The following is a 55,111-nucleotide window of genomic DNA, read 5'->3' as shown; positions in this document are numbered from 1 at the left end:
GCTCACGACCTACCTCATCAGCCTCGCGGTCTTCATTCCGATCAGCGGATGGATTGCCGATCGTTTCGGCACGCGCAATGTCTTTCGCACGGCCATCGGCGTGTTCGTGCTTGGCTCGATCTGCTGCGGCATCTCGAGCACGCTGCCGGAACTGGTGATCGCGCGTTTCATCCAGGGCATGGGCGGTGCGATGATGGTGCCGGTGGGACGCCTCGCCTTGCTCAAGTCCGTGGAAAAGCGCGACATGGTGCGCGCACTCAATTACCTCACGATCCCCGCGCTGGTCGGCCCGGTGCTCGGCCCGCCGCTTGGCGGCTTCATCACCACGTACTGGCATTGGCGCTGGATCTTCTACATCAACATCCCCATCGGCGTGCTCGGCTTCGTTCTTGCAACGAAGTACATTCCCGATCTTTATGAGGACGACGTGCCGCCGCTCGACATCCGGGGCTTCGTGCTGTCGGGCCTCGGACTCTCGATCCTGATGCTGGGGTTGTCCACCATCGGCCGCCATCTGATCCCTGTGTCGCTCGCGCTGGGACTCGTCGCCATCGGTGCGGCGTTGCTCGTGGCCTACCTGCGTCATGCGAAGGGGCTCGCGCATCCGCTGCTGCGGCTCGACCTCTTTCGCATCCCCACGTTCCGCGCCGGTGTCGCGGGCGGCACGCTGTTTCGCATTGGCGTCGGCGCCACGCCATTCCTGCTGCCGCTGATGCTGCAACTGGGTTTCGGGATGACGCCGATGGAATCGGGCGCGCTCACGTTCATCTCGGCCGCGGGCGCGATGTTCATGAAGACGCTCTCGCTACGCATTCTGCAACGCTGGGGTTTTCGCCGCGTGCTGATGACGAACGCGCTGATCGCGTCGGCGACGCTCGGCGGCTACGGGTTGTTCACCGCGCAGACGTCGCATCTGGTGATTCTCGGCACGCTGCTGTTTGGCGGATGCTTCCGCTCGTTGCAGTTCACGAGCCTGAACGCCATTTCATACGCGGACGTGCCGGCGCCGCGCATGAGTCAGGCAACCAGCCTGGCCAGCGTCGCCCAACAGGTGTCGCTCACGCTGGGCATCACCATCGGCGCCGCCGTGTTGCAGACGTCGTCGTGGCTGCACGGGCGCGATCATGTGATCGACGTCGACTTCCCGTGGGCGTTCCTGGTGGTCGGGCTGATTGCCGTGAGTTCGACGATTTCGATTGCGCGGCTTGCGCGCGATGCCGGCAGTGAGCTGGCGCGGCGCACCTAGCGCGTCGCTTAGCGGAAGATCACTGTCTTGTGGCCGTTGAGCAGAATGCGATGCTCGGCGTGATAACGCACGGCGCGCGCCAGCGCCACACATTCCACGTCGCGCCCGATGGCGGTCAGTTGCTCCGGGTCCATCGTGTGGTCCACGCGCTCGACTTCCTGCTCAATGATCGGACCCTCGTCGAGATCGGACGTCACGTAGTGCGCCGTCGCCCCGATCAGCTTCACGCCACGGTCGAACGCCTGATAGTACGGTTTCGCGCCCTTGAAGCTCGGCAGGAATGAATGGTGAATGTTGATCGCGCGGCCTGCGAGCTTCTCGCACAGATCGCTGGACAACACCTGCATGTAGCGCGCGAGGACCACCAGATCGATGTCGTTGTCCTGCACCAGTTCATACACCTTCGCTTCCTGCGCCGCCTTCGATTCGGGCGTTGCGTTCATGAGCGGCAGGTAATGGAACGGAATGTTGTAGCTCGCGGCCAGTTGGTAGAAATCCTTGTGGTTCGAGACGATGGCCGGGATTTCGATGTTGAGCTGGCCCGTCTTGTAGCGGAACAACAGATCGTTCAGGCAGTGACCGATCTTCGAGACCATGAGCATCACGCGCGGCTTGATCGCGGCGTCGACCAACTCCCATTGCATCTCATACTGCACGGCGAGCGGGGCAAAGTCGCGCTGCAACGCGACCAGATCGCTCTGGCCCGGCAGTTGCTGGAAATGCACGCGCATGAAGAAGCCGCCGGTGAAGCGATCGTTGAACTGGGCCGAGTCGAGAATGTTGCCGCCGCGCTCGACCAGGAAACCGGCCACCGCGTGGACGATGCCAGGACGGTCCGGGCAGGACAACTTCAGAATGTAGCTATTTTCGATCGGTGCCATGATTGCTCCTGGGCAAAGGCTTGCAATGTCGTTGCAGTGTTGAAATCGGTATCGATGGACGTGCGTCCAATGGCCTCGATCATTCGTCCGCCGGCTTGAACAACGCCTCGATTCCGGCGCAGTCCTTGGTGCGAATGGCGCCCTCGCGCAGCAGGAAGTCGAGACTGGCGAGGCTCGCGTCGACGGTCATCTTGCCGTGCGCGATCACCTCGCGCACGTCGCCGGCCGAGCACAGCCAGTGCGCGCTCGCCTCGCCGTCCTGATTCTCGGGCACGAAGCCGCGCGGCAGCGCGAGATCGTAGACGAAAATCTGCTCGGACTGCACGCCCTCCGGAATTTCCGCGAGGATATGCAGCGTGCGGCCAGGCCGCGCGTCGTTCGCCAGATGGGCCGGAATGCCGGCCTCTTCCCAGCACTCCTTGACGAGCGTGTCGCCCACGCCAATCCCATTGCCGATGCCCCCGGCGGCCGTATTGTCGAGACAACCGGGATCGGTCGCCTTGAGCACACTGCGCCGCGCAATCCAGAGCTTCGGTGCTTCGCCCACGAAGCGGGCCGGCACGTAGCCGTTCACATGCACGGCGAACGTGCGCGTGCCGAAAAAGCGCGAGGCCGCGCGTTCGATCCACGCGAGCGGCGCGTCATAGAGCCGTTGCCGGATGGCATAGCGCTCATTGCGCCAACCCGTGATGAGTCCCTCGGCCGCCAGCGCCTCGATCACCGGCGCCAGCGCCGCCGTGCGCGCTTCGCAGGTATCGTGGCGCGGATGAATCCGCACCGCGAGTGAACTGATCTCGAACACGTCGGGCCAACGGCACAGCGACTCGGCGTCGCGACGGCGAACCCACCCATAACGCTGCGAACCGATCACGAGCGGCAGATGCGCGGTGTCGTCGAAGCGGCGCGCCGCCGCAATACAAGCAAAAGGCATACGTCAGAGACCGGACGCGCCCCCGTCGGAGACGCGCGAAATCGAGGCAAAAGCGGCATTTTACAGAAGCGGCGGCGAGTCCGCCCGCCTCCGGTGTCGCGGCGGCCTGCATCGTCGTCGCGCCCCACCGCGACAGGCTCGCCCGTTCAAGCGCTCACGCGCTCGCCCTTCGGGTCGTATAGCGCGCGCAGTTGCACTCGGGCGTCGAGCCGATCGCCCGCGAGATCGACCTGATAGCGGCCCGTTTCCACGTATTCGACAGACACGACGCCGTTGGGATTCGTCAGATAGGCGAGCCCGACGGGCGCATCGATCGTGTGCCCATACGCGGCCGACGACAGGAAGCCGACCGGCTCGCCGTTGCGAAGCAGCGCCTCACCGCCCCAGAGCATCCTGTCGCTCGCCCCGTCGAGCACAACGCTCACAAGCCTGCGGCGGACCCCCGTCGATTTGGCCAGCTCGACCGCCTTGCGGCCGACAAACGGGAGACCGCCGGCCAGCTTGCAGGCGAACGTCAGCCCCGCTTGCACCGGGTTCGTGTCAGGCGTCAGTTCTCGTCCCCAGGCACGATAGCCCTTCTCGATACGCAGCGAGTCGATGGCGTAGTAGCCCGCATCCTTCAACCCGAAGGCGGCGCCCGCCGCGTGCAGCGTTTCATAGACGCCCACCGCGAACTCGACGGGCACGTACAGCTCCCAACCGAGTTCGCCGACGTAGGTCAGGCGCGTGGCACGCACCGTGGCATAGCCGAGATCGATTTCCTGGCTCGTGCCGAACGCAAACGCCTCGTTGGAAAAATCCGCTCGCGACACCCGCTGCAACAGCGCGCGGGAATTCGGTCCCATGAGCGCCAGTACCGCGTATTGCCCGCCGACGTCGACGACCGTACAGCGCGGATCGTCGGGCTGCTGGGCAATGCGCCGTTCGAGGTAGTCCATGTCACGGGTCGTCTGCGCCGAACCGGTGACCATCAGGTATTGATCGGGCGCGAGTCGCGTGAGTGTGAAGTCCGATTCGTAACCGCCGCGCTCGTTGAGCATCCCCGTGTAGACGGTACGCCCGGGCGGCACGGCCACGTCGTTGGTACACAACGCTTGCAGCACGCGCTCGGCATCGCGGCCCTTGATGAGCAGTTTCGCGAAAGAACTCATGTCGAACAGCGCGACGGCCTCACGGCACGCGCGATGCTCCGCGGCACTCCACGCGTGCCAGTTCTGCTGACCGAAGCGGTAATCGATCGTCGCCTGCTCCAGCGACGGCGCGAAAAAGTTCGGCCGCTCCCAGCCCATCTTGCTGCCGAAGCAGGCGCCTTTGGCGAGCAACGTCGCGTACAGTGGCGAGCGACGGAACGGCCGCGCCGTGTCCAGTTCGCGATTTGGCCACGGCATGGCGTAGTGCAGGCCGAGCGTTTCCTTCACGCGATCATGCAGCCAGGTATCGTTGCCGTTGAATCGAGCAAAGCGGCGGATGTCGACGGGCCAGAGGTCCATCGTCGGCTCGCCCGCGACGATCCACTCGGCCAGCGCCATGCCGGCCCCGCCTGCCGACGCAATGCCCATCGAATTGAAGCCCGCGCCAACGTAGAAATTGCGCAGCTCGGGCGCTTCGCCGAGCATGAAGTTGTTGTCCGGCGTGAACGACTCGGGGCCGTTGTAGAACTGCCGGATCTGCGCCGTCTCGAGCGCGGGCACACGCATCAATGCGTTCTCCATGAGGATCTCGAACTGGTCCCAGTCGTCGGGCAGCAGTTGAAATTCGAAATTCTCGGGAATGCCGTTCATGCCCCACGGCTTGGCGTTCGGCTCGAAGCCGCCCATCACGAGACCGCCGACTTCCTCCTTGAAGTAGATGTAGCCGTCCGGGTCGCGCATGACCGGCAGATCCGGATGCACGCCCGCGATCCGTTCCGTCACGATGTAGTAATGCTCGGCCGAATGCAGCGGCACGCTCACATCGCACAGACGACCCACGGCCTTGGCCCATTGCCCCGCGCAGTTCACGACGATCTCCGCGGCAATGCGTCCGCTTTCGCCGTCTTTATTGCACCAGGACACCCCCGTCGCCGTGCGAATCCCGCCAGGCGACGCCGTGTGAATCGCCGTGATGCGCGTATTCTCCACGATGCGCACGCCACGGTTGCGCGCGCCGCGCGCGAGCGCTTGCGTGAGATCGGTCGGGTTGGCCTTGCCGTCGCCCGGCAGCCACACCCCGCCGACGAGATCGTCGGTGCGCATCACCGGCCAGAGTTCGCCGGCCTCGCGCGGCGAGACGACGTCGCACTGCACGCCATAAGCACGCGCCACCGCCGCCGTGCGCTTGAGTTGCGTCATGCGCGCCTGGGTGCGTGCCACGGACAACGACCCGCATGCCTTCCAGCCCGTGGCGAGCCCCGTCTCCGCTTCCAGTTCGCTGTAGAGCTTCGTCGAATAGCGGATGAGCTTCGTCATGCTCTCCTGCGAGCGCAACTGGCCGACCAGCCCCGCCGCGTGCCACGTCGTGCCGCACGACAACTGTCCCTGCTCCAGCAGGACGACGTCCGTCCATCCCAGTTTGGCGAGGTGATAGGCGACCGAACAGCCGACGATGCCGCCACCGACGATGACGACGCGAGCTTGAGTGGGCAATGCTGAGGGCATGAGGAGGCTCCGGTTTGGCCGCGCGCCGGGAACGACGTCACGGCCCGGGCGATCGACATTGGCCGCTGTGTGGGACTCGGCGCCGTCGCGAGGCGGCTGCCGTCAGGGAAAAGCAAAGGGCACCCAAGTGCCCTTTGCGGATTGACGCGATGGACGCGGCGAGACGATCAGATCACATGCTTGCGCACACGGGCCGAAAACACGTCGATGCATGTGACGACCACGATCATGATGAGCATCACGGCACAGGTCTGCGCGTACTCGAAGCTTCGGATCACTTCGTAGAGCACCACGCCGATGCCGCCCGCGCCCACCATGCCGACCACCGACGCCGAACGCACATTCGACTCGAAGCGGTACAACGTGTACGAGATCCACAGCGGCATGACCTGCGGCAGCACGCCGTAAAGAATTTCATCGATCGCGCGCGCCCCGGTGGCCCGCACGCCCTCGACCGGGCGCGGATCGATCGCTTCGACCGCTTCGGCGAACAGCTTCGAGAGCGTGCCCGTCGTATGCACCCACAGCGCCAACACCCCGGCGAACGGGCCAAGCCCTACCGCCACGATGAAGAGCATCGCGAAGACCATCTCATTGATCGCGCGGCAGGCGTCCATCACGCGACGCACCGGCTGGTACACCCACGCCGGCACCATGTTCGACGCCGAGAGCAACCCCATCGGAATCGAGCACACCACGGCGAGCACCGTGCCCCAGACAGCGATATGAATGGTCACGAGCATCTCGTGGACATACACGCGCCAGTCGTGAAAATCGGGCGGGAAGAAATCGTGCGCGAATTGGCTCATGTTGCCGGAATCGCGAATCAGATCGAGCGGACGCATATCGGCGCCGCCCCACGACCACACCAGGATCAGGAAGAATGCGCCCCAGCCGATCAACGTCAGCCATGAGCGCTTGGGCGGCTCGCCCGGCAGGCGGCCATTTGCAGTGAGGGATACGCTGGTGTTCATGTCGTGTACCACAAGGCAAGCCGGTGCAGCATCGACCGGAAAATCATCGGACCACAGAGGTCATCAGAGGTGACGGCGGGCCAGATGACCTGGCCCGCCGTCACCGATCACAGAGCAACGCCCGTGCGCCGCCCTGTGACATTGTGTCGTTCCACGCCCAGGCAATCAGGCGCTTACTTCGTTTTGCTCATTTCCTGATCGAGCGCGGCGAGCTTGCTGTCGATGTCGGTCAATTGCGATTGCTTCTTGGCGGCATCGAGGTTGGCATCCGACTGGATCTGTTGCTTCTGCTTGAACAGCTCGAGCTGGCGGATCGGCAGCAGTTGCGCGTTGCTCGACGCACGGAAGCCGCCGTAGTTGTAGATGTTCTTCAGCACTTCCTTCTCATGTGCGTCCTTGCCGTACGCCAGGAAGAAGTCGCGAATCTTCTTCTTCGTCGCGTCCGGCAGGTCCTTGCGCCACACCAGCGGATCCGACGGGATCAGCGGTGACTTCCAGATCACCTGCACCTGCTTGGCCTTCTCCGGCTGCGTTGCCTCGAGCTTGTCAATTTCTTCGGTGTTGTTGGTGGCCACGTCGACCTGGTTGTTGAGCACGGCCATCAGGTTCGCGCCGTGATTCGAGCTGCGCGCGGTTTTGAAGTACGTGCGCGGATCGATGTTGTGCTTCGCGAACACGTAGTAGCCCGGCACCAGCGTGCCCGACGTCGAGGTCGGATCGCCCAGGCCGAAGTTGATCTTCTTGCCGTTCTTGATCACGTCGTCGAGCGTCTTGTACGGGCTCGCCTTGTTCGCGATCAGCAGCGAGTAGTAGCCTTCGGTGCCGTCGGCGTACATGATCTTCGCGAAGACTTCACCTTGCGAGCGGTCCACGGCTTCCATCGCGGCCTTGTTGCCCAGCCAGGCGAGCTGCACCTTGTTGAAGCGCATGCCTTCGATCACGCCGGCGTAGTCGGTGGCGAAGAACGGCGTCACCTTGATGCCGGTTTGCTTCTCCATGTCGTCGATCAGCGGCTGCCAACGCTGGCGCAGTGCCGCGCTCGAGTCGGTCGAGATGATGCCGAAATTGATTTCCTGCGCGTGCACTGCCGCCACCGAGGCAAGCATGGCCGCGCCGGCCAGCAGGGTTTTCCAAAGTTTCATGAGAGCAAGCTCCTGGTCAGGTCAGACTGAGGGACATCGAGGTGAGGAATGGGGCTTGCGCATTGGCCGGCGCGGGGCCGGCTGCGCGCGGAGAGGCGTCGGCAGCGTCGCTGTCGTCGGCGCCTTCCACATGGTCAACGTGATCGACCGGGTCAACGCGGTCGTTAAGCAGTTCGCTTGCCTGCACGCCATAAAGACGGCGCAGCAGGTCGGGCGTGAGCGCCGCGGACGGGCCGTCATACACCACGCGTCCCTGATGCAGGGCGACGGTTCGCACGCAGTAACGCATGGCGACATCCACCTGATGCAGCGAGACAACGACCGTCAGTTTGTGATCGCGGTTCATGCGGGCCAGCATGTCCATCACCTTGCGGGCCGACTCCGGATCGAGCGAAGCAATCGGTTCGTCCGCAAGAATGATCTTCGCGCCCTGCACCAGCGTGCGCGCCAACGCCGCGCGCTGCTGCTGACCGCCCGAGAGCGTGCTTGCGCGCTGGAACGCCAGATCGGCGATGCCGACCTCCGCGAGCGCCGCCATCGCCGCCTGACGCTCGGCCGGCGTGAAGCGGAACAGCAGGCTGCGCCACAGCGGCACGCGCGCGAGCAGACCCGTCAGCACGTTGGTCATCACCGGCATGCGGCCCACCAGGTTGAACTGCTGGAAGACGAACCCGATGTCGCGACGAATCTGGCGCACTTCGCGCACGATGCGGCCGTCGCGCTGAATCGGACGACCGAGTATGTCGATACCGCCCGGTTGCAGATCGGCCGCCACGAAACCCGCCATGTGACGCATCAGCGTCGACTTGCCCGAGCCCGACGCCCCGATCAGGGCGACCATTTCGCCCGGCATCACGGTAAGCGCCACCTCGTCGAGCGCACGGCGGCCGCCCCCGAAAGTCTTGGTCAGTCGCTCGATTCGAATTGCTTCGTCCACGGGTCACCTGTCAATCGACTCGCCGGTCGGATCCGATGCATTCCCGCTAACCGCGCCCCAGGCTGGGAGCACGTCGCCCGCATCGCTCGACTAGCTGTTTTGTGGCAATTTGTGCCAAAAGTGACAGCAGTCTAAGAAGTGCCGATGACAAGACAGTGACAATCGATGAGCTTTTCGATGGGCGTTAAAAATCCTTATTGGGTCAATGAGTTAACAACGTTTTCTGCGCCACGGCACGCAGGGATGCGCGCGCGCCGACGTCACGCCGAACGGGGCGCGACGTCATCGGCCTCGGGGTCGAGCGCCGATGTTGTCTACACATTTACGCGATGAGGAGTTCCGGGCCGCGAGCGCGCAGTTGGGCGAGCATGCTCTTGTGCGGCGCGGCGTCGCTGATGAGGTAGCGAGCCGCCTCGAAATGGCGGATACGCACGGGCGTCACGCGCCCGAACTTGGTGTGGTCCGCCACCACGGCCGAGATGTTCGCACACAGCAGCATGCGCGCGCGAAGCTCGGCGGCCGCGCGGTTGAAGTCGGTAATGCCACCGTCCTCAGTCACGCCGCCCACGCCGATGAATGCGAAGTCGGCATGGTATTGCGATATCTGGTTGATGGCATCCCAGCCCTGCACGGCATCTTCGTTGTCCTGCAGCTCGCCGCCGAGCAGTGTCACCTGATTGTCGTGATGACGGCCCAGCAATCGCGCGATCTGCCAGTCGTTCGTGTAGATGCGCAACCGGTGCTTTGCAAGCAGCGCCTGCGCCACCGCCCGTGTGGTCGTACCGTAGTCGATGATCACCGACGCCCCATCGGGTACGAGTTCCGCCGCGCGCATGCCGATGGCCCGCTTGCCCACGGCGTTGACGTTCTCGCGCAGCGTCCAGTCGGGTTCGCTGCGATCGGCGGCCAGCGCGCCGCCGTGCGTCATGAGCAGCAGCCCGCGCGCGGCGAGCGTGTTGAGGTCGCGGCGCACCGTCTCGCGCGACACCCCCAGCTCACGCACGAGATCGCTGATCGCGAGGGCCCCGGTCTTGGCAAGTTGTTCAAGCACGTACTGTTGGCGTTGTTCGGCAAGCATGATCTGGCAATGTCGGTGGGACTACGAATTCCTGGAAGGCATCGGCGCGGCCGCTGCCACTCATGCGAGGGCGCGCGTGCGTCCTATGCCTGTAGCGCAACGCGCAAGCCCAGGCCGATGAAGATGGCGCCGGCGACACGGTCGAGCCAGCGCCCTGCCCCGGGGCGTCGCTTGAGCCACGTGCCCAGCACGCCAGCGAACCATCCGTACGCGCTGAACACGACAATGGTCTGCGCCATGAACACCAGGCCGAGCAACAGCATCTGCGCGCCGGGATGGGCCGTGTCGGCACTCACGAACTGAGGCAGGAACACCAGGAAAAACAACGTGACCTTGGGGTTGAGCATATTCGCCAGCACGCTTTGACGAAAGACGGCCCCGAGCGGTTGCGGCGCGGCCTCGTTGGCCAACGCCAGCGCGCCGCGCGCGCGTATCGCCTTGATGCCGATCCAGATCAGATAGGCGGCCCCCGCGAGCTTGATCCCCTCGAAGGCCCACGGCGACGAACGCAGCACGGCGGCCAGGCCGATGGCCGCGATGCTCGTGTGGAAGAGACATCCCGACGTGAAACCGGCGGCCGCAGCCAGCCCCGCCCGACGGCCCTGCGCAATGCCGCGCGCGATGACCTGCATGTTGTCCGGCCCCGGCGCAAGCGTGATCGCCACCGAGGTCAGCAAGAACAGCCAGAGATTGGGCATCGGCGTGTCCGAAGTGGGGTAATGGGGATGATGAGGGGTGGGAACGCGGCAAAGCGTCCGCTCAGGCAACCGGGTTCAATGGCCTTCGAACGAGCACAGCAGGAACAGTGGCAATCCGGCGTCGCGAATCAGGCGCGAGCCCCCCAGTTCCGGCAGGTCGACGATGGCCGCCCCTTCGATGACCGTTGCCCCCAGGCGCTCCAGCAGCTTCTTGCCGGCGAGCATCGTGCCGCCCGTGGCGACCAGGTCGTCGATGAGCAGCACGCGGTCGCCGGGGCCGCAGGCATCGGCATGGATCTCGACCGTTGCACTGCCGTATTCCAGTTCGTACTCCTCCGCGACCGTCTGATAAGGCAGCTTGCCCTTCTTGCGAATGGGGATGAAGCCGATGTTCAACTCGTAGGCCAGGATCGAACCGAGAATGAAGCCGCGCGCGTCGAGACCCGCGATGTAATCGGGACGCTGCGTCATGTAGCGGTGCACGAACACATCGATGAGCACCCGCAAGGTGCGCGGGTTCTTGAGCAACGGGGTGATGTCGCGAAACTGCACGCCCGGCGCGGGCCAGTCCGGCACGGTGCGAATCTGGCTCTTGATATAGGCGGCAGGGGACTCGTCGATCTGCACGGGGATCCTTCTTGGAATACTGAGGGGGAAACACGCCACATTATGCCAAAAATCGCCCGACGCCCCGCGACCGAGCGGGCAGCGCCGCCCGGCGCACGACGTACGCCCCAGCAGCACGCCCCAGCAGCACGCCCCGACAGCGCGCCCCGACAGCGCGCCCGCTTCACGGTCTGGCCGTCGACTCGTGGTCGTCTATTCGTGGCCGAGCAGACGCGCCTCCGCGGCGACCAGCTTGTCGGGCAATCCGCGCAGCACCACGATGTCCTCGGCCATCAGACGCGTCTCCGACACCGGCTCGACCCCGCGAATGCCATGCCGACGGATGGCCGTGACGGTCACGCCGAGCTTGTCGAGCCGGAGTTCGCCGAGCGTGCGCCCGACCGCGTCCGAGTGAAGCGTGAGCGGCACCGATTGCAGCCTGACCTGCTCGCGCTCGCCGCCCTCGTCCTCGTCGTCGAGGCCGTGAAAGTAACCCCGCAGCAGGCTGTAACGCTCGTTACGCGCCTGCGCCACCCGGCGCAGCACGCGGCGCATCGGCACGCCCAGGAGCACCAGCGCATGCGACGCCAGCATCAGGCTGCCCTCCACGATCTCGGGCACGACTTCGGTCGCGCCCGCCGCGATCAGTTCGTCCATGTGGGTGTCGTCGACCGTGCGCACGACCACCGGCAATGTCGGCTCCAGCGCCTGCACCTGCGAGAGCACCTTCAACGCGGCCGGGGTGCTGTCGTAGGTCACCACGATGCCGGCGGCGCGGTGAATCCCGGCCGCGACCAGCGCCTCGCGCCGGGCGGCGTCGCCGAAGACGACCGTCTCGCCGGAGCTGGCCGCCTCCATCACCCGATCGGGGTCGAGATCGAGTGCCACATAGCCGATGCCCTCCTGTTCGAGCATGCGCGCCAGATTCTGGCCGCACCGGCCGTAGCCGCAGATGATGACGTGGCCCGACGTCTTGATGCTCTGCGTGGCGATCTTGGTCATCTGCAACGACTGCATCATCCACTCATTGGCGACGAAGCGCAGCGCGATGCGGTCGGCGTTGATGATGAGAAACGGCGCACACAGCATCGAGAGCAGCATGCCCGCGAGCACGGCTTGCGAAAGCGACGGGTCGAGCAGGTGCCGGTCGATCACCAGATTGAGCAGCACGAAACCGAATTCGCCCGCCTGCGCCAGGCCCAGGCCGGTGCGGATCGCCGTGCCGGGCGGGCTGCCGAACAGGCGCGCAAGCCCCGCGATCAATGTGAATTTGACGACCAGCGGGCCAACGAAGAACAGCAGCACGAGCAGCGGCTGCTGCGCCACGATAGACGGATCGAGCAGCATGCCGGTCGTGATGAAGAACAGCCCCAGCAGCACGTCGCGAAATGGCTTGATGTCGTCTTCCACCTGATGGCGGAACGGCGTCTCGGCGATGAGCATGCCGGCAATGAACGCGCCAAGCGCCATCGACAGGCCAAGGTTCTCGGTGACGTAGGCCAATCCGAGCGTGAGCAGCAACAGATTGAGCATGAACAGCTCTTGCGAGCGCCTCGCTGCCACGATGTGGAACCAGCGTCCGACCAGTTTCTGGCCAATCCAGAGCAGCAGCGCGAGCGCCCCGCTAATCTTGAGCGCGGCCAGCGACAGTGCCAGGACCAGCGCCTTCGGGTTGCCGCCCAGTGCCGAGATCACGATCAGCAATGGCACGACTGCCAGATCCTGGAACAGCAGCACCCCCATGATGTTGCGGCCGTGCTCCGTCTCGAGTTCCAGCCGCTCCGCCAGCATCTTGGTGACGATGGCCGTCGAGGACATGGCCAACGCGCCGCCCAGCGCCACCGATGCCTGCCACGAGAACGACCAGAACAGGTTGACGAGCGCCCCCAGTCCCACCGCCACGAGCAGCGTTCCCATGACCTGGGATACGCCCAGCCCGAGCACGATCCGGCGCATCGTCCTGAGCTTCGGTAGCGAAAATTCGATGCCGATGGAGAACATCAGGAAGACAACGCCGAACTCCGCGAGGTATTGCACGCGCTGGGTGTCGGCGGCCAGCCCGACCGCGTGCGGGCCGATCACGATGCCCACGCTCAGGTAGCCGAGCATCGGCGGCAGATGAAGCATGCGGAACAACACCACCCCGACACAGGCGGCAAACAGCAGGACAAGAGTGAGTTCGAGCGGTGATGCCATCGGCTAAGGTGGGTTTCCTGAGTGAATCTGAATGCTGGCGGTCTGACCGAACGCGGTACTTGCTATGCAAGTGCCGTGCCAGATAGAGTTGGCGCAGTGGTCTCCGACGAGGCACCGGGCCGCTTCCTGGGTGGTCTCGAACGGTGCAGGTCCAAGCCTGGCGCGGCTGTCCTCGGCGCCGCGTGCGTTTTGATATACTTCGCGCATGATAGCGAAAATCAATCCAGGCCGGGCACTCGAGGTCGCCCGGGAGGTGTTGCGCACCGAAGCCGACGCCATCGAACGCGTCTCCGCGCACCTCGACGACAGCTTCTTCGAAGCGATTTCTCTGCTGCTCGCCTGCCGCGGGCGCGTGGTCGTCACCGGAATGGGCAAATCGGGCCACATCGGCCGCAAACTGGCCGCCACGTTCGCCAGCACCGGCACACCCGCCTTCTTCGTTCACCCGGCCGAAGCCAGCCACGGGGACCTGGGCATGATCACGACCGACGACGTCGTTGTCGCCCTGTCCAACTCCGGCGAGACGGGGGAACTGGTCAGCATTCTCCCGATGATAAAGCGCATCGGCGCGAAGCTCATCGCCATGACCGGCAACGCCGCCTCCAGCCTGGGGCGCCTGTCCGACGTGCACCTCGACGCGCACGTCGACAGAGAAGCCTGCCCGCTGGGCCTCGCACCGACCGCCAGCACCACGGCCGCTCTCGCCCTGGGCGATGCGCTTGCCGTCACGCTGCTCGACGCGCGCGGTTTCGGCGCCGAGGACTTCGCCCGGTCGCATCCGGGCGGCGCGCTCGGTCGACGTCTGCTGACGTTCGTGCGCGATGTCATGCGCACCGGCGAGCGCGTTCCGCGCGTGCGCGCCGATGCCAGCCTGTCCGATGCCCTACTGGAGATGACCGCCAAGGGTCTGGGCATGACGGCCATTGTCGATGCCGACGATCGCGTTGTGGGCATCTTCACGGACGGCGACCTGCGCCGCCTGTTCAAGCGTACGCTCGATTTCACCACGCTCACGCTGGCCGACGTCATGAAGGCCGGACCGCGCAGCATCGGCCCCGATCAACTCGCCGCCGAAGCCGCCGAACTGATGGAACGTTTCGGCATCACGCAATTGCTCGTGACCGAGAACGACCGCCTCGTCGGTGCGCTCAACGTGCACGACCTGTTCGCCGCCAAGGTCGTGTGAGCCGCTTGCCCATGAATCAGCCCAGCATCGCCCAACCCACTCGTTCCGCCCCGCTTGATGCGACCGACGTGACCGACGCCGCTGCGCGCGCCGCTCGCCTGCGTGTCATGGTGTTCGACGTCGACGGTGTCCTCACCGACGGCGGCCTGCGCTACGGACCGGCCGGGGAAGTCATCAAGACCTTCGATTCGCTCGACGGCCACGGCCTGAAGCTGCTCGCCGAGGTCGGCATCGTCACGGCCATCATCACCGGACGCCAGTCCGAGATCGTCGCCAAACGCGCGGCCGATCTTCGTGTCGCACACGTCTATCAAGGCGTGCAGGACAAACGCGCCGCATTCGAAGACCTGTGCGCCAAGGTGTCAGTGACGAGCGAGGTTTGCGGCCATATCGGCGACGACTGGCCCGATCTGCCGATCCTCAGCCGCGTGGGCTTCGCCGCCTGCCCGGCCAATGCCCATGCCGAAGTCAGGGCACGCTGCCACTGGGTTGCCGCCACGCGCGGCGGCGAAGGCGCCGTGCGCGAGCTGTGCGACTTCATTCTGCGTGCCCAGGGACGTTACGACGCCCTGCTCGCCGACGCGCTCGCCTGACGCGTCGAGGAAGCCGATCATCCATGGCCACTCAACGCCTCTCACCCGCTTCGCTGGTCGCCATCGTCGTGCTGGCCGGCCTGGCCGCCGGCACTTACTGGCTCGTGCAACGCACGCTGCCGTCTGACGCCGACCGCGCGCCGTATGTAAAGCAGCACATTCCGGATTACTTCGCCGACGACATGGTGATCTCCACCCTGTCGGCGACCGGCCTCACGCAATACCGCGTCAATGCCGTGCACATGACGCATTACGAGGACGACCAGACCACGGCCATGACCATGCCCGCCGTCCGCGCGTTCACGCCGAATCAACCGGAAGTGACCGCCACGAGCAAACGCGGCACGCTCAATGCCGACATGTCCGTCGTCGATCTGTACGACGACGCGGTCGTGGTACGTCAGGCCGGACCGCGCGATCCGCAAATGCGGGCGCTGTCCCAGCACTTCCAGGTGCTCGTCAACGACGACATCGTGCGCACGGAATTGCCAGTCCAGCTGTTCCGCGGTGCTTCCGTGATGTACGGCGATGGCATGATTTTCAATAACATCTCGCGCGCCGTACAATTGCTCGGCAATGTTCACGGCACGATCCAGCCGGCGGAACTGGGCGGCAATCGCCCGGCACCGGCCGCCGCGCCGAGCGCGCCACTCCAGACCAAACCGGGCCCCAAGACCCCATGACCGATCGCCGCCAACCGCGCCCCGTCTCCCTGTCGCTGCGTCGCCTGCGCGCACTGGCCGCCGCCTTCGCCATGCTCGGCGCCCTCGCGTCGCCGCTCGCCCATGCCGAACGCGCCGACCGCGACAAGCCGCTCAACATCGAGTCGGATCACATGAGCTACGACGACCTCAAGCAGGTCAACATCTTCACCGGCAACGTGACGATGACCAAGGGGACGATTCTCCTCAAGGCCGATCGCGTCGAAGTGACTCAGGATCCAGAGGGCTATCAGTACGCCACGGCCTATTACAAGCCGGGCGGCCCGCTCGCCTACATGCGCCAGAAGCGCGACGGCCTGGACGAATACATCGACGGCTGGGGCCAAACGATCTATTACAACGGCAAGACCGAAGTCGCCACGCTGACCACACAAGCCACGCTCAAGCGCCTGGCCGGCGGCACGAGGGTGCTCGACGAAATTCACGGTAGCGTGATCACGTACGACACGTACAACGAGGTCTATACCGCCAACAGCGGTGCCGATCAGGTCAACGCCAACAATCCGAACGGCCGCGTGCGCGCCACGCTCGCCCCGCGCAATGCCACTGGCGCGAACCAGCCAGGCGCCGGCGGCGCGAGCAAGCCGGCGGCCGCGCCCAAGGGCGATCTGCCGCCGCTGTCTCCCTCCAAAAGCATCGGGAATCCGCGTGAGTAATTCTGCCAATAGCAACGCCTCGACGATCCATCCGGGCGACGGTCAATCGGGCAAGCCGAGCGCGCTCGTGGTGCGCTCGCTCAAGAAACAATACGGTGCCCGTACTGTTGTCAAGGACGTCTCGCTCGATGTGAAGAGCGGCGAAGTCGTGGGACTGCTCGGCCCGAACGGCGCGGGCAAGACGACATCGTTCTACATGATCGTGGGCCTCGTGCCCGCCGACGACGGCGAAATCCAGCTCGACGGCAACGTGATCAGCGAGCTGCCGATTCACGAGCGCGCCCGCATGGGCGTCTCGTACCTGCCGCAGGAAGCGTCGGTGTTCCGCAAGCTCACGGTCGAAGACAACATCCGGGCGGTGCTCGAATTGCAGCTCGATGCGCACGGCAAGCCGCTCAAGCGCGACGAGATCGACCGACGCATCGAAGCGCTGCTCGACGAGTTGCAGGTGAGCCATTTGCGCGAAAATCCGGCGATGTCGCTCTCGGGCGGCGAACGCCGCCGCGTGGAAATCGCCCGCGCCCTGGCCACGCAACCGCGCTTCATTTTGCTTGACGAACCGTTCGCGGGCGTCGATCCGATCGCCGTGCTGGAAATCCAGCGAATCGTGCGTTTTCTGAAAGATCGTGGCATCGGTGTCCTGATTACCGACCACAACGTTCGCGAGACGCTCGGCATCTGCGATCACGCCTACATCATCAGCGAAGGCTCGGTGCTCGCCGCCGGCACGCCCGACCAGATCGTGGCCGACGAAAGCGTGCGGCGCGTATATCTGGGCGAAAACTTCCGGATGTAAAGCAAATTTTTCGCATGTAAACCCTGCCTCCGATAGGGGGCCGGGCCGGTTTCGCTGGCGTGACAAAGCCTCTACAATGAAGGCGAGAAATGCTATGAAACCGACCCTTCAACTCCGCACCTCCCAGCACCTGACCCTCACGCCTCAGTTGCAGCAATCCATCCGATTGTTGCAACTGTCGACGCTCGAACTTCAGCAGGAAGTCGAGCACGCCCTCACCCAGAACCCGATGCTCGAGCGCGAGGACGATTGGCTCGCCGGCACGATCCGTGTGGGCACGGACGGATCGCTGCGCAATGAGCGGGGCTCGTCGAGCAGCAGCACCAACGACACGCCGGAATCGGCCAGCGGCCAGGACGACGCCCGCGAACTCGACGGCGAGACCCGCTTCGACGACAACGCGCGCGACGGTGGCAACGACTGGAGCCTGAACGACTTTGCCCGCTCGGGCAGTGCGTCGGACGACGACGACAATGAGCGGCCGCAACTGCACGTCGATCATCCCAATCTTCGCGAACACCTGCTCGCCCAGTTGCGCCTGACGAAAGCCAGCCCGCGCGATCGCCTGCTGGTGGAATTCCTGATCGAATCGCTCGACGAAGACGGCTATCTCGGCACCCTGCTCGACGAAATGCAGGCGGAAATGTCCGAGGAACTTGGGCTCGAGACCGAAGAGATCAACGCCGCGCTCGCGCTGCTACAGAGCTTCGACCCGGCAGGCGTGGGCGCCCGAACCCCGTCAGAATGCCTTCGCCTGCAACTCCAGCGGCTGCCGGCAAGCAGCGTGCGAACTCTGTCGCTGCGCATCGTTTCCGATCATCTGGAGCTGCTCGCCGCGCGCGACTACACACGGTTGCGTCGTCTGCTGGGCGTGAGCGAGGACAGCCTGCGCGCGGCGCATCAACTGATTCGCTCGCTCGACCCGTTCCCGGGCGCCGCCTACGGCTCGCCCCAGGCGGATTACGTCATCCCCGACGTGCTCGTGCGCAAGCAAGGCGGCGGCTGGACCGCCGAACTCAATCCCGAGGTCATGCCGCGCCTGCGCATCAATGAAATGTATGCGCGCATCCTTCGCAACAACCGCAATGCGCCGGGAACCGGCAACCTGCAGCAGCAACTTCAGGAAGCGCGCTGGCTCATCAAGAACATCCAACAGCGGTTCGACACGATCCTGCGCGTGTCGCAGGCGATCGTCGAGCGTCAGAAGAACTTCTTCACGCATGGCGAAATCGGCATGCGGCCCTTGGTTTTACGCGAAATTGCTGATACGCTGGGTTTACATGAATCCACGATTTCACGCGTGACAACCAGTAAGTACATGCTCACTCCATTCGGAACCTTCGAGCTTAAGTACTTCTTTGGTTCACACGTGGCCACGGAAGCCGGGGGCGCCGCCTCATCGACCGCCATCCGCGCACTCATCAAGCAACTCATAGGAGCAGAAGATCCGCAGACCCCCCTTTCCGACAGCCGTATCGCGGAGCTGCTGGCAGAGCAAGGGTTCGTGGTAGCGCGACGCACCGTCGCGAAATACCGCGAAGCCATGCGCATTCCCGCAGTGAACTTGCGCAAATCTTTGTAGGACGGTCCTGGTGTGCCATCTTGGCTCGCTGGGGCATCACGCCGTAGTGCGACATTGCGTCACGCCAATGGCTCGCACTCCCGCTAGCCAGCGTTGCTTGTGACGCGGCCTGCACTTCGGCATTTCAGCAAGGAGAGCAGCTATGAATCTGAAGATCAGTGGACATCATCTCGAACTCACGCCGTCGCTGCGCGAATTCGTGGTCAACAAGCTTGAACGCGTGTTGCGCCATTTCGACCAGCTCATCGGTGCCGAGGTGATCCTATCTGTCGACAAGACCAAGGAGAAGACCGGACGCCAGATCGCTAGCGTCACCGTGTATCTCAAGGGCAAGGAGATTTTCGTCGAGAAGTGTGACGAGAATATGTACGCCGCCATCGACAAGCTGATCGACATGCTCGACCGCAAGGTTATGCAATACAAGGACAAGGTTCAGGATCATGGCCGCGAGGCCCTCAAGCACCAGGAACCTCCCGAGGCGGAACCGCTGCAATGAGTCTGTCCGGGCAAGGTAGCCGCATTGACCGACACTGACGGCGATTCGCGAGGAAGCCCACGCGCACATCGACGTCTGTCGTAAGTCTCTGGCATCACCCACCGCGGGGCCGTTGAACGGCCCCTTTTGCATGCTCCCTCGCATCGCCGGGAGCGCGTCGACGGGTGGTCTATAATGCGAGGTCAACCGGGGGGCTGGAGGGCGACCATGCGTTCGCCCGCATTACAAGATGAACCGTTTAGTCAAACTCTTACCTGCGTCCAACATACTGCTTGGACTGTCTGTCACCAGCAAGAAGCGCGTCTTCGAGCAAGCCGGGCTTCTCTTCGAGAACAATGCCGGCCTGTCGCGCGCGCTTGTCACCGACAATCTGTTCGCCCGCGAGCGTCTCGGCTCGACCGGACTGGGAGAAGGTGTGGCCATTCCGCACGGGCGCATCAAGGGCCTCAAGCATCCGATGGCAGCCTTCGTGCGCCTGGACGATCCGATTCCCTTCGAGGCCCCCGACGCGCAACCCGTGTCCCTGCTGTTCTTCCTGTTGGTACCGGAGCAGGCAACGCAGCAGCATCTCGAGATATTGTCCGAAATTGCGCAGTTGCTCTCGGATCGCACGATGCGCGAGACCTTGACCTCCGCGCCGAGTGCCGACGATATCCATACCGCGCTCGCGAACTGGCAACCCTGAGCCGGCGCGGGTGCGGCTATCCCGGTGTTCCGGGGTATCGCGCCGCGACGCAGGACGAACTCCGTAGCACCCAACCCCAACCGAACGAGGCGACGCGGTGGAACTGACCGGCATCAACGCGCAAAGCATTTTCGACGACAACGCCGCCACGCTGCGTTTGTCGTGGCTGACCGGGCACGAGGGGTGGGAACGTGGCTTCACGCCCGAGAGCGTGTCGACGGCCACCTCCAGCGCCGACCTCGTGGGTCACCTGAACCTCATTCACCCGAACCGGATTCAGGTGCTTGGCGAGGCCGAGCTGCGCTACTACCAGCGCCTCACGGACGAAAACCGCAAGCGCCACATGGGCGAAGTCATCGCGCTCGAGCCGCCGTTCCTCGTGGTGGCCGACGGCCTCGAAGCCCCGCCCGATCTCGTACTGCGCTGTACCCGCTCCTCCACGCCACTGTTCACCACGCCGATGTCGACGGCGGCGGTCATCGACAGTCTGCGCATGTACATTTCGCGTGTGTTCGCCCCGCGATGCACGATGCACGGCGTATTTCTCGACATTCTGGGCATGGGGGTGCTGCTCACCGGCGATTCCGGCCTCGGCAAGAGCGAGCTCGGCCTGGAACTGATCAGCCGCGGTCACGGACTGGTAGCAGACGATGCGGTCGATTTCGTGCGCCTCGGGCCGGATTTCGTCGAAGGCCGTTGCCCGCCGCTGCTGCAAAACCTGCTGGAAGTGCGCGGCCTGGGTTTGCTCGACATCAAGACGATCTTCGGTGAGACGGCCGTGCGCCGGAAAATGAAGCTCAAGTTGATCGTTCAGTTGGTGCGCCGCCCCGATGGCGAATTCCAGCGGCTGCCGCTCGAAGCGCAAACCGTGGATGTGCTGGGCCTGCCCATCAACAAGGTGATTCTGCAAGTGGCGGCCGGGCGAAACCTCGCCGTGCTGGTCGAAGCCGCCGTGCGCAACACGATCCTGCAACTGCGTGGCATCGACACCCTCAAGGATTTCATGGAGCGCCAGCGTCAAGCCATGCAAGATCCGGACGGCATGCAGAATCGGCTGCTCTGAGCGATCTCCTGCCGGACGAATGCCCCGGGTTTACCGCAATTTCTGCGTCTTTCTGTCAACGCCGCGCGATTGCGGCGCGTTTTCTTTCATGTTGTAATCGCCACGCGGTCCAATCCCGTGCGTGTCGACCTTATGGAGAGACGATCATGAAAAAAGCATTCGCTGCATTGCTTCTGGTATCCCCGCTGCTCGCATCGCCCGTGTTTGCCCAGACGGCCGCCCCCGCACCTGCGCCCAAGGCTGCCAATACCCAACAAAGCAAGATGGGCGTCTGCAATGCGCAAGCTGGCAGCAAGAAAGGCGACGATCGCAAGGCGTTCATGAAGGAATGCCTGTCGAACAAGCCCGCCGCCAAGCCGACCCAGCAGGAAAAGATGAAGACCTGCAATGCCCAGGCTGGCGACAAGAAGGGCGACGATCGCAAGGCGTTCATGAAGTCGTGCCTGTCGAACAAGTAAGCGCACCGGGGGCTTTCCCGCACCGACCTTCTGACGAATCGACGGATGGACGGATAAGCGGCGAGCCTGCCCACAGGCTGACACAACGGCGCCCCTCGCGGGCGCCGTTGTCGTTTCTCGCGCGTCATTCTCGCGAATGGAGCAAAAACGCATGGAACGTTCTTCTTTTTGGCCGCTCGACACCCATACGACACAATCGCTTACCATGATCGCTGTATCCGGGGAATCTCATGAAGATCGTACTGATTACCGGCGTTTCGGGTTCCGGCAAATCGCTCGCCCTGAACGTCCTCGAAGATGCGGGTTACTACTGCGTCGACAATCTACCGTCGCGCTTTCTCCCTGAACTCGCCGAGTATCTCGAAACGCAGAACTACACACGTCTCGCCGTTGCCATCGACGCGCGCAGCGGCGGCTCGCTTGCCGATCTGCCGCCGATCATTGGCGGCCTGCGCCGCTTCGGTCACGACGTGCGAGCCCTGTTCCTCAACGCCACCACGCAAACGCTGGTTCAGCGCTTCTCGGAGACACGCCGCCGTCACCCGCTCTCCGTGACGAGCGACGATACCGTCTCGGCCAATGGTTCGCTGGTCGAAGCGATCGAGACCGAGCGCGAAATGCTCAACAGCGTGGCCGAACTCGGTCACCAGATCGACACCAGCAATTTGCGCGCGAGCGCGTTGCGCCGTTGGATCCGCGAGTTCGTCCAGCACGATCACACCGGACTCACACTGATGTTCGAGTCCTTCGGATTCAAGCATGGCGTGCCGCTCGACGCCGATCTCGTCTTCGACGTGCGCTCGCTGCCCAATCCGTATTACGACACGCAGCTGCGTCCGCTGACCGGTCGCGATCAACCGGTGATCGACTTCCTGTCGGCCATCCCCGAAGTCGACGAGATGACCAACGATATCGGCGCCTATCTGCAGAAATGGCTGCCGAGCTATATGCGCGACAACCGCAGTTACCTGACGGTGGCGATCGGCTGCACGGGCGGTCAACACCGCTCCGTGTTCATCGCCGAAACGCTGGGCAAGCGCTTTCGCTCCGAAGCCAGCGTGCTGGTACGCCATCGCGAACTCGCCCCGCTCGAGTCGACGACCTGAAGCGGAACAGCCCGCTCAGGTCGGCAACGACAGTTGGCCGTCGCTCGGCGAACCGATCGACAAGGCATCGGCAATCTTGCGGATCGGCGAGGGTAGGCCGGCGGCGGCAACGCCGGCGGCGTCCAGCCACGCGTGGCGCGAGCCGTTTGGCGGCACCGCGGCGCTCGCGCCCAGCGTCACCCGCCACGGCCGCAAGTGCAGCCGAAAATGTGTGAAAACGTGCGTGAGACCGTGCAGCGGTTCGAGCGACTGCACCCTCCCGTCACCCGCACCGAGCGCGGCGGCATGCGCGCTCAGACGCTCGCGCAGCAACGCATCGTCGGCGTCGCGCGCGTCGGTCGGCGGGGTCAGTTCCGGCAGGCTCCATAAGCCGCCCCAGATACCGCTGTCCGGCCGTCGCTCGAACAACACGCGCTCGCCCGCGCAAATCACCAGCACATCGACATAACGCTCCGGCTGCGCCTTTTTGGGCTTGGATGTGGGTAACGTGCGCTCGCGTCCGGTCGCATGCGCGACGCAATCGCCGTCGAACGGGCACTCGCCGCAACGCGGCTTGCCGCGAGCGCACAGCGTCGCCCCGAGATCCATCATCCCCTGCGTATAGGCGGGCAAGTCGCGTTGCGGCAGCAGGGACTCAGCCAGCGTCCACATCGCCCGCTCGATCTTCGGCGTGCCCGGAAATCCCTCGATGCCGAACACCCGCGCGAGGACTCGTTTGACGTTGCCGTCGAGAATCGCGGCGTGCGCATCGTAGGCAAACGCGGCAATCGCCGCGGCCGTCGAACGGCCGATGCCCGGCAGCGAGGCGAGCATCTCGGGGTCGGACGGGAAACGACCGCCGTGCTCGGCCACCACGACCTGCGCGCAACGGTGCAGATTACGCGCCCGCGAGTAGTAGCCCAGGCCGCTCCAGAGCGCCATCACGTCGTCCTGCGCGGCGCTCGCCAATGCCGCGACGTCGGGGAAGCGCTCGAGAAAACGCGTGTAGTAGGGGATCACCGTCGCGACCTGGGTCTGCTGCAACATGATCTCGGAGAGCCAGATGCGATAGGCGTCGCGCGTGTTCTGCCATGGCAGGTCGTGACGGCCGTGCTCGGCCTGCCAGGCAATCAGACGCTCGGCGAAATGGCTCGCCGGCGGGCCGGCGGTGGAGTCGTTGAGGGAGTCGGTCATATCATTTTTGGGGGGCGTCGTGTACGGCAGCCGTCGCGGCCAAACCGCCGACCCGCTGCGCGATCTGCGATTGCCGCTTGCGTTATTTTTGACAATGCGGGCAGAAGAACGTGGAGCGCTGCCCTTGCACGATCTGCCGGATCGGGGTGCCACACACGCGACAGGGTTGCCCGGCACGATCGTAGACGAAATATTCCTGCTGGAAATAGCCGCGATTGCCGTCGCTGCCGACGAAGTCGCGCAACGTGCTGCCGCCCTTCTCGATCGCCGCGGCAAGCACGTCCTTGATGGCTTGGGCGAGCTTCTCGGCCCGGGGCCGCGAGAGTTTGCCCGCCGCCATGCGCGGCGCGATGCCCGCGCGGAAGAGGCTCTCCGACGCATAGATGTTGCCCACACCGACAACGATGCTGCCCGCGAGCAATGCCTGCTTGATGGCGACGGTCCTGCCGCGCGTACCTGCGTAAAGCCATCGGCCGTCGAAAGCGTCCGTCAGCGGCTCGACACCGAGACCGGCCAGCAGGGGATGTGCCAGCACGTCGCCCGCCGAGCGCGGATGGAACAACACCGCGCCGAAACGACGCGGATCGCGATAGCGCAGCGCGCATCGCTCGAAAACGAGATCGATATGGTCGTGCACCCCGGCCGCCGGCAGCGCCTGCGGCTCGGGCAGGACACGCAACGTGCCGGTCATGCCCAGATGCACCAACAGCCAGCCGGGCGCGTATTCCAGCAACAGGTACTTGCCGCGACGGGTCACGCCGACGAGCGTTTCGCCGCGCAGGAGCGTGTCGAGTCCGTCGGGCACCGGCCAGCGCAATGAGGCGTTGCGCACGTCGATGCGGGCAACGCGTGTGCCCGCCACGTGCGGCGCAATCCCGCGACGGGTGACTTCGACTTCTGGGAGTTCAGGCATGCCTGCGAACGTTTGCTGAGGATTTAGACTCTATTGTATCGGGCGCGCTACAATCGCTCGAAACCTGTCGTGGATCCCTATGCCGAACACCCGATTCCAGTCCATCCCCGCCGCGACCAGCACGGCGCTCACCGTGGCACCCGTGGTTTTGCGCCTGCGCGGCGCCCTGGCACGCGGGGCGTGGGCCGGCGCAACGGCGCTTGGCGTAACCTGCGCCAGCGCCATCACGGCATTCCTGCCTTCGTCGAACGCGTTTGCACAGTCCCGGCCGACGGCGCAAGCCGCGCCAGCGAGCGCGCCGGCAGGCGCGAGCGACGCCAGCGCAGACGTCGGCAGCGAAGCCGGGGCGTCCGCGGCGTCAGATGCGAGCGTCCCGCGCGAAAAGCTTCCGAACGTCGCGCTCTCCAGCGAGATCGTCTTCGAGGTGATGGCCGCCGAGTTGAGCCTGCAACAAGGCAGCCTGGCGCCCGCCTTCAACACCTATGTCGCACTGGCCAATCGCACGAAGGACCCGCGCATGGCCCGCCGCGCGGTCGAGATCGCGCTCGGCGCCCGCCAGCTCGGAGACGCGCTCATTGCCGCCCGACTCTGGCACGAACTCGATCCGACCTGGCGTCCTGCATCGCAGTTGCTCGCGAGCCTCGAGGTCGGCACCGGCCATCTGTCCGACGCCGAACCGCTGCTCGTCGACGAACTGAACAAGGTGCCGGAAGCACGCCGCGGCCAGGCCATTCTCGAACTGCAGCAGATGATTGCGCGCAGTCCGGAGCGCGCCACGGGGATCGCGTCGCTCAAGCGGATGCTGGCGAACGACATGCAACGCCCCGAGGCGCAACTGGCCATCGCCCGCTCGCAACTCGATGCCGGCGACACCGCCGGCGCACGCGCGTCGCTGGAAAAGGCCCTCAGTCTCAAGCCCGATTACGAGGCCGCCGCACTGCTTTACGGTCAGATGGGGCCGGAAGAGCGCAGCAGCGCCATTGCCGGATTGAAGACGTTCCTCGATCGCAATCCGAACGCCAAGGAAGCGCGCTTCGCCTACGCCAAGCTCCTGCTGGCCGACAACCAGCTCGACGCGGCACAGAAGCAGTTCGAAACGCTGGAAAAGCGTTACCCGCACGAACTCTCGACGCTCATGGCGCTTGCGCTGCTCAACCTGCACGCCAAACATCCGGAGCAGGCCGAACAATATCTGCAGAAGTACGCGTCGGAAGCCGAACAGCAGAACACCGACGGCGCGCAAGCCTATGTCTATCTCGCGCAGATCGCCCAGGACCGCAAGGATTACCCGGCCGCCGACAAGTGGCTTTCGAAGATTCGCGAAGACAGCAACGCGTATCTGCCCGCGCAGATCGGGCGCGCGCAGCTGCTCGCCGATCAGGGCAAGGTCGACGAAGGCCGTGCGCTGCTGCACAGCATCAGCATCAAGACGAGCGATCCGCGTGAGCAACTCGCGCTCAAGCGCGCCGAGTCGGATCTGCTCGTCAAGGCAAAACGCTACGACGAGGCGGAAAAGCTGCTCGCGGTCGAGGTAAAGAACCATCCCGACGATCCGGACTTGCTGTATCAGTACGGCATGGTGGCCGAGTTGAACAAACACTACGACGTCATGGAAAAGACGATGCGTCGTGTGATGGCGTCACAGCCGGAAAACGCACAGGCCTACAACGCGCTCGGCTACTCGCTGACCGTGCGAAATACCCGTCTGCCGGAAGCGCTCAAACTACTGCAAAAGGCGTCGGCGCTCGCGCCGGACGATCCGTACATTCTGGACAGCCTGGGCTGGGTGAAGTATCGCCTCGGCGACAAACCGCAGGCGCTCGAACTGCTGCGCCGCGCGTATGGCATTCAGGCGCAGGCCGAGATCGGCGCTCACTTGGGCGAGGTGCTGTGGGAATCGGGCCAGCAGGACGAGGCACGCAAGACCTGGCGTGAAGCCCTCAAGCTCGACGGCGACGACGACACGCTGCGCGCGACGATGAAACGCTACAACGTGACGCCGTAATGCATATGAGGTCGCCGTTTTCGCTCGTGGCGTCGCGTTCGGCTCGCGCCACGACCCTGGTGCTGGCCTGTGCGCTCGCCGGGCTCGTCGCCGGCTGTGCGAGCCTCGCGCCGCCCACCGCGGTGACGTCGGCGGCGGGCGCCAGCGTCGAACACTACCGTGGCCGCTTCTCCGTGCGTTACGAGCAGAATGGCGAGACGCGCAATACCTACGGCAATTTCGACTGGCAGCAGAATGGCGACAACGCGATCGTCCAGTTGCTCGACCCGCTCGGACAAACCCAGGCGATCGTGCGCGAGAATCCGCGTCGTGCGTCGCTCGAATTACCCGGCAAGGCACCGTTGAGTGGCCCGCGCCTCGAAGATGTCATGCACGACGCCCTGGGCTTCGCGCTGCCGGTGGGCGGCCTGCGCTACTGGCTGCAAATGCAGGGCGCTCCGGGATCGCAGGCGAGCATCGAGCGCGATCCCCAGACACAACGGCCGACGCATCTGAAGCAGGACGGGTGGACGATCGACTATCAGGCCTTTTTCGACGGCGCGCCACTACGCGTCAAGCGCATCGACCTGTCTCGCGATCTCGACGGGTCGCCGCTCGCTGTGCGGCTCGTGATCGACGAGTAAGGTCGAGCGACGCCGATTGGGCCGGGCACCGCCATCGCTTTGGCGACATCGGCGGTATCGACGGCCACTTGGGCGCGCTTGTTGCGACGGTGCTATGCTTGGCGCCGCCCGCTCCAGCGCACGTCGAGTGCCACGCGCGCCTTGCGCAAAGGGATCGAATTGCGCGGGGAAGTCCCGTCTCCAGACACCGACGTTGCGACAGTGCCGCGTCGACGCTCGTTATCCATCGTTTTGCATCGCCATGTACGAAATCCTGCGTGACTGCCCGGCTCCGGCCAAGCTGAACCTGTTCCTGCACATCGTGGGACGCCGGCCGAACGGCTATCACGAGCTGCAGACTGTCTTCCAGCTGATCGACTGGGCCGATACGCTGCATTTCGCGCGTCGCGACGATGGACGGATCGTTCACACGAACCCGCTGCCGGGGGTGCCCCCTGAGACGGATCTGACGGTGCGCGCCGCCCGCCTTCTGCAGCACCGTTGCGGCGTGCGCTTCGGGGTGGAGATTGCCATCGAGAAGCGGCTGCCGGCCGGTGGCGGCATCGGCGGCGGCAGCTCCGACGCCGCGACGACGCTGCTCGCACTCAATCGCATGTGGCAACTCGATCTGCCGCGCGCGGAACTTCAGGCGCTCGCCCTGCAACTCGGGGCCGACGTGCCGTTTTTCGTCTTCGGCCGCAATGCGTTCGCCGAAGGGCTGGGCGAGGAATTGCACGCCGTGGATTTGCCGCTTCGGTACTTCCTCGTGGTCAACCCGCGCGTCCACGTCGCGACCGACAAAATATTTCGCGATCCACTGTTGACAAGGGATTCGAAGATCGTCACAATGGCGTTCTTTCTCGAACACACCAGCAAAAACGTGTTAGGAACGGATGAAATTTTCCGTAACGACATGCAAGCGGCAGTGATTCGAGAATACGCGGAAGTCGCTGCGGTGATTGACTGGTTCAGCACCTTCACCACCGCACGTATGACGGGCTCCGGCGCCAGTGTGTTTGCAGCATTCGACACGAAGGCAGAGGCGGAAGCGGCATACCAGCGATTGCCAGAGCGCTGGCTGGGTCAAGTGACCGCCAGTCTGGCCGAACACCCGCTGTTCGCCTTCGCGTGAAGGGTTTTACTTTGTTGCGTTTCCTACGACGCGGCAAGGGCAACGGTTAGTGTAGGGGAGTCGCCAAGTTGGTTAAGGCACCGGATTTTGATTCCGGCATACGAGGGTTCGAGTCCTTCCTCCCCTGCCAATTTCTCTGTCGTGCAGTCTCAGCATCCCAACGTTCCGCAGGTAGCCAGATGAGTAGTGATAACCTAATGGTATTCACCGGGAACGCCAATCCCGCCCTGGCCCAAGCGGTCGTCGACACTCTCGGCATTCCCCTCGGCAAGGCCATGGCGAGCCGGTTCTCGGACGGTGAGATCCAGGTCGAAATCCAGGAAAACGTGCGCGGCAAGGACGTCTTCGTCCTCCAGTCGACGTGCGCGCCGACCAACGACAACCTGATGGAACTGATGATCATGGTCGATGCGCTCAAGCGCGCGTCTGCCGGCCGGATCACCGCTGCCATCCCGTATTTCGGCTATGCCCGTCAAGATCGCCGCCCCCGTTCGGCGCGTGTCGCGATCTCGGCGAAGGTCGTCGCCAACATGCTGCAAATCGCGGGCGTCGAGCGCATCATCACGATGGACCTGCACGCGGACCAGATTCAGGGTTTCTTCGATATCCCTGTCGACAACATCTACGCCTCGCCGCTGCTGCTGGCCGATGTGCGCGCGCAGAACCACGAAAACCTGTTGGTGGTCTCGCCGGACGTTGGCGGTGTGGTGCGTGCGCGTGCGCTCGCCAAGCAACTGCATTGTGATCTGGCGATCATCGACAAGCGTCGTCCGAAGGCCAACGTCGCCGAAGTGATGAACATCATCGGTGAAGTCGAAGGCCGCACCTGCGTCATCATGGACGATATGGTCGACACGGCCGGTACGCTGTGCAAAGCCGCGCAGGTGCTGAAGGAGCGTGGCGCACAGAAGGTCTATGCGTACTGCACGCACCCGGTGCTTTCCGGCGGTGCGGCGGCGCGCATCAACGCGTCGGAACTCGACGAAGTGGTCGTGACGGACACGATCGCGCTGCGCGACGACTCGAAGGGTGGCAAGATCCGCCAGTTGAGCTGCGCCAATTTGCTCGCCGAGACGTTCTCGCGTATCCGTCGTGGCGACTCGGTAATGTCGCTGTTCGCGGAATAAGCGTTCGGTAAATTTTTGCGACGGCGCCTGTGTGGCGCCGTTGTTGTGTCGGCGGGGAGCGTCTCCCCGCCTTTGTCATTCCTGAAGCCGATGTTTTTTGCACGGCATTTGGGAAGCTATCGCTGCCTGGTCGCGGGCAGTCCAAGGAGTTGTTATGAAAGTCGTCGCTTTTGAGCGTAATCTGCAAGGTACGGGTGCGAGCCGCCGCCTGCGCAATGCCGGTAAGACCACGGGCATCGTGTACGGTGGAAACGTTGATCCGAAGATGATCGAACTCGATCACAATGCGCTGTGGCATGCCCTGCGCAAGGAAGCGTTCCACTCGTCGATTCTCGAGCTGGAAGTTGCCGGCCAGACCGAACAAGTGCTGTTGCGCGATGTGCAGTACCACCCGTTCAAGCAATTGGTTCTGCACGTGGATTTCCAACGTGTCGATCCGAACAAGTCGATTCACGTGAAGGTGCCCCTGCACTTCCTGGGTGCTGAGAACGCCCCGGCGGTGAAGCTGGCGTCGAACGTGATCAGCCACACCGTGAACGAACTCGACGTGAACTGCCTGCCGGGCAAGCTGCCGGAATTCCTGGAAGTCGACCTGTCGACCCTGGAAGCGGGCAAGACGGTGCACGCCAAGGACGTCAAGCTGCCCGCCGGCGTGACGCTCACGCTGCACGTCGAGCAAGAAAACCCGGTGGTCGCGCAAGCCGTCCAACCGGCAGGTGCGGCTGCTGACGAAGCGGCTGCTCCGGCTGCCGAAGGTGCAGCGCCGGCCGCCTAAGGCCCGCGCGTTAGCCTTCAGCGGCGACGCTGGACGCAAGACCCGCCGCGACGTCATGTCCGGCGGGTTTTTTTATGGCGGCGCGCATGCCGATTCGGCGCGCGCCAAGATCGTGATACCGAAATGATCAAGCTGATCGTAGGGCTCGGCAATCCGGGCGCCGAATACACAGCAACGCGTCACAACGCCGGTTTCTGGTTCGTCGACGCGTTGGCGCAGCAATGCGGTGCGTCGCTCACGAACCAGAAGAACTTCCACGGCTATGCAGCGCGCACACGCATTGCCGGCCAGGAAGTCTGGTTGCTCGAGCCGCAGACCTTCATGAACCGCTCGGGGCAGTCGGTTGTGGCGCTCGCACGCTTCTACAAGATCCTGCCGGATGAAATCCTCGTCGTGCACGACGAACTCGATCTGCTGCCCGGCACGGTGAAACTCAAGCGTGGTGGGGGCAGCGGTGGTCACAACGGACTGAAGGACATCGCCGCGCATCTGACGACGCCCGAGTTTTGGCGTCTGCGTCTGGGCATCGGCCATCCGCGCACGCTTCAGCCGACGGGCAGCCAACAGCAGGTCGTGGACTTCGTGCTCAAGCCGCCGCGCAAGGAAGAGCAGGCGCAGATCGACGACGCGATGTCGCGCTCGCTCGACATCGTCGATCAGGTCGTCAAAGGCGAGATGGAAAAGGCAATGATGCGCCTGCACGCCGCACCGGGGAAATAAGCGGCGCTGCCGCGCACAGTGCGCGGCTGGCTTGGCCGGCACGCCGCTCAGGCCGTCTTGGCCGCTTGCAGATGGGTGTACTTCTCGAGCAGTTGCTCGGGCGTCTCGACGTGTTCGGGGTTGATGGGAATGCACTCCACCGGACACACCTGCACGCACTGCGGTTCATCGAAGTGCCCCACACATTCGGTGCACTTGTTCGGATCGATCTCGTAAATCTCGACCCCCATCGAAATCGCGTCGTTCGGGCACTCCGGCTCGCACACGTCGCAATTGATGCATTCATCGGTAATCATCAAGGCCATACGGCACCTCCAGCCGTATCGCAACGCCGGTCAGCCGCAAGGGCCGGGCCGGCGTACGCGATACTCATCCGTTCGTCGGCAGGCTGCCGACTTTCGTCATCAGCCATTTTTCGACGGAAGGAAACACGAACTTGCTGACGTCGCCACCCAGTTGCGCGATCTCGCGCACGATCGTGCCCGAGATGAACTGGTACTGGTCAGACGGCGTCATGAACATCGTTTCCACATCGGGCAACAGATAGCGGTTCATCCCGGCCATCTGGAACTCGTACTCGAAGTCGGACACGGCGCGCAGGCCGCGCACGATCACACGGGCCTGGTGCTTGCGCACGAAGTCCTTGAGCAGCCCGGAAAACCCTTCCACGCTGACGTTCGGATAGTGACCCAGCACTTCGCGCGCGATGTCGATGCGCTCTTCCAGCGAGAAGAACGGCTTCTTGTTTCGGCTATCCGCCACGCCAACGACGAGCTTGTCGAAAATCCCTGCCGCACGGCGGACCAGATCTTCATGTCCTCGGGTCAACGGGTCGAACGTCCCCGGATAAATCGCCACTACCATGCCAACGTCTCCTCGCGGCTGGGGACCTGTGCTGCGTACTTGTTCATTGTGGTCTCTAGGTTTTCGGTATCGATTCAAGCAAATGATAATGCACGGCCCCGGCTTTCGCCCGTCGCAGGCATGCGAGGTCGAGCACCGCCAGTGCGTCGTCCTCCAGCGCGATGTCCGATTCGGCGTAGATCACCCCGCCAGGGGCGAGCAGACGGGCCGCAGGCGCCAGCAGGTCGTTCATCCAGCCGCTCGCAAACGGCGGATCGAGAAACACCACGTCAAAAGCCCCGGGCGGGAGTGTGGTTATCAGGCGACGGGCATCGGCCTGCACGATCTCGATCTGATCGGCCCCGAGTTTGTCCTGATTGGCACGCAGTTGCCGAACGGCCCGCGCGGCGTGCTCAACCATCAGCACGCGGGCGGCACCCCGCGAGGCGGCCTCGAATCCCAGCGCGCCGCTGCCCGCGAACGCGTCGAGGCACCGCATGCCGCCCAGATCCTGACCCAGCCAATTGAACAGGGTTTCCCGCACACGGTCAGGCGTGGGCCGCAGGCCTTCGCCCGACGGCACCGGCAGCGGCGTGCGCTTCCACTGGCCGCCAATGATGCGCACCTGCTGCGGCGCGCCGCGTGCCACGTTTCCCGAACCGGACTTCATCGTGTTCCCCGCAGGACAGCCTTGCCGGAGACACCGTCACCCGTGCAAAAATGAGTTCGCGCGCGCGGCTGCGCACGCCAGGAATCCAAAATCATGACAATTCACGCTACATTGTTGAGGCGAAACATACCACATCGCCCGCAAGACCTGCCCCATCAAGGCATACGATGGCAGACGATGCGTCGATCCCGAGCGGCGAGCGTCTGCCTCGACGCCAGTGGCACAACGACGACGCGCCCGGCAGGACATCACAGGAAACCGCCCGATTCGCCATGACCGACGCCGCCATCGAGGTAATTGAGCTATGCAAGGCCTATGACGGCCGTCCCGTGGTCGACCATCTTTCGCTGCGCGTCGCGCCGGGCGAGTGTTTCGGCTTGCTCGGGCCCAACGGGGCCGGCAAGACCACCACGTTGCGCATGCTGCTGGGCCTGGTCACGCCCGACAGCGGTGAAATCCGTCTCGGTGGCCTGTCCGTGCCGCGACAGGCGCCACAGGCGCGACGCCGCGTCGGTGTCGTGCCGCAATTCGACAACCTCGATCCCGACTTCACCGTGCGCGAGAACCTCGCGGTCTTCGGACGCTATTTCGGACTCTCCTCTGCCGAGCTTCGGGAACGCGTGCCCGCCCTGCTCGCGTTCGCGCGACTCGAGTCGAAGGCAGATGCCCGCGTCAGCCAACTCTCAGGCGGCATGAAACGACGTCTCACACTCGCCCGGGCGCTCATCAACAATCCCGATGTGCTTGTACTCGACGAGCCCACGACGGGCCTCGATCCGCAAGCTCGCCACCTGATCTGGGAACGGCTCAAGTCGCTGATGAACGAGGGCAAGACGATTCTGCTCACGACGCACTTCATGGAAGAAGCCGAGCGCCTGTGCCATCGTCTGTGCGTGATCGATGCCGGCCGCAAGATCGCCGAGGGCACGCCGCCCGAACTTGTTGCGCGGGAAATCGGCTGCGATGTCGTGGAGGTGTTCGGCGACGTGCCGCAAGCCCTGCTCGCGCGCCTGACGCCACTGGCCGACCGCATCGAGACGAGTGGCGAGACCCACTTCTGCTATGTGCGCGACGCGGTGCCGGTCGTTGCAGCGCTGCAAGAACAGCCCGGCGTTCGATATCTGCATCGGCGAGCCAATCTGGAAGACGTCTTTCTCAAACTCACCGGCCGGGAGATGCGCGATGACTAAGCGTGACCATCCCATGCCCGACGCACCCGAAACATGCGACACCGGCGATACCGGTGATACCGGCGACAGCGCGGCAGTCTCGACGGCGGGCGCGCATCGCGCGGGCCCACCCCACGAACGCACCCCGGAGTCGCCTCGCTACCTGCCCGGCATCTCGCCGTGGATGGGCGTCTGGCGGCGCAACTTCCTTGTCTGGCGCAAGCTCGCCATCGCGTCGCTGTTCGGCAATCTGGCTGACCCGATGATCTACCTCTTCGGGCTGGGGTTCGGCCTCGGCATGATGGTCGGCGAGGTCGACGGCACCTCATACATTGCGTTTCTCGCCGCCGGGACCGTTGGCTCAAGCGTGATGTTCTCCGCCAGCTTCGAATCGATGTACTCGGGCTTCTCGCGCATGCATGTGCAGCGCACGTGGGAAGCGCTCATGCACACGCCGCTCACGCTGGGCGACGTAGTGCTCGGCGAAGTCGTGTGGGCGGCGAGCAAGGCCGTACTCTCAGGTGTCGCAATCCTGCTGGTGGCCAGCGCGCTCGGCTACGCGCGCATCGACAGCATGCCTGTCGTACTGCCGGCGATCCTGCTGGCGGGGCTCGCGTTCGCCAGTCTGGCGATGGTGATGACGGCGCTCGCGCCGAGCTATGACTTCTTCATGTTTTACCAGACGCTGGTCATGACACCGACGCTGCTGCTCTCGGGGGTGTTCTTCCCCTTGGCGCAACTGCCGGCGGCAGCCCGTCACGTCACTGAATGGCTGCCCCTGGCCCACGCGGTAGCGCTGATCCGCCCCGCCATGCTCGGACGCCCCATCGACCTGCCATGGCTGCATGCAAGCGCGCTCGCCATCTATGCGGTCGTCGGGTTCGCCGCGGCACTCGTACTGCTGCGCAGGCGCATTCTTCGGTAACGCCGCGTCGTACCTTTCGGCCCGCTCACGCAAGCCAACGAAAAACGGCACCGAAAGCTGTCGGTGCCGTCTGTCGTATGTCGTATGTCGTATGTCAATACGTCGCGTCAATCCCACGACGATGCGATGATTATTTCGTTTGCGTGCGTACCGAAGATTTTCCGCTGGGCGCCGCCGCGCCTGCGCTTGCGCCGCCGAAGACGTCACTCGGCCCCACGACGACCGTGACGAGCCGGTCCGGCGCCACGTGACGCGCGAAGGCGCTCTTTACCTGCGCAGCGGTCACGGCCTCAACGTTGCGGGTCCACGTATCGAGGTAGTCCAGCGGCAGGTGATAGAAGCCGATAGCGGCCACGTTCGCCAGCAGCTTTCGATTACTGTCGAGTCGCAGCGGAAAGCCGTTGGTCAGGTTGTCCCTGGCGGCCTGCATCTCCGCGTCGGTCGGCCCGTCCTGGACGAACTTGGCGAGCGTTTCACGCACGACCTTGAGCGCCTCCGGTGCCTGCTCACGGCGCGTCTGCAAACTGATCTCGAACGGCCCCTCCTGCAACTGCGGCATGAAGCCACTCGACACGCCGTACGTCAGACCGCGTTTTTCGCGCACCTCCGTCGTCAAGCGCGACACGAAGCCCCCGCCGCCCAGGACATAGTTACCCACGAGCAACGGGAAGTAGTCGGGATCACTGCGCGCCACCGACGCCTGCCCCGTCACAATGTGCGCCTGCTCGGCCGGGTGCGGCAGATCGATCTGCACGGCACTGCTCAACGACGCGACCGACGGCATCGCCGGCGGCGTCACGCCCACGGGCATGGCGTCGGTCAGCGTGGCGACGAGCGCCTCCGCCTGCGCTCGATCGATGTCGCCGACGATCGTCACGACCGCCCGCTTCGGGCTGTACATGTCGCGGTAGAAACGCACCAGATCGTCGCGCTTCACGGCGTTCACACTCGCCACCGTCGGGCTGACACCATACGGATGGCTGCCGTAGATCGCGCGGCGAAATGCCTTCTCGGCAATCGCCTCGGGCTTCGTATCGGATTCCGCAATCGCCGCCGACAGACGCGCCGCTTCCCGCTTGAGCACCGCATCGGGGAACGTAGGATGTTGCAGGAACTGCGCCATCGCGCCGACCGCCGCATCGCGTTCGGTCGCTGACGACAGCGTGCGCAGGGTGACGGTCGCGGCATCGCGTCCGGCACTTGTCGCTTCCATCGCGCCCACGTCGGCAAAGCGATCGGCAATCTGCGCCTCGGTCAGCGCGGGGCGCCCGGCTGCGGCGGACGCGCCCGCGTCGAGCAAGCCCGCCGTGAGCATCGCCAGACCGGACTTCCCCGGCGGATCGTAGCGACTGCCGGCATCGAAGTCGATGTTCAGGTCGATCATCGGGATCGAACGACTCTCGACGAACATCACCTTGGCGCCCGACGGCGCCACCCAGCTTTGAATCGGCAGCGCCGCGCGAGCACTCAGCGGCGTGACGGCAATAATCGCACCCGCGGCAACGGCAGCAACGCTCGCCGTAAAGCCCGTGCGCGCAGGCACAGAGAACGCACGCAACAGTGCGGAAATTTTCATCATCGTGTGGCCCTCTCAGCGCATGTTCTTCAAGTCTTCCGCCCCTTGGGCGCGGCGCTTTCGTGTCGCTTCGTCGATGGGCTGGGGAACCAGCGTCGCCACAGTCAGGGACGCATCGCCGAAGTACTTGCCGGCCACCGCCTGCACCTGTGCCGGCGTGACCGCCTTCACCTTGTCGAGCATGCGATCGATCTGCCGCCACGAGATGCCCGACATTTCGTTCAGACCGATCTCCATCGCCTGGCCGAACACCGAGTCGCGTTTGTAGATTTGCGAGGCAACGACCTGCGCCTTCACCCGCCCAAGTTCCGCCGCGGTCACACCATGCGCCGCAATATCGGCCACCTGCGCGCGAAGCGCCTTCTCGAGCTGCTCAGGCGTCTTGTCCTTCGCGGGGGTGCCGTCGAGAAGGAAGAATTGCGGGCCACGGCCCACGCCATCGTAGTTGGCACCAACATCGTTCGCGATGCGTTGCTCGCGCACGAGACGGCTCGTCAGACGCGCATTGCCATAGCCGTCGAGCACGGCGGCGAGCACCTGCAACGCATAGACGTCGTCGTCCTTTTCGACGTCGGTCAGACGGGGCGCACGCCACGCGAGCATCACGTGTGGATTCTCGGCCGGCGCTTTCACGAACACCCGGCGCACGCCGAGTTGTGCCGGCTCGTTCTGAGGACGCCGATCGGGCAACGCATGCGGCTTGAGCGAGCCGTAATAGGTCTCGGCGAGTTGCTTGACCTGCGCGGGATCGACATCGCCGCTCACGACCACCACCGCATTGTTCGGCGCATACCAGCGCGCATACCAGTCGCGTGCGTCCTGGACGGTCATGTGCTGAAGGTCGTCCATCCAGCCGACGATTGGGCGACGATAGGGATTGGCAACGAGCGCCGAGGCCATCAGTTGCTCGTAGAGCAATGCGCGCGGCTGATCGTCCGTGCGCAGCCGGCGCTCCTCCATGACCACCTGAATCTCTTTGGCGAACTCGTCGCCGGAGAGCGTGAGGTTGGCCATGCGGTCGGCCTCGAGACGCATCATCTCCGGCAGACGCGACTTCTCCGTCTGCTCGAAGTAGCCGGTGTAGTCCTTGCTGGTGAACGCATTTTCGCGGCCACCCAGCGCCGCCACCTGACGCGAAAACTGGCCCGGCCCGACAGCCTTGGTGCCCTTGAACATCATGTGTTCGAGCACGTGGGCCACACCTGTCGTGCCGTTGAATTCGTCGAGCGAGCCCGCGCGATACCAAACCACATGGGCCACCGTCGGTGCCCGGTGGTCTTCGCGCACGATCAGCCGCAACCCGTTCGATAACGTGAATTCCGACGTGTTATCCGCCGTTTTGCTGCCGGCGGTGTCGGCGGCCTGGCTCAGGCATGCCACACTGGCCAGGATGAGTCCGGCCAAGGTATGTCGCCAGCGCATGGTTCCCGTCATGGATCCCCTTTCGCCCGTCACGGACGTTGATTCGCGTCTGATAAAATACGTCGCATTTCCCGCGTCGGAAATCACGACCCGCCCATTGTAGGGCGTTTTGTGCGACGCGAATGGCAAGACAAATCACAGACGCACGCTGACCGCGTGCGCCCACGTCGAGTTCTTCACCCCATGTTCAGTTTCTTCAAGCGCTTCAAGTCGGGCGGTAACAAAGCCGCCGAGACGAGTCCCGCATCGACCGAATCCCTCGCGTCCGACGCGCTGGCGCCATCGCCGGAAATCCCGGAAACGCCCGCTTCGCCAAGCTTGCCGGTCGAAGACGCTGCGGCGAAGGCCGACATCGCACCGGCCGTCGTGCCCGCTAGCGTGCCGGCCGAAGCCGCGCAGGCACCCACCGCACCCATCGACGCCGCGCCCCCGCCCGTCACCCCGGTCCAAAATGCGGTGCCGTCCGAGCCGGCGCAGGCGAATGTCCCATCGCTCATCACGCCGGCGCAGTCCACACCCACGATTGCGCCGCAAATCGCGCCCGAACAGGCGGAACTGGCGGAACCCGTCGAGCCGATTGAGCCGATTGAGCCGATTGAGCCCATTGCGCCGATATCGTCGATCGAGCCGGCCGCACCGCCCCCGGCCGTCGTTGTCAAGGATGCCCACGGCGACGCCATCGGCGAGATCGTCGCGGCCCCGGCCCAAGCCCCGGCCGCCAAACGCTCCTGGCTCACGCGCCTGAAGGCGGGACTGTCGAAGACGAGCGCCGGTCTCACGGGCATCTTCATCGGCGTGAAAGTCGACGAGAACCTGTTCGAGGAACTGGAAGACGCGCTGCTGATGAGCGACGCCGGCGTGGAAGCCACGGCTTTCCTGATCGGCGCCCTGCGCAAGAAGGTCAAGACTGACCGGCTGACCGAAGGCGAGCAGGTCAAGCGCGCGCTGCACGATCTGCTGGTCGAATTGCTGCAGCCGTTGGAACAGAGCCTGGTTCTCGGTCGCGAGTCGCCGATGGTCGTGATGATCGCGGGCGTGAACGGCGCAGGCAAGACGACAAGCATCGGCAAGCTCGCCAAACACTTCCAGCACTACGGCCAGTCCGTGCTGCTCGCCGCCGGCGACACCTTCCGCGCGGCGGCACGAGAACAACTGGCGATCTGGGGCGAGCGCAACAACGTCGCCGTCGTCTCACAGGAGAACGGCGACCCGGCCGCCGTCGTGTTCGACGCTGTGACTGCCGCACGCGCGCGCAAGATCGACATCGTGATGGCCGACACCGCTGGCCGACTGCCCACACAATTGCATCTGATGGAAGAGTTGAAGAAGATCAGGCGCGTGTTGGGCAAAGCTGCCGAGGGCGCACCGCACGAGGTGCTGCTCGTGATCGACGCCAACACGGGACAAAACGCGCTCACGCAGGTCAAGGCGTTCGACGACGCGCTGCAACTCACCGGCCTCATCGTGACAAAGCTCGACGGCACGGCCAAGGGCGGCATTCTCGCCGCCATTGCGCGTCAGCGTCCGGTGCCGGTGTACTTCATCGGCGTGGGCGAAAAGGTCGAGGATCTGCAGCCGTTCTCGGCGCGCGAATTCGCCGACGCCTTGCTCGGCTAACTCAGCCGACTCAGTCAAGCGCATCCGCCGGCCACAATGCCAACGGCCCGCCCGCATCACGGGGCGGGCCGTTGCCTTTTCCGGCGACGCAAGACAGCGCCGCCCGATAACAACGCATTACCACTGCTGCGCGACGAGTCCTGCGCAGAGCCCCCACATCATCATGCCGACGATCCCATCGAGGATCTGCCATGCTCGCGCGCGCGCAAACAGCGGCGCAAGCAACCGGGCGCCATAGCCGAGCGTGGTGAACCACAAAACGGAGGCGGTCATCGCGCCCACGGCAAACCACGCATTCCCGGGCGGCACCTCGCGCGCGCCGATGCCGCCCAACAGAATCACCGTGTCGAGATAAACGTGCGGATTGAGTAACGAGAGCATCAACACGAGCACGAACGCTCGCTGCCAGGTCATGTCCTGCGTAGCCGCGCGGCTGCCGTCGGCCTGCAAGGCGCCCGCACCGCGCAACGCGGCACGCCACGCGCGCAGACCGTACCAGAACAGAAACGCGGCGCCGCCCCACGTCACGGCCGTCAGGAAGCGCGGATAGGCGGCGATCAAACCGCCCATGCCCGCGACCCCCGCCGCAATCAAGACCATGTCGCAAATTGCGCAGACAGCCACGACCACGCCGACATGGCGTCGAAGAATGCCCTGACGCAGCACGAACGCATTCTGCGCGCCAATGGCCATGATGAGGCTGGCGCCCAGCGCCATGCCCCGCCAGAACGCGGGATCGACCATCGTGCGGCTTACTCGGCGTCGGGTTGCGCTTCTGGCGTGGCCCGGCGGAAGGCGTCAAGTGCCAGGCAGTGCGCGTTGACGGCGGCAATTCGCGGGAAGCGCGTCATGTCTACCTTGAATCGGTTCGCGTTGTAGACCTGCGGCACGAGGCAGCAATCCGCGAGCGTCGGGGTGTCGCCAAAGGTGAACCTGCCGTGCGGCGACTGCGCCGCCAGGCGGGCTTCCAGCGCCGTGAAACCCTCCACGACCCAGTGGACATACCACGCATCCTTCTGCGCGTCGGTCACCCCCAGGTCGTGCTTGAGGTAACGCAGCACGCGCAGGTTGTCGATCGGGTGGATGTCCGCGGCGATGTCGAGCGCCAGTGCCCGCACCTGAGCGCGCGCCACCGGGTCGGCCGGCAGCAGCGCAGGCGTCGGATGCACGTCTTCGAGATACTCGATGATGGCCAGCGATTGATGAAGGTTCACACCCTCGTCGACGAACGTCGGCACCAATCCGTTGACGTTGAGCGCAAGGTACGCCGGTTTGCGCTGCTCGCCGCCTTCGCGCACCAGATGCACCGGCACGGTCTCGTAATCGAGGCCCTTCAAATTCAGGGCGATCCGCACGCGATACGCGGCGGAACTGCGGAAATAGCTATACAGCGTGGACATGGCTGACCTCGGAGGCGAGATTGGGGAAGGCGCGGCGCCGGCGTCAAGCCTCAGGGGCCGCGTCTGAACACGAAATGGTACTTCAAGCGCTGGCCGCGATGACACTTGATTGCGTATGATGGATGGATATCCGGCGGCAGGATCACAGCGGCTCGCCCGTCCCCTGCACCGCCCCCGCGACCCCAACACCGACGTGCCATGACCTCTGCCGCTCCTTTCGCCTGTGCACCGCTGCTCAAAATCATCGCTCGCGGGGCGAAAGGCGCACGGGCACTCAACGCCGACGAGACGCGTACCCTGTTCGACGCCATCCTCGCCGGCCGCGTGGCCCCGGCTGAGCTGGGCGGGGTTCTGATCGCCTATCGCATCAAGGGGGAAACGCCGGTCGAACTGCGCGCGATGCTCGACGCCGCACACGCGACATTTACGCCGCTCATCGCCCCCACCGACGCCCCGCCACCGGTGCTGCTGCCCAGTTACAACGGCGCGCGCAAGCAACCGAACCTCACGCCGCTGCTTGCCTTGCTGCTCGCCCGCGAGGGGATTCCGGTACTCGTGCACGGTCAGCATCACAGCGGCGCGAATCGCGTGGGCTCCCAGGCGATCTTTACCGCACTGGGTCATGCCGCCTGTCAATCGGCGACCGAGGCCGAGGCGGCACTGCGAACGCGTCGTGTCGCCTATCTGCCGATTGCGGCGCTTTCCCCGGCGCTGGAGCGACTGCTGGAGATGCGTTCGGCGCTGGGTGTTCGCAACTCCGGCCACACCGTGGTGAAGTTGTTGCAGCCGTTTGCCGGTCCCGCGTTGCGGCTCGTGAATTACACGCACCCGGAATATCGCGAAACGCTCAGTGAGATGTTTGCCGACGCGGCCAACAGTCCGGCGCCGGGCGTGCTGCTCGCGCGGGGCACGGAAGGTGAACCGGTCGCGGATGCGCGCCGTCAGGCCGCCATCGACGGCTTTTCGGATGGGGCTTACCAACTTTGGCAGGAAGCGGAAGACGGCGCGACGGGCACGCCGCCGATGCTCCCGGCGGCCGACGCACCGGCAACCGCGCAGTGGATTGAAGCGGTGCTGGCCGGCACCGTTGCCGTGCCCGCGCCGATCGCCCGGCAAGTCGAGGTGATTCGTCAGGCACTGGGGCGCATCCAATAGAAAGCCGTCGCATGCGCTCCAGCGACGCTCGAGCGCAACGGCGAGGCCCCCCCCTGGACTTCGACGCCCCGCACCTGAACACAATCAATAATTTTCGGAACAATTCATTCCGAAATTAATCAAATATGCTGTTTTGAGGCACATATCCAGCGAGTGCCAGGGGAACGCGGGGCCTAATCGGCCTGACGAAATACTGGCGATTCAGTCGGTCGACGCCATGCGAGTCGCCTGCCACGAAATGAGGTGCCATTCGTTGGCCTCAAGCACGTGCACCGCCGTATAAGCCATTTGCGACTCGAGCGAGCCGGTGGCGGTTTCCAGTTCGACCTTCAGCTTGCCCGTGACGACCACGGTGTCGCCGAACTGGCGCAGTTCCTGTGCGCGGATATCGATGTCGAGGTAACGACGGCGGCCCGAGGTGAGCGCGTCGAGAAATTCGCGTTTGCTTTCGCGTTTGCCATTCGAATGAACGTAGTGGAGACCGTCGGCCAAGAGGGCGTCGAGTTGTTCGACGTCCCCTTCGACCATCGCGTCAAAGCGCGCCGACTCGCGTTCGCGTACCGCGTCAATTTGCTTCTCCGCCATGTCGACCTCCCGTCGTCTTCGCCCCAAACGCGCGCGGCTTGGGTTGCAATTTACACCATCCGCGTGACGTTTGCGCCAGTGACTTTCCCCGTTTGATGGGGGGTGCTGGAAAACCCCGAGATTGCGGAAACTTCCCGCCCGGTAAGGGTTCTAACGTCTTTAGCACTCATTCGAAGAGAGTGCTAAAATGCTTTCCAGAGGCTAACCAGGAGTCTGCCACTTGAGTACTGCCGCCACTTTGCATCCGACGACGCCGGCCACCGGCACGGCGCCGACTTCGCGAGCCCTTGCGTTTGCCCCGTCTGCATTGATGCTGCCGGGCAGTCTGGGCAATATCGAAAGCTATATTCAAGCCGTCCATCGTATTCCGCTGCTTACCGCCGAGGAAGAGCAGTCGCTTGCCAAGCGTCTGCGCGAGAACGACGACCTCGAAGCCGCCCGTCAGCTCGTGCTCTCGCACCTGCGCCTGGTGGTGTCGATCGCGCGTAACTACCTCGGCTACGGTCTGCCGCACGCCGACCTGATCCAGGAAGGCAACATCGGCCTGATGAAAGCCGTCAAGCGCTTCGATCCGACCCAGGGGGTGCGACTCGTGTCGTACGCCATGCATTGGATCAAGGCCGAGATTCACGAGTATGTGCTGCGCAATTGGCGCACGGTCAAGGTTGCGACGACCAAGGCCCAGCGCAAGCTGTTCTTCAATCTGCGCAGCCAGAAGCAAGGCCTGCAGGCGTTCACGCCGGACGAGATCGATCAGGTCGCCCGCGATCTGAACGTCAAGCGCGAAGACGTCGTCGAGATGGAAACGCGCATGTCGGGCGGCGATATCGCCCTCGAAGGGCATAGCGACGACAGCGACAGCGCAAGCTTCGCCCCCATCGCGTATCTGGCCGACTCGCACCAGGAGCCGACCGCCGTGATCGCCGCACGCGAGCGCGACCGTCTGCAAAGCGATGGCCTGCAAACGGCCCTCGGCCGTCTCGACGCACGCAGCCGCCGCATCATCGAAGCGCGCTGGCTGTCGGTGGCCGACGACGGCAGCGGCGGCGCCACGCTGCACGAGCTGGCAGACGAATTCGGCGTGTCTGCCGAGCGCATCCGTCAGATCGAAGTCGCCGCAATGAAGAAGATGAAGGGCGCGCTGCAAGCCTCGGCGTAACACCTCGATCGGATTGTCGACGGCAATGCGACACGTTGCCACACGACATCGCCGGCACCGAAACCCCGTGAGATCCACGGGGTTTTTTTATTGGACTTCGAAAGTTCGCGCTTCATTTGCGTCGAACTTGATGCATCGCAATGTCGTCGGCGAGCGCGGTCGATAGAATCAATCTGTCTGTACGTGGCCATGCTACGTGCGAAGGACGGCCCGGGGGCCGTTCGCTGCGCCGGACCCGTGTTTCGAATCCGCATCGAACTGGCGTCGTCGGCGTGTCATCCGCCCCCGCGCCGCGGTTTGACATTTTCAAGCGATGAGGCAAAATGCGGCGAAAGTCGACGCGGTTTCCGACACAACGACTTTCGACGCCAGGAGCCGTCACGGATGGACACCCACTCTCCTAGCAGTCTGAAGCCTCCCGCCACGGCCGCGCCTGTCGCGGCGTCGCGTCCTGCCATCGCCGCCCTGCGTGCCTGGGCGATGCAGCGCTGGCGCAACCGCCCGTCCCGCTTCATGTTCGAAATCCTGATCGTCCTCGCGATCAAGGTAGCACTCCTTTTCATCCTGAAGCACGCGTTCTTCGACGCTCCGATGGCCAAGCACATGCAATTGCCGCCGGATGTCGTGGCGCGCGCCCTGATCGGGCCGCAAGCCGTCGAAGCGCCATCCCCCACCCCAAGTCAAGGTGTCCGCCATGATCAGTAGCGAAGTCGTTGACCTCTCGCGCCTGCAGTTCGCCATAACGGCGTTGTATCACTTCCTGTTTGTCCCGCTCACCCTGGGCCTGTCGTGGCTGCTTGTCATCATGGAATCGGTCTACGTGATGACCGGCAAGCCGATCTACAAGGACATGACCCAGTTCTGGGGCAAGCTCTTTCTGATCAACTTCGCGATGGGCGTGACCACCGGCCTCACGCTCGAATTCCAGTTTGGCACCAACTGGGCGTACTACTCGCACTATGTGGGCGACATCTTCGGCGTGCCACTTGCGATTGAAGGCCTGATGGCGTTCTTTCTCGAAGCCACGTTCGTCGGCCTGTTCTTCTTCGGCTGGAACAAGCTCTCGCGCATCGGCCACCTGGCCACCACGTTCGCGGTGGCACTGGGCTCGAACCTCTCGGCGTTGTGGATTCTCGTGGCCAACGGCTGGATGAACAATCCGGTCGGCGCGCACTTCAACTACGAGACCATGCGCATGGAGTTGACCAGTATCTGGGACGTGATCTTCAACCCCGTGGCCCAGGTGAAGTTCGTGCACACGCTCTCGGCCGGCTACGTCACCGCCGCCATGTTCGTGCTCGGCATCTCGGCCTGGTACCTGCTCAAGCGCCGTGACGTGCCGTTCGCGCTGCGCTCCTTCGCCGTCGCGGCCGGCTTTGGTCTGGCCTCGACGCTGTCGGTCATCGTGCTCGGCGACGAATCGGGCTACACCACGGGCGAAGTGCAGAAGGTCAAGCTCGCCGCCATCGAAGCGGAATGGGAGACGGCCAAGCCGCCTGCATCGTTCACGCTGTTCGGCTTCCCGAACCAGAAGGAAGCGCGCACGGACTATGCGGTGAAGATTCCCTGGGCGATGGGCCTGATCGCCACGCGCTCGATCGACACGCCGGTGATCGGCCTCACGCAATTGCGCGACGAACACGAGGAGAACATCCGGCGCGGCATGCTCGCCTTCGCGGCCCTCGAGAAGCTGCGCGGCGGCGACACGTCGCCGGCCATGCACGCCGAGTTCGACAAATACAAGGACGATCTCGGCTACGGTCTGCTGCTCAAGAAGTACACGCCGAACGTCGTCGACGCCACGCCTGAGCAGATCCGCCTGGCCGCCAACGATACGATTCCGGCCGTCGCGCCCGTGTTCTGGTCGTTCCGCGTCATGGTCGCGCTGGGCTTCCTGTTCCTGTTCACGTTCCTCTGGGCGTTCTGGCTGTGCGCACGTCGTCGTCTGCTCAAGCCTCGCTCGGCGTGGTTCCTGCGCTGGACGGTGTGGGCGATTCCGCTGCCGTGGATCGCCATCGAATTCGGGTGGATCGTCGCCGAGATGGGGCGTCAGCCGTGGACCATCGCCGGCGTGCTGCCGACCCACCTTTCGGTCTCGTCGCTCTCGGCAACCGACCTGTACCTGAGCCTCGCGGGCTTCATCATCTTCTACACCGCGTTGCTCATCGTCGAAATGTTCCTGATGGTGAAGTACGTCAAGCTCGGCCCGTCGTCGCTGCACACCGGCCGCTATCACTTCGAGACCGAAGGGACCGACGGCGCGGCCATGGTTGGCAAGCGTCCGACGGCTTCGGTCTGATCGTCAGGGAGACACCACATCATGATGATCGATTACACCGTACTCAAGCTGGTCTGGTGGGTGCTCATCGGCGTACTGCTGATCGGCTTCGCCTTCTTCGACGGGTTCGACATGGGCACGGCCACGCTGCTGCCCTTCCTGGGCAAGACCGACGCGGAGCGCCGCGTCATCATCAATACGGTCGCGCCCACCTGGGAAGGCAACCAGGTCTGGTTCGTGACGGCGGGCGGCGCCATGTTCGCCGCCTGGCCGCTCGTCTACGCGGCGGCGTTCTCGGGCTTGTACTGGGCGCTGCTGCTCGTGCTCTTCGCGTTGTTCCTGCGCCCGGTCGGCTTCGACTACCGCAACAAGCTGCCGAGTGCACGCTGGCGCAATTCGTGGGACTGGGCGCTGTTCGCCGGCAGCGTGGTGCCGTCGCTGGTGTTCGGCGTGGCCTTCGGTAACTTGCTGCTCGGCCTGCCGTTCTCGTTCGACGACACCATGCGCTCCACGTACACCGGCTCGTTCTGGGCGCTGCTCAATCCGTTCGCGCTGCTGTGCGGCCTCGTGAGCCTGCTGATGCTGCTCACGCACGGCGCGGCCCATCTGCGCATGAAGGCCGATCCGATCGTGGCCGAACGCGCCGGACGCATCATGCGCCTCACCGCGCTGGGCACGCTGCTGCTGTTCCTCGCGGCGGGCGTGCTCGTCGCCACGCATGTCGACGGTTTCGCCATCACGAAGATGGCCGCGACCGACTCGCCGGCCAACCCGCTCCTGAAGCAGGTCACGACGGGGCCCGGCCTTTGGCTCTCGAACTATCAGACGTACCCGTGGATGATGGCGGCACCGATCGTTGCCTGTTTGTGCGCCCTGCTCGCGGCCCTGCTGGCGACCAGCCGGGCCTACGCGTGGACGTTCGTCGTCACTGGCCTGATGATGGCTGGCATCATCCTCACCGCGGGCTTCTCGATGTTCCCGTTCGTGATGCCCTCGGCTACTGTGCCCGGCAACAGCCTGACGGTCTGGGACGCCACCTCGAGTCAGCTCACGCTGCAAATCATGCTCATCGCCGTCGTCGTCTTCCTGCCCATCGTCCTGCTCTACACCGGCTGGGTGTATCGCGTGATTCGTGGACGCGTGACGATCGAGACGGTCAACGACAACCCGCACACGATGTATTGATCAAGGAGTCGCGACATGTGGTACTTCTCTTGGATTCTCGGCCTCGGCCTCGCGCTCGCGTTCGGCATCATCAATGTGATGTGGTTCGAAGCGCATGACGACCTCGAACGCCGCAGTCAGGAAGGCAATGGCCCCTGAGCGCTCCCGCTCGGGGCCGGGTCGGCAGAAGTGAAAATCGCGCCCCGAGGGGCGCGATTTTTTTGTACGCCACGCGCGATGCCGACTCAGCTCAGCAACGTGTGCAGATCCTTGGCCATCGCATCGACCGATTCGTCGGGACGCATGAACAGGCGCAACTGACCGCTCGGGTCGAAGACATAGATGCCCGCGGTATGGTCGATGGTGTAGTTGGTCGGCGTGGAGCCTTCCACCTTGTTCACCACGACGCGGAACGACTGGGTAACGGCCTTGAGCGCCGCATCGTCGGCCGGACGCAGCCCCACGAACGTCGGGTTGAACGCAGGCGCATACTGCCCCATCAGTTCCGGCGTATCGCGCTGCGGATCGACGGTCACGAACACGACCTGCACGCGTTGCGCGTCCGGACCGAGCTTCTGCATGACCTGATTGAGCTGCGCCATCGTGGTCGGGCAAACGTCTGGGCAATGCGTGTAGCCGAAGAACAGCACCACCGCCTTGCCCTTATAGTCGGCGAGCGTGCGCGTCTTGCCCTGCGGATCCTGCAGCGAGAAGTTTTGTGCAAACGCCTTGTTGCCGGTGATATCGAGACTCTGGAACGTCGGGCCGTCGTTGCCGCAGGCGGCGAGCAGCACGGTGAGTCCCATCAGCAACAGCGCGCGACGCAACCAGATGACAGCCAGATTCATGAACGAATACCCCAAAAACGGATGAAAAAATGCGTCGCGCAAAGACAACAGGCGCGCCGGCCAGGAATACCGTAACGCGCCTGTCATCGTGACTCAAACGACTGTGGACCACGAACCCGTGACTGCAACGCCAACGGCAAGGGCTTAGCCGAGCAGGAAGATCTGAACGTAATGATCCACCAGCAGTGCGGCAAACAGCAGCGACAGGTAGATGATCGAGTAGCGGAACATCGATCGCGAGAGCGCATCGGAATAGTGGCGCCACAGCTTGATCGCGTAGCCGAGGAAGATGCCCGAGAGCACGACCGCCGAAATCAGGTACACGTAACCGCTCATGCGATGCGCGAACGGTAGCAGGGACACCGCGAAGAGCACCACACTGTAGAGCAGGATTTGCAGACGCGTGTATTTCTCGCCGTGCGTGATCGGCAGCATGGGCAGCCCCGAATTCACGTAATCCTGACGGCGATAGAGCGCGAGCGCCCAGAAATGTGGCGGCGTCCAGACGAAGATGATGAGCACCAGTATCCAGGCATCCGCCGGCACGGCGCCGGTGGCCGCGGCCCAGCCGAGCGCCGGCGGCATGGCCCCCGACGCGCCGCCGATCACGATGTTCTGCGGCGTGGACGGCTTGAGGATGATGGTATAGATCAGCGCATAGCCGACGAATGTGGCCAATGTGAGCCACATCGTCAACGCATTGGTAAACGTATAGAGCACCGCCATGCCGGCTGCGCCGAGGATCGTCGAGAAGACGATGATCTGCCACGGCGCGATCTCGCCACGAGCGGACGGCCGCCACGCCGTGCGGCGCATCAGCGCGTCGACGCGTTGCTCGATCAGGCAATTCACGGCGAAGGCGGATCCAGCCAGCAGCCAGATACCGAGGGTGCCGCCGATCAGCACCTGGAGCGGCACCATGCCCCGCGTGGACAGGAACATGCCGATCACGGCGCAGAACACGGCGAGCTGCGTCACACGGGGCTTGGTCAATGCCCAGTATTGTGCGATACGGCTCGCTGGCGGATGGGGAAGGGTCGTGCTTTTCATACACTCAGAGGCAATGCGCTACGCCGAGCCAGTCGGGGCGCCGGCGAGTGGAGCGGCAGCCGGCTGCGCTGCTGGGAGGGGCTTCTGGCAGGCCGGAAGGTCATCAGCCTGATCGCTCAGGCGGGCCGCCATTAACGCCGTTTTGGCGGCGCGGATGCGGAAGTTTAACATAACGAGCAATAGCAGCAGGATCGCCGCCCCGCCGTTGTGGGCGATGGCGTTGAGCAGCGGCCATTGGAAAACGATGTTCGACAATCCGGTCGCGAATTGCACGAACACCAGGATCAATACCAGGATCGATGGCTTTCTGAGCGCGGCAAAACGTCGCAACCGGCTCGCCAGCCAGGCCAGATACGCCACCACCACCACCGCGAACGTGCGGTGCACCCAATGGATCGCGACCAGCGCGTCCATGGGAATCACCTCGCCACCGGCCGTTTTCCCCAGCGCGCGCCAGAGCCTGAAGCCGTTATGGAAGTCCATCGGCGGCACCCATTGGCCCTGACACGTCGGGAAATCGGTACAGGCAAGCACTGCGTAGTTGGTGCTCACCCATCCACCGAGCGCGATCTGGAACACCAGCAACACCAGTCCGAAGAGGGCGGCCCAGCGCCAGCGCAGCGCGCCGGGGTCGGCCGCCACGCTGGCGAGCGGCATCTGGCGCGATGCCAACCAAACGAGCGACGCCAATAAAGTGAGCGCCAACATCAAATGTGTCGAGACGATCACTGGCTGAAGCTTCATCGTGACGGTCCAGGCGCCGAACGCACCCTGCACGCAAACGAGCACAAACAGCCAGGTGGCGAGCCAGGGTGACTGCTTCAGTTCGCGTCGCTTCACCCAGGCCGTCACCATCAGCGCAATGATGAGCACGCCCACGGCCATGGCAAAGTAGCGGTGAACCATCTCGATCCACGCCTTGACGAACGTCACCGGACCGCTCGGCAGCAGCAACTGCGCGGCATGAATGTCCGCATGGGCGGCGAACGGCGACGACGTGCCGTAGCAGCCCGGCCAGTCAGGACACCCGAGCCCCGAATCCGTGAGCCGCGTGAAGCCGCCGAACATGATCAGGTCGAGCGTGAGAAAGGTCGTTACCCAGGCCAGTTTGCGGTATTTGTTCGCGTCGCGGCGCAGCAGCACCCAGCCCAGCGGCAGCACCGCGATACACAGGCCGATAAAGCCCAGTTCCAGAAGGTAAAGCATCGGTTTTACGTCAGGTCTTCGTCATGTCCGGTGCGCCATTGCACACGGTCTCGTTGCAGTTGTCGGGTCTCGCCCCTCAACCCGTTCCCGACCACTTGAGCAGGCGCGACAGATCGCGCTTGATCTTGCTCGGGTCGGCGTGCTTCGGGAACGCCATCATCAGGTTGCCCAGCGGATCGACCAGATAGATGTGGTCGCTCACCTGGGTGCCGTCCTGCGTTGGCAGCCAGGCGGCCAGTGCGGCAGGATCGACGCGCAGACGGCGCGTGTCCGGATACGCGCTGTCGATTTTCTGCGGCACGGAGGCGGCATCCGTCACCAGCCAGAGCGTTTCCACGCGCGTGCGCTCATTGCCCTGCAACACGCGAATCTGCCGCATGTAGAAGAGCTTGCTCACGCAATTCTCGTCGCAAGCGGCCGTGTCCGCGCTGATCATCAGCCACTTGCCTTTGAGCGACGACAGCAGCAGCGTCTGCCCCGTCTCGTCGTCGCGCGCCACCAGCGCGGGCAGCGGGCGCTGCGGCTCGATCAGCTTGCCGTAGGCCGACGTGCCGCCCTGCGGCTTGAAGACGTAATACATCAGGTACGCCGCCAACGCCGGCGCCGCACACACGACGAACAGCAGCACCAACATACGCCGCGCTCGGCGTCGCTGCGCCGGGTCGATGGCGGGGCCGTCGGCGTGCCCGGGATTCACCTCTGTACTCATGTTCGCCTCATGCCCGCTTGAAGTGGTTGTCGGGGGACGCCGCCAGCCGGCGTCCTCGCCGATACGCCAGACGCAAGCCCAGCAGCGCGAGCACCAGCGACATGCCGGCCCACTGCGCCATATACCCGTAGTTGCGATCCGCCCCGCTGGCCGGCGCAGGCCAGTCGCGCAACAGATGATCGCCCGTGTCGTTCGTTTGCATGATGACGAACGGCTGTAGCGGCAGCGCCGATTCGCGCGCGTAATCCGCCACGTCGAGGTTCTGGCGAATCGTCATCCCCGGCGCAGAACCGCCTTTGCCCAACTCGAACGCCCGCGACGGGTCCGGCTGCGCCAGGCCCTCGATGGTGACGTCACCGGCTGGGGTCGCGTACGGCATGATCGACGTGCGATCGCGCAAATCGCGGGGCAACCATCCCCGATTGACGAGCACCACGTGATCCGGTGCGATCTGCAGCGCCATCACCACATAGAAACCGGGCAGTTCGTTGCGGGGACGATTGTCCAGATACACCACGCGGTTCTGCAGGAAGCGTCCCGTGACGCGCACGCGCCGGTTCGCCACGTCACCGAGCGTGTAAGCCTGTGCACCCAGCACGAGTACCGGCGCGTGTTCGGCCTGCTCGATCTGCGCCTGACGCGCCAGACGCATCTGGGCACGATCGTATTGCCACACACCAAGCGCCGCCGTCAGCATCACGGCCAACAGCACCAGCACCGCCGGCACCGGGCGCATACCGCGCAAAAGGGTTTTCAACACATCCATTCCTTGTCTGACATCGCGACGCAGGCGGGCGATCAACACACCGCATTGCAGCGTGCCAGCGCGTGTTCGTTGCCCGATAATGTCGCATCATTGTGATCGGACACATCATGCGCATTATCGTTGCCATCGCCTTCGTCCTGATTCTCGGCAGTCTGGCGTCCGCATTGTTTTTCATGATGCGGGACAAGGGCGGATCGAATCGCACCGTGCATTCGCTCATGGTGCGCGTCGGCCTGTCGGTGACGCTGTTCCTGCTCATCCTGTTCGCCAACTGGATGGGGTGGATTCACAGCACGGGCATACGATACTGAGTCCCGCGCCGCTCCTCTGCGGCAAAACGCCGCACCCCATGCCCACCCTACGGGTTCGATCCACGTCATGCGACGGGTCATCGCGCGGCGTCATGGCTTGCCGGCCGGCGGCGGTCGTGCGACATAAAGCCGCATTGCGTCCGCATCCGCCTCTCGCCTCGCCCATCCCCGCCATCCCGTCCGTCCGGCCGGCCATCGAGCCGTGAAAGCGCGTGCCGGGCGCGGCCTCGCCTCGCTGCCCTCGCCTCAGCCCCCGCCATCACTGCAAAAGGAAACGCCGCCGGAATCCGGCGGCGTTCCCCCGATGCACAGACGGCTGTCGGCGTCAGAGCCAGTAGACCACCACGTACAGTCCCAGCCACACCACGTCGACGAAGTGCCAGTACCACGCGGCGCCCTCGAAGCCGAAGTGATGCTCCGGTGTGAAGTGCCCCTTCATCATGCGCACCATCATGACGGTCAGCATGATCGCGCCCAACATCACGTGAAAGCCGTGGAAGCCGGTGAGCAGGAAGAACGTCGAGCCATACACGCCCGAGGTCAGCTTCAGGTTCAGCTCGGTGTAGGCATGGTGATACTCGTACGCCTGGAAGCCCAGGAACGTGAAGCCCAACGCGACGGTGGCGAACAGCCAGAAAATCGCGCGGGCGCGATGGTTGGCGCGCAGCGCGTGGTGCGAGATCGTCAGCGTGACGCCCGAGGTCAAGAGCAGTGCCGTATTGAGCGTGGGGATCGGCCACGGGCCCATCGTCTCGAAAGCGTCCACCACGCCGGCCGGGCCGGCGTTCGGCCACACGGCGCTGAAGTCGGGCCAGAGCAGCTTGTTGTCGAGATCGCCGAGCCACGGCATCGCCAGGGTGCGGGCGTAGAACAGTGCGCCGAAAAACGCCGCGAAGAACATCACCTCGGAGAAGATGAACCAGCTCATGCCCCAGCGGTAGGACGCGTCGATGCGCTTGCCGTACAGGCCACCCTCGGACTCGGCAATCGAGTCGCCGAACCAGCTACGCAGCACCCACAGTACCCACAGCAGGCCGGCCAGCGCCGTCCACGGGGCCCACGGTTGTCCATTGACCCACGCGGCCGCCGAGCCGAGCACCACCAGCAGGCCGACACTGCAGCTCACGGGATGGCGCGACGGGGCCGGCACGTAGTAGTAAGGCGCCGTTTGGTGTTGACCACTCATTCTTATCTCTCCAGGCTTGGTTCTCTTTGTCGATGCCACTCACGTCGCGAGCCGAATGGCGAGCTTCGCCAGCAATACCAGCGCCACGACGAACAGGATGCCTCCGATCAGCCCCGCGACGATCAGATGCACAGGGTTGAGCTGCGCCATGTCGCGGTCATGATCACGCCCCTTGCGCACGCCGAAAAACGACCAGAACACGGCTTTGATGGTCTGGACGAATGACAGCTTGCGCTGGGTCGCCTCCTTCAAGTCATCCATTGCTGCCCTTGCCTCCCCCCGTCGGTCCTGCGTTCAACTCGCCAGCCCGGGCACCGGTTGAGGTATCCGCGCGCGGACTGACGTCGTTCTTGCCGAGATCGAAAAAAGTATAGGACAGCGTAATCGTATTCACATCCTTGGGCAGCTTCGTGTCCACCACGAAGACCACCGGGTATTCCTTGGCCTCTCCGGCCTTGAGTGTCTGCTGCGTAAAGCAGAAGCACTCGATCTTCTTGAAGTAGCTCGCGGCCAGCGCCGGCGCATAGCTGGGAATCGCCTGTGCACGCACCTCATGCGACTGCTGATTCGCCACTTCGTACTCGATGGTCGCGATCTGCCCCGGATGCACCGTCAGACTGCTCTTCGCCGGCTTGAAGCGCAACGGGCCCTGGGCATTGGCGTCGAACTCGACGGTGATCGTGCGGCTTTCGTCGACCTGCGAATTGCGAGCGGTGATCTCGGTCGCGCGATCGCCCAACTGGTTGATACCCACCAGATTGCAGAACGCCCGGTAGAACGGCACCATGGCGTAACCGAAGCCAAACATCACCACGACCATCAGCAGAAGCTTGCTGAAGGTGCGCACATTGATTCGTCGCAAACCGCTCATATTCGCCTTGCCGGTTCCCCGCTTGACGGCCGTCAGTCCTCCGATGCCGTCGGTTGCCGTGTGCTGCCGTGAACCGGCTTCTCGTACCGAGCGTCCCGTCGGTGCGACGGGACGTCCGGATCAGATGCCGCCCACCAGCTTGACCTTGATCATCACCCCGAAGAAGAACACCAGCACGACGGAGCCCAGGATCAGCCCCGTGCGCAGGTTCTTCGCGCGTTGCTCGCGAGTCGCAGCCATGATCAATGCACCTTCGGCGGCGTCTCGAACGTATGGAACGGCGCCGGGCTCGGCACCGTCCACTCGAGGCCCTCCGCACCATCCCACGGCTTCGCTTCGGCCGCCGGGCCGCTGCGCCACGTCGGCAGCGCCACGAAGAACAGGAAGTACACCTGCATCAGGCCGAAGGCGAACGCGCCGATCGTCGCCACCTGGTTGAAATCCGTGAACTGCGCCGGGTAGTCCGCATAGCGACGCGGCATGCCGGCCAGCCCCAGGAAGTGCATCGGGAAGAACGTCACGTTGAACGAGATGAGCGTTCCCCAGAAGTGGAATTTGCCACGCCACTCGTTGTACATGTGGCCTGTCCACTTCGGCACCCAGTAATAGAACCCTGAGAAGAGCGCAAAGAGCGAACCGGCCACGAGCACGTAGTGGAAGTGCGCCACCACGTAGTAAGTACCGTGCATCTGGATATCGAGCGGCGCCATGGCGAGCATGAGGCCGGTGAAGCCGCCCATCGTGAACACGAAGAGGAAGCCGATGGCGAAGAGCATCGGCGTCTCGAACGTGAGCGAGCCCTTCCACATCGTGGCAACCCAGTTGAACACCTTCACGCCCGTCGGCACCGAGATCAGCATCGTGGCGTACATGAAGAAGAGCTGGCCCGTGACCGGCATGCCCGTCACGAACATGTGGTGCGCCCACACCATGAACGACAGGATCGCGATCGACGCCGTGGCGTAGACCATCGAGCTATAGCCGAACAGCGGCTTGCGCGAGAACGCCGGAATCACCTGCGAGACGATCCCGAACGCCGGCAGAATCATGATGTACACCTCCGGATGTCCGAAGAACCAGAAGATG

The 55,111-nt window shown here is 64.2% G+C and carries 58 protein-coding genes and 1 tRNA gene (2 of these 59 only partly in view); 29 read left to right on the top strand and 30 right to left on the bottom strand.

Annotated elements, in window-relative coordinates; all coding sequences use genetic code 11:
• On the top strand, positions 1–1,246 hold the 3' portion of the coding sequence (locus tag BGP02_RS10935) for an MFS transporter (RefSeq protein ID WP_017232632.1). The gene continues 125 nt to the left of window position 1, outside the view; 1,246 of the gene's 1,371 nt are visible here — the last part of the coding sequence; its start codon lies off the left edge, out of view; its stop codon occupies positions 1,244–1,246.
• A gap of 8 nt (positions 1,247–1,254) precedes the next feature.
• Here the strand turns inward: BGP02_RS10935 and purU are convergent, their stop codons facing one another.
• The 10 genes from purU to BGP02_RS10885 all read right to left on the bottom strand — a co-directional run bounded on the left by purU (position 1,255) and on the right by BGP02_RS10885 (position 13,325).
• Positions 1,255–2,127 (bottom strand): formyltetrahydrofolate deformylase, encoded by an 873-nt coding sequence (gene purU, locus BGP02_RS10930; protein WP_017232633.1) that lies wholly within the window; start codon positions 2,125–2,127, stop codon positions 1,255–1,257.
• Between the two features lie 79 nt (positions 2,128–2,206).
• Complete coding sequence (locus tag BGP02_RS10925; protein WP_017232634.1) at positions 2,207–3,058, bottom strand: NUDIX hydrolase; 852 nt, start codon at positions 3,056–3,058, stop codon at positions 2,207–2,209.
• A gap of 146 nt (positions 3,059–3,204) precedes the next feature.
• Positions 3,205–5,694 carry a GcvT family protein gene (locus tag BGP02_RS10920; RefSeq protein ID WP_286798488.1) on the bottom strand — a complete coding sequence of 830 codons (2,490 nt, stop codon included), beginning with the start codon at positions 5,692–5,694 and terminating at the stop codon, positions 3,205–3,207.
• 167 nt (positions 5,695–5,861) lie between these two features.
• On the bottom strand, positions 5,862–6,668 hold the full coding sequence (phnE, locus tag BGP02_RS10915) for a phosphonate ABC transporter, permease protein PhnE (RefSeq protein WP_017232636.1): 807 nt from the start codon (positions 6,666–6,668) through the stop codon (positions 5,862–5,864).
• A gap of 173 nt (positions 6,669–6,841) precedes the next feature.
• Positions 6,842–7,810 (bottom strand): phosphonate ABC transporter substrate-binding protein, encoded by a 969-nt coding sequence (phnD, locus tag BGP02_RS10910; protein WP_017232637.1) that lies wholly within the window; start codon positions 7,808–7,810, stop codon positions 6,842–6,844.
• Between the two features lie 16 nt (positions 7,811–7,826).
• Complete coding sequence (phnC, locus tag BGP02_RS10905; protein ID WP_150562282.1) at positions 7,827–8,747, bottom strand: phosphonate ABC transporter ATP-binding protein; 921 nt, start codon at positions 8,745–8,747, stop codon at positions 7,827–7,829.
• 322 nt (positions 8,748–9,069) lie between these two features.
• Complete coding sequence (locus BGP02_RS10900; protein WP_017232639.1) at positions 9,070–9,825, bottom strand: DeoR/GlpR family DNA-binding transcription regulator; 756 nt, start codon at positions 9,823–9,825, stop codon at positions 9,070–9,072.
• Positions 9,826–9,908: 83 nt separating this feature from the next.
• Positions 9,909–10,523 (bottom strand): LysE family translocator, encoded by a 615-nt coding sequence (locus tag BGP02_RS10895; protein WP_286798487.1) that lies wholly within the window; start codon positions 10,521–10,523, stop codon positions 9,909–9,911.
• 75 nt (positions 10,524–10,598) lie between these two features.
• Complete coding sequence (locus BGP02_RS10890; protein ID WP_174966532.1) at positions 10,599–11,150, bottom strand: adenine phosphoribosyltransferase; 552 nt, start codon at positions 11,148–11,150, stop codon at positions 10,599–10,601.
• A 192-nt stretch (positions 11,151–11,342) separates the two neighbouring features.
• Positions 11,343–13,325 (bottom strand): monovalent cation:proton antiporter family protein, encoded by a 1,983-nt coding sequence (locus tag BGP02_RS10885; RefSeq protein WP_286798485.1) that lies wholly within the window; start codon positions 13,323–13,325, stop codon positions 11,343–11,345.
• A gap of 205 nt (positions 13,326–13,530) precedes the next feature.
• Here BGP02_RS10885 and BGP02_RS10880 point away from each other — a divergent pair, with 205 nt between their 5' ends.
• The 11 genes from BGP02_RS10880 to rapZ all read left to right on the top strand — a co-directional run bounded on the left by BGP02_RS10880 (position 13,531) and on the right by rapZ (position 22,668).
• Positions 13,531–14,511, top strand: a complete 981-nt coding sequence (locus BGP02_RS10880) for a KpsF/GutQ family sugar-phosphate isomerase (RefSeq protein WP_017232643.1) — start codon at positions 13,531–13,533, stop codon at positions 14,509–14,511.
• A 107-nt stretch (positions 14,512–14,618) separates the two neighbouring features.
• The gene (locus tag BGP02_RS10875; RefSeq protein ID WP_051060087.1) at positions 14,619–15,104 is read left to right on the top strand and encodes a KdsC family phosphatase; all 486 of its coding nucleotides are present in this window, start codon (positions 14,619–14,621) and stop codon (positions 15,102–15,104) included.
• 23 nt (positions 15,105–15,127) lie between these two features.
• Complete coding sequence (gene lptC, locus BGP02_RS10870; protein WP_017232645.1) at positions 15,128–15,787, top strand: LPS export ABC transporter periplasmic protein LptC; 660 nt, start codon at positions 15,128–15,130, stop codon at positions 15,785–15,787.
• On the top strand, positions 15,784–16,482 hold the full coding sequence (gene lptA, locus BGP02_RS10865; RefSeq protein WP_150562278.1) for a lipopolysaccharide transport periplasmic protein LptA: 699 nt from the start codon (positions 15,784–15,786) through the stop codon (positions 16,480–16,482). The genes lptC and lptA overlap by 4 nt, the downstream gene beginning before the upstream one ends.
• 25 nt (positions 16,483–16,507) lie before the next feature.
• Positions 16,508–17,278: an LPS export ABC transporter ATP-binding protein gene (lptB, locus tag BGP02_RS10860; RefSeq protein ID WP_026131715.1), complete on the top strand. Its 771-nt coding sequence runs from the start codon at positions 16,508–16,510 to the stop codon at positions 17,276–17,278.
• A gap of 94 nt (positions 17,279–17,372) precedes the next feature.
• The gene (locus BGP02_RS10855) at positions 17,373–18,860 is read left to right on the top strand and encodes an RNA polymerase factor sigma-54 (protein WP_017232647.1); all 1,488 of its coding nucleotides are present in this window, start codon (positions 17,373–17,375) and stop codon (positions 18,858–18,860) included.
• A 142-nt stretch (positions 18,861–19,002) separates the two neighbouring features.
• Positions 19,003–19,356, top strand: a complete 354-nt coding sequence (hpf, locus tag BGP02_RS10850; RefSeq protein WP_017232648.1) for a ribosome hibernation-promoting factor, HPF/YfiA family — start codon at positions 19,003–19,005, stop codon at positions 19,354–19,356.
• A 229-nt stretch (positions 19,357–19,585) separates the two neighbouring features.
• Positions 19,586–20,041, top strand: coding sequence for a PTS IIA-like nitrogen regulatory protein PtsN (gene ptsN / locus BGP02_RS10845; protein ID WP_026131716.1), 456 nt, complete (start codon positions 19,586–19,588; stop codon positions 20,039–20,041).
• A gap of 97 nt (positions 20,042–20,138) precedes the next feature.
• Entirely contained in the window at positions 20,139–21,104 is a 966-nt protein-coding gene (gene hprK / locus BGP02_RS10840) for an HPr(Ser) kinase/phosphatase (protein ID WP_017232650.1), read from the top strand.
• 146 nt (positions 21,105–21,250) lie between these two features.
• Complete coding sequence (locus tag BGP02_RS10835) at positions 21,251–21,562, top strand: PsiF family protein (protein ID WP_017232651.1); 312 nt, start codon at positions 21,251–21,253, stop codon at positions 21,560–21,562.
• 230 nt (positions 21,563–21,792) lie between these two features.
• Complete coding sequence (gene rapZ / locus BGP02_RS10830; protein WP_017232652.1) at positions 21,793–22,668, top strand: RNase adapter RapZ; 876 nt, start codon at positions 21,793–21,795, stop codon at positions 22,666–22,668.
• A gap of 15 nt (positions 22,669–22,683) precedes the next feature.
• Here the strand turns inward: rapZ and mutY are convergent, their stop codons facing one another.
• Positions 22,684–23,841 carry an A/G-specific adenine glycosylase gene (mutY, locus tag BGP02_RS10825; protein WP_017232653.1) on the bottom strand — a complete coding sequence of 386 codons (1,158 nt, stop codon included), beginning with the start codon at positions 23,839–23,841 and terminating at the stop codon, positions 22,684–22,686.
• Positions 23,842–23,923: 82 nt separating this feature from the next.
• Positions 23,924–24,754 carry a bifunctional DNA-formamidopyrimidine glycosylase/DNA-(apurinic or apyrimidinic site) lyase gene (gene mutM / locus BGP02_RS10820; RefSeq protein WP_017232654.1) on the bottom strand — a complete coding sequence of 277 codons (831 nt, stop codon included), beginning with the start codon at positions 24,752–24,754 and terminating at the stop codon, positions 23,924–23,926.
• Between the two features lie 79 nt (positions 24,755–24,833).
• Between mutM and BGP02_RS10815 the strand changes: the two genes are divergently transcribed.
• From BGP02_RS10815 to pth, 7 genes are all read left to right on the top strand, one after another.
• A complete protein-coding gene (locus BGP02_RS10815) occupies positions 24,834–26,759 on the top strand; it encodes a tetratricopeptide repeat protein (protein ID WP_286798479.1) in 1,926 nt (641 codons plus the stop codon).
• A 5-nt stretch (positions 26,760–26,764) separates the two neighbouring features.
• A complete protein-coding gene (locus tag BGP02_RS10810) occupies positions 26,765–27,382 on the top strand; it encodes an outer membrane lipoprotein LolB (protein ID WP_026131717.1) in 618 nt (205 codons plus the stop codon).
• A 241-nt stretch (positions 27,383–27,623) separates the two neighbouring features.
• Positions 27,624–28,493 (top strand): 4-(cytidine 5'-diphospho)-2-C-methyl-D-erythritol kinase, encoded by an 870-nt coding sequence (ispE, locus tag BGP02_RS10805; RefSeq protein WP_286798477.1) that lies wholly within the window; start codon positions 27,624–27,626, stop codon positions 28,491–28,493.
• A gap of 53 nt (positions 28,494–28,546) precedes the next feature.
• A tRNA-Gln gene (locus BGP02_RS10800) sits at positions 28,547–28,623 on the top strand.
• A gap of 49 nt (positions 28,624–28,672) precedes the next feature.
• The gene (locus BGP02_RS10795) at positions 28,673–29,620 is read left to right on the top strand and encodes a ribose-phosphate pyrophosphokinase (RefSeq protein WP_026131718.1); all 948 of its coding nucleotides are present in this window, start codon (positions 28,673–28,675) and stop codon (positions 29,618–29,620) included.
• A 154-nt stretch (positions 29,621–29,774) separates the two neighbouring features.
• Positions 29,775–30,395 (top strand): 50S ribosomal protein L25/general stress protein Ctc, encoded by a 621-nt coding sequence (locus BGP02_RS10790; protein ID WP_017232659.1) that lies wholly within the window; start codon positions 29,775–29,777, stop codon positions 30,393–30,395.
• A 123-nt stretch (positions 30,396–30,518) separates the two neighbouring features.
• Complete coding sequence (pth, locus tag BGP02_RS10785; RefSeq protein ID WP_017232660.1) at positions 30,519–31,115, top strand: aminoacyl-tRNA hydrolase; 597 nt, start codon at positions 30,519–30,521, stop codon at positions 31,113–31,115.
• Between the two features lie 47 nt (positions 31,116–31,162).
• Here the strand turns inward: pth and BGP02_RS10780 are convergent, their stop codons facing one another.
• The 3 genes from BGP02_RS10780 to rsmD form a co-directional block, all read right to left on the bottom strand.
• Complete coding sequence (locus tag BGP02_RS10780; protein ID WP_017232661.1) at positions 31,163–31,420, bottom strand: YfhL family 4Fe-4S dicluster ferredoxin; 258 nt, start codon at positions 31,418–31,420, stop codon at positions 31,163–31,165.
• Between the two features lie 64 nt (positions 31,421–31,484).
• Entirely contained in the window at positions 31,485–31,979 is a 495-nt protein-coding gene (gene coaD, locus BGP02_RS10775) for a pantetheine-phosphate adenylyltransferase (RefSeq protein WP_017232662.1), read from the bottom strand.
• 55 nt (positions 31,980–32,034) lie between these two features.
• Complete coding sequence (gene rsmD, locus BGP02_RS10770) at positions 32,035–32,628, bottom strand: 16S rRNA (guanine(966)-N(2))-methyltransferase RsmD (RefSeq protein ID WP_017232663.1); 594 nt, start codon at positions 32,626–32,628, stop codon at positions 32,035–32,037.
• Positions 32,629–32,900: 272 nt separating this feature from the next.
• Here rsmD and nodI point away from each other — a divergent pair, with 272 nt between their 5' ends.
• Positions 32,901–33,818: a nodulation factor ABC transporter ATP-binding protein NodI gene (gene nodI / locus BGP02_RS10765; RefSeq protein WP_026131719.1), complete on the top strand. Its 918-nt coding sequence runs from the start codon at positions 32,901–32,903 to the stop codon at positions 33,816–33,818.
• 13 nt (positions 33,819–33,831) lie between these two features.
• Positions 33,832–34,722, top strand: coding sequence for an ABC transporter permease (locus tag BGP02_RS10760; RefSeq protein ID WP_286798500.1), 891 nt, complete (start codon positions 33,832–33,834; stop codon positions 34,720–34,722).
• Positions 34,723–34,852: 130 nt separating this feature from the next.
• Here BGP02_RS10760 and BGP02_RS10755 read toward each other — a convergent pair whose 3' ends face one another.
• A complete protein-coding gene (locus BGP02_RS10755) occupies positions 34,853–36,301 on the bottom strand; it encodes a M16 family metallopeptidase (protein ID WP_017232666.1) in 1,449 nt (482 codons plus the stop codon).
• Between the two features lie 12 nt (positions 36,302–36,313).
• Positions 36,314–37,732, bottom strand: coding sequence for a M16 family metallopeptidase (locus tag BGP02_RS10750; protein ID WP_017232667.1), 1,419 nt, complete (start codon positions 37,730–37,732; stop codon positions 36,314–36,316).
• A gap of 171 nt (positions 37,733–37,903) precedes the next feature.
• On the opposite strand from BGP02_RS10750, the gene ftsY reads away from it, so the two are divergent.
• Positions 37,904–39,337, top strand: coding sequence for a signal recognition particle-docking protein FtsY (ftsY, locus tag BGP02_RS10745; RefSeq protein ID WP_286798472.1), 1,434 nt, complete (start codon positions 37,904–37,906; stop codon positions 39,335–39,337).
• Between the two features lie 117 nt (positions 39,338–39,454).
• On the opposite strand, the gene BGP02_RS10740 is transcribed toward ftsY, so the two are convergent.
• Together BGP02_RS10740 and maiA are read right to left on the bottom strand one after the other, a co-directional pair.
• Positions 39,455–40,081: a LysE/ArgO family amino acid transporter gene (locus tag BGP02_RS10740; protein WP_017232669.1), complete on the bottom strand. Its 627-nt coding sequence runs from the start codon at positions 40,079–40,081 to the stop codon at positions 39,455–39,457.
• An 8-nt stretch (positions 40,082–40,089) separates the two neighbouring features.
• Complete coding sequence (gene maiA, locus BGP02_RS10735) at positions 40,090–40,737, bottom strand: maleylacetoacetate isomerase (RefSeq protein WP_286798471.1); 648 nt, start codon at positions 40,735–40,737, stop codon at positions 40,090–40,092.
• Positions 40,738–40,935: 198 nt separating this feature from the next.
• Here maiA and ybiB point away from each other — a divergent pair, with 198 nt between their 5' ends.
• Positions 40,936–41,892 (top strand): DNA-binding protein YbiB, encoded by a 957-nt coding sequence (gene ybiB, locus BGP02_RS10730; protein WP_261939302.1) that lies wholly within the window; start codon positions 40,936–40,938, stop codon positions 41,890–41,892.
• Positions 41,893–42,093: 201 nt separating this feature from the next.
• Here ybiB and BGP02_RS10725 read toward each other — a convergent pair whose 3' ends face one another.
• Positions 42,094–42,477, bottom strand: a complete 384-nt coding sequence (locus tag BGP02_RS10725) for a nuclear transport factor 2 family protein (protein ID WP_017232672.1) — start codon at positions 42,475–42,477, stop codon at positions 42,094–42,096.
• A 220-nt stretch (positions 42,478–42,697) separates the two neighbouring features.
• On the opposite strand from BGP02_RS10725, the gene rpoH reads away from it, so the two are divergent.
• From rpoH to cydX, 5 genes are all read left to right on the top strand, one after another.
• Positions 42,698–43,636: an RNA polymerase sigma factor RpoH gene (gene rpoH / locus BGP02_RS10720; protein ID WP_026131720.1), complete on the top strand. Its 939-nt coding sequence runs from the start codon at positions 42,698–42,700 to the stop codon at positions 43,634–43,636.
• Positions 43,637–44,020: 384 nt separating this feature from the next.
• A complete protein-coding gene (cydP, locus tag BGP02_RS10715) occupies positions 44,021–44,341 on the top strand; it encodes a cytochrome oxidase putative small subunit CydP (RefSeq protein WP_017232674.1) in 321 nt (106 codons plus the stop codon).
• Positions 44,331–45,935 (top strand): cytochrome ubiquinol oxidase subunit I, encoded by a 1,605-nt coding sequence (locus BGP02_RS10710; protein WP_017232675.1) that lies wholly within the window; start codon positions 44,331–44,333, stop codon positions 45,933–45,935. The genes cydP and BGP02_RS10710 overlap by 11 nt, the downstream gene beginning before the upstream one ends.
• Before the next feature lie 27 nt (positions 45,936–45,962).
• On the top strand, positions 45,963–47,099 hold the full coding sequence (cydB, locus tag BGP02_RS10705) for a cytochrome d ubiquinol oxidase subunit II (RefSeq protein WP_286798499.1): 1,137 nt from the start codon (positions 45,963–45,965) through the stop codon (positions 47,097–47,099).
• A 15-nt stretch (positions 47,100–47,114) separates the two neighbouring features.
• Positions 47,115–47,237 carry a cytochrome bd-I oxidase subunit CydX gene (gene cydX / locus BGP02_RS10700; protein ID WP_017232677.1) on the top strand — a complete coding sequence of 41 codons (123 nt, stop codon included), beginning with the start codon at positions 47,115–47,117 and terminating at the stop codon, positions 47,235–47,237.
• 86 nt (positions 47,238–47,323) lie between these two features.
• Here the strand turns inward: cydX and BGP02_RS10695 are convergent, their stop codons facing one another.
• The 5 genes from BGP02_RS10695 to BGP02_RS10675 form a co-directional block, all read right to left on the bottom strand.
• A complete protein-coding gene (locus BGP02_RS10695; RefSeq protein ID WP_026131723.1) occupies positions 47,324–47,926 on the bottom strand; it encodes an SCO family protein in 603 nt (200 codons plus the stop codon).
• Between the two features lie 144 nt (positions 47,927–48,070).
• The gene (cyoE, locus tag BGP02_RS10690) at positions 48,071–48,976 is read right to left on the bottom strand and encodes a heme o synthase (protein ID WP_017232679.1); all 906 of its coding nucleotides are present in this window, start codon (positions 48,974–48,976) and stop codon (positions 48,071–48,073) included.
• A gap of 18 nt (positions 48,977–48,994) precedes the next feature.
• Positions 48,995–50,182 carry a COX15/CtaA family protein gene (locus BGP02_RS10685; protein WP_017232680.1) on the bottom strand — a complete coding sequence of 396 codons (1,188 nt, stop codon included), beginning with the start codon at positions 50,180–50,182 and terminating at the stop codon, positions 48,995–48,997.
• 76 nt (positions 50,183–50,258) lie between these two features.
• Positions 50,259–50,891, bottom strand: a complete 633-nt coding sequence (locus BGP02_RS10680; RefSeq protein WP_286798466.1) for an SCO family protein — start codon at positions 50,889–50,891, stop codon at positions 50,259–50,261.
• Positions 50,892–50,898: 7 nt separating this feature from the next.
• Positions 50,899–51,627, bottom strand: a complete 729-nt coding sequence (locus tag BGP02_RS10675) for an SURF1 family protein (protein WP_017232682.1) — start codon at positions 51,625–51,627, stop codon at positions 50,899–50,901.
• 137 nt (positions 51,628–51,764) lie between these two features.
• Between BGP02_RS10675 and BGP02_RS10670 the strand changes: the two genes are divergently transcribed.
• Positions 51,765–51,968 (top strand): twin transmembrane helix small protein, encoded by a 204-nt coding sequence (locus BGP02_RS10670; protein WP_026131724.1) that lies wholly within the window; start codon positions 51,765–51,767, stop codon positions 51,966–51,968.
• A gap of 325 nt (positions 51,969–52,293) precedes the next feature.
• On the opposite strand, the gene BGP02_RS10665 is transcribed toward BGP02_RS10670, so the two are convergent.
• The 5 genes from BGP02_RS10665 to ctaD all read right to left on the bottom strand — a co-directional run.
• Positions 52,294–53,154 (bottom strand): cytochrome c oxidase subunit 3, encoded by an 861-nt coding sequence (locus BGP02_RS10665; protein WP_150606402.1) that lies wholly within the window; start codon positions 53,152–53,154, stop codon positions 52,294–52,296.
• Between the two features lie 39 nt (positions 53,155–53,193).
• Positions 53,194–53,415: a DUF2970 domain-containing protein gene (locus tag BGP02_RS10660; RefSeq protein WP_017232685.1), complete on the bottom strand. Its 222-nt coding sequence runs from the start codon at positions 53,413–53,415 to the stop codon at positions 53,194–53,196.
• The gene (locus BGP02_RS10655) at positions 53,408–54,025 is read right to left on the bottom strand and encodes a cytochrome c oxidase assembly protein (RefSeq protein ID WP_286798462.1); all 618 of its coding nucleotides are present in this window, start codon (positions 54,023–54,025) and stop codon (positions 53,408–53,410) included. The genes BGP02_RS10660 and BGP02_RS10655 overlap by 8 nt, the downstream gene beginning before the upstream one ends.
• Positions 54,026–54,145: 120 nt before the next feature.
• Positions 54,146–54,265, bottom strand: a complete 120-nt coding sequence (locus tag BGP02_RS10650; protein WP_017232687.1) for a cytochrome oxidase small assembly protein — start codon at positions 54,263–54,265, stop codon at positions 54,146–54,148.
• A 2-nt stretch (positions 54,266–54,267) separates the two neighbouring features.
• A protein-coding gene (gene ctaD, locus BGP02_RS10645; RefSeq protein WP_017232688.1) for a cytochrome c oxidase subunit I crosses the window boundary here: on the bottom strand, positions 54,268–55,111 show its 3' portion. Its footprint extends 749 nt past the window's final position; the window shows 844 of its 1,593 coding nt (coding positions 750–1,593); its start codon lies off the right edge, out of view; it ends in the stop codon at positions 54,268–54,270.

The sequence above is a fragment of the Pandoraea sp. 64-18 genome, from assembly GCF_001899225.1.
Taxonomy (GTDB): Bacteria; Pseudomonadota; Gammaproteobacteria; order Burkholderiales; family Burkholderiaceae; genus Pandoraea; species Pandoraea cepalis.
Note: the sequence above shows the minus strand (reverse complement) of the source record. Positions and strands in the feature narration are given on the sequence as shown.

Excerpts from the sequence above, each read along its gene's own strand:
- purU (WP_017232633.1), bottom strand. The coding sequence starts at position 2,127 with ATGGCACCGATCGAAAATAGCTACATTCTGAAGTTGTCCTGCCCGGAC.
- BGP02_RS10925 (WP_017232634.1), bottom strand. The coding sequence starts at position 3,058 with ATGCCTTTTGCTTGTATTGCGGCGGCGCGCCGCTTCGACGACACCGCG.
- BGP02_RS10920 (WP_286798488.1), bottom strand. The coding sequence starts at position 5,694 with ATGCCCTCAGCATTGCCCACTCAAGCTCGCGTCGTCATCGTCGGTGGC.
- phnE (WP_017232636.1), bottom strand. The coding sequence starts at position 6,668 with ATGAACACCAGCGTATCCCTCACTGCAAATGGCCGCCTGCCGGGCGAG.
- phnD (WP_017232637.1), bottom strand. The coding sequence starts at position 7,810 with ATGAAACTTTGGAAAACCCTGCTGGCCGGCGCGGCCATGCTTGCCTCG.
- BGP02_RS10900 (WP_017232639.1), bottom strand. The coding sequence starts at position 9,825 with ATGCTTGCCGAACAACGCCAACAGTACGTGCTTGAACAACTTGCCAAG.
- BGP02_RS10895 (WP_286798487.1), bottom strand. The coding sequence starts at position 10,523 with ATGCCCAATCTCTGGCTGTTCTTGCTGACCTCGGTGGCGATCACGCTT.
- BGP02_RS10885 (WP_286798485.1), bottom strand. The coding sequence starts at position 13,325 with ATGGCATCACCGCTCGAACTCACTCTTGTCCTGCTGTTTGCCGCCTGT.
- BGP02_RS10880 (WP_017232643.1), top strand. The coding sequence starts at position 13,531 with ATGATAGCGAAAATCAATCCAGGCCGGGCACTCGAGGTCGCCCGGGAG.
- BGP02_RS10875 (WP_051060087.1), top strand. The coding sequence starts at position 14,619 with ATGGTGTTCGACGTCGACGGTGTCCTCACCGACGGCGGCCTGCGCTAC.
- lptC (WP_017232645.1), top strand. The coding sequence starts at position 15,128 with ATGGCCACTCAACGCCTCTCACCCGCTTCGCTGGTCGCCATCGTCGTG.
- lptA (WP_150562278.1), top strand. The coding sequence starts at position 15,784 with ATGACCGATCGCCGCCAACCGCGCCCCGTCTCCCTGTCGCTGCGTCGC.
- BGP02_RS10855 (WP_017232647.1), top strand. The coding sequence starts at position 17,373 with ATGAAACCGACCCTTCAACTCCGCACCTCCCAGCACCTGACCCTCACG.
- hpf (WP_017232648.1), top strand. The coding sequence starts at position 19,003 with ATGAATCTGAAGATCAGTGGACATCATCTCGAACTCACGCCGTCGCTG.
- ptsN (WP_026131716.1), top strand. The coding sequence starts at position 19,586 with ATGAACCGTTTAGTCAAACTCTTACCTGCGTCCAACATACTGCTTGGA.
- BGP02_RS10835 (WP_017232651.1), top strand. The coding sequence starts at position 21,251 with ATGAAAAAAGCATTCGCTGCATTGCTTCTGGTATCCCCGCTGCTCGCA.
- rapZ (WP_017232652.1), top strand. The coding sequence starts at position 21,793 with ATGAAGATCGTACTGATTACCGGCGTTTCGGGTTCCGGCAAATCGCTC.
- mutY (WP_017232653.1), bottom strand. The coding sequence starts at position 23,841 with ATGACCGACTCCCTCAACGACTCCACCGCCGGCCCGCCGGCGAGCCAT.
- mutM (WP_017232654.1), bottom strand. The coding sequence starts at position 24,754 with ATGCCTGAACTCCCAGAAGTCGAAGTCACCCGTCGCGGGATTGCGCCG.
- BGP02_RS10815 (WP_286798479.1), top strand. The coding sequence starts at position 24,834 with ATGCCGAACACCCGATTCCAGTCCATCCCCGCCGCGACCAGCACGGCG.
- BGP02_RS10810 (WP_026131717.1), top strand. The coding sequence starts at position 26,765 with ATGAGGTCGCCGTTTTCGCTCGTGGCGTCGCGTTCGGCTCGCGCCACG.
- ispE (WP_286798477.1), top strand. The coding sequence starts at position 27,624 with ATGTACGAAATCCTGCGTGACTGCCCGGCTCCGGCCAAGCTGAACCTG.
- BGP02_RS10795 (WP_026131718.1), top strand. The coding sequence starts at position 28,673 with ATGAGTAGTGATAACCTAATGGTATTCACCGGGAACGCCAATCCCGCC.
- BGP02_RS10790 (WP_017232659.1), top strand. The coding sequence starts at position 29,775 with ATGAAAGTCGTCGCTTTTGAGCGTAATCTGCAAGGTACGGGTGCGAGC.
- pth (WP_017232660.1), top strand. The coding sequence starts at position 30,519 with ATGATCAAGCTGATCGTAGGGCTCGGCAATCCGGGCGCCGAATACACA.
- BGP02_RS10780 (WP_017232661.1), bottom strand. The coding sequence starts at position 31,420 with ATGGCCTTGATGATTACCGATGAATGCATCAATTGCGACGTGTGCGAG.
- coaD (WP_017232662.1), bottom strand. The coding sequence starts at position 31,979 with ATGGTAGTGGCGATTTATCCGGGGACGTTCGACCCGTTGACCCGAGGA.
- rsmD (WP_017232663.1), bottom strand. The coding sequence starts at position 32,628 with ATGAAGTCCGGTTCGGGAAACGTGGCACGCGGCGCGCCGCAGCAGGTG.
- nodI (WP_026131719.1), top strand. The coding sequence starts at position 32,901 with ATGACCGACGCCGCCATCGAGGTAATTGAGCTATGCAAGGCCTATGAC.
- BGP02_RS10760 (WP_286798500.1), top strand. The coding sequence starts at position 33,832 with ATGCCCGACGCACCCGAAACATGCGACACCGGCGATACCGGTGATACC.
- BGP02_RS10755 (WP_017232666.1), bottom strand. The coding sequence starts at position 36,301 with ATGATGAAAATTTCCGCACTGTTGCGTGCGTTCTCTGTGCCTGCGCGC.
- BGP02_RS10750 (WP_017232667.1), bottom strand. The coding sequence starts at position 37,732 with ATGACGGGAACCATGCGCTGGCGACATACCTTGGCCGGACTCATCCTG.
- ftsY (WP_286798472.1), top strand. The coding sequence starts at position 37,904 with ATGTTCAGTTTCTTCAAGCGCTTCAAGTCGGGCGGTAACAAAGCCGCC.
- BGP02_RS10740 (WP_017232669.1), bottom strand. The coding sequence starts at position 40,081 with ATGGTCGATCCCGCGTTCTGGCGGGGCATGGCGCTGGGCGCCAGCCTC.
- maiA (WP_286798471.1), bottom strand. The coding sequence starts at position 40,737 with ATGTCCACGCTGTATAGCTATTTCCGCAGTTCCGCCGCGTATCGCGTG.
- ybiB (WP_261939302.1), top strand. The coding sequence starts at position 40,936 with ATGACCTCTGCCGCTCCTTTCGCCTGTGCACCGCTGCTCAAAATCATC.
- BGP02_RS10725 (WP_017232672.1), bottom strand. The coding sequence starts at position 42,477 with ATGGCGGAGAAGCAAATTGACGCGGTACGCGAACGCGAGTCGGCGCGC.
- cydP (WP_017232674.1), top strand. The coding sequence starts at position 44,021 with ATGGACACCCACTCTCCTAGCAGTCTGAAGCCTCCCGCCACGGCCGCG.
- BGP02_RS10710 (WP_017232675.1), top strand. The coding sequence starts at position 44,331 with ATGATCAGTAGCGAAGTCGTTGACCTCTCGCGCCTGCAGTTCGCCATA.
- cydX (WP_017232677.1), top strand. The coding sequence starts at position 47,115 with ATGTGGTACTTCTCTTGGATTCTCGGCCTCGGCCTCGCGCTCGCGTTC.
- BGP02_RS10695 (WP_026131723.1), bottom strand. The coding sequence starts at position 47,926 with ATGAATCTGGCTGTCATCTGGTTGCGTCGCGCGCTGTTGCTGATGGGA.
- cyoE (WP_017232679.1), bottom strand. The coding sequence starts at position 48,976 with ATGAAAAGCACGACCCTTCCCCATCCGCCAGCGAGCCGTATCGCACAA.
- BGP02_RS10685 (WP_017232680.1), bottom strand. The coding sequence starts at position 50,182 with ATGCTTTACCTTCTGGAACTGGGCTTTATCGGCCTGTGTATCGCGGTG.
- BGP02_RS10680 (WP_286798466.1), bottom strand. The coding sequence starts at position 50,891 with ATGAGTACAGAGGTGAATCCCGGGCACGCCGACGGCCCCGCCATCGAC.
- BGP02_RS10675 (WP_017232682.1), bottom strand. The coding sequence starts at position 51,627 with ATGCGCCCGGTGCCGGCGGTGCTGGTGCTGTTGGCCGTGATGCTGACG.
- BGP02_RS10670 (WP_026131724.1), top strand. The coding sequence starts at position 51,765 with ATGCGCATTATCGTTGCCATCGCCTTCGTCCTGATTCTCGGCAGTCTG.
- BGP02_RS10665 (WP_150606402.1), bottom strand. The coding sequence starts at position 53,154 with ATGAGTGGTCAACACCAAACGGCGCCTTACTACTACGTGCCGGCCCCG.
- BGP02_RS10660 (WP_017232685.1), bottom strand. The coding sequence starts at position 53,415 with ATGGATGACTTGAAGGAGGCGACCCAGCGCAAGCTGTCATTCGTCCAG.
- BGP02_RS10655 (WP_286798462.1), bottom strand. The coding sequence starts at position 54,025 with ATGAGCGGTTTGCGACGAATCAATGTGCGCACCTTCAGCAAGCTTCTG.
- BGP02_RS10650 (WP_017232687.1), bottom strand. The coding sequence starts at position 54,265 with ATGGCTGCGACTCGCGAGCAACGCGCGAAGAACCTGCGCACGGGGCTG.